The following is a 51,750-nucleotide window of genomic DNA, read 5'->3' on the forward strand; positions in this document are numbered from 1 at the left end:
CCATGCCGTTTCGATTGAATATGGTGGTGAATAGCAATGATGATTTATTTTTGGGCTTTTGTTGTAGGAGGCTTTATTTGTGTAATCGGGCAAATAATGTTTGATGTATTCAAGCTAACACCCGCCCATACATTAAGTACCTTTGTTGTCGTAGGTGCTCTTTTAGATGGGTTTGGTTTATACGAACCATTTATTGATTTTGCAGGTGCAGGCGCAACGATCCCCATTACAAGTTTCGGGAATTCGCTTGTGCATGGGGCAATGGCCGAGGCAGAAAAGCATGGCTTAATTGGTGTAATTTCAGGAATGTTTGAAGTAACTAGTGCCGGGATATCAGCAGCAATTATTTTCGGAATGATAGGAGCTATTATTTTTAAACCAAAAGGATAAGGAGAATATAGGATGACTATTGCATCTGAAGTGAAACAATGTGTCGCCAGCCTTAAGGGTGTAGAAGCTGGTTTATCTAGCCTTGCACTCCGAACTCAAGATGATGAATCGAAACGTATCCTGCATGAAACGATGATGGTAGTGAATGAAGTGATGAAGGATGTACACAAGCGAGTTGGAGAATTAGAACGAGAGGAACCACAATATAAGGGTTTTTGATTAAACCTATGATTTGCAGGAGGTGCTAAGTAATGCCTGAATGGTTACAAATCGTTTTACGGTCACTATTTTTTTTAATTGTCCTTTTTTTAATCACAAAATGGTTAGGTAAAAAACAGATATCTCAGCTTTCCTTTTTTGAATATGTAACTGGCATAACCATCGGGAACGTTGGGGCAGAGTTAGCCACAAAGGTTGAAGGAAGTATTATAAATGGGGTGCTTTCTATTCTCGTTTTTGCACTCGCACCTTTTATAGCAGGATTAATTTCTTTGAAAAGCAAAACTATTCGTGATCTTGTGGAAGGAAAAGCCTCAGTGTTTATTAAAGATGGAAAAGTCATGGAAGACAATTTAAAAAAGGAAAAGTATACAACTGATGAATTGTTAGGGTTACTTCGAAAGAAGGATGTCTTTGATGTAGCTGATGTCGAGTTTGGTTTGTTAGAAGCAAACGGTGACTTTTCTGTTATGTTAAAAAAGCAAAATCAACCTTTAACAGCAAAAGATTTGAATCTGGCAGTTGCTTCAGTCAAGGAGGCTCAGACTGTCATTATGGATGGAGAAATCCTTGATGAACCACTTTCCACGATTGGCCTAAACCGAAATTGGTTGAAAACCGAATTGGATAAGCTAGGCGTAACCATCGAGAATGTCTTTCTTGGACAAGCAAATTCCAATGGTGAATTAAACGTGGATCTTTTTGATGATAAAATTAAAGTGCCATCTCCACAAGAAAAGCCTTTGATGCTCGCAACTTTGAAAAAATGCCAAGCAGACTTAGAGTTATTTGCCCTTGGAACTGAATCAAAGGAAGCTAAAGAAATGTATAGCAAAAATAGTGAAAAATTGCAAAAGGCAATTGACCATGTAGCCTTCATCTTAAAAAACTAATTTATTTTATACTTTTGGGTTGATAAGAAAATTTAATCCCTCACTTTCATAAGTGATGTAATCAGTCCAATAATGACAATCGTCAGACATGAAAAAAGAAAAATTCTCATACCTAAGATAAAGACGGCAGCTGTAATAATGAGTGTATCAATGACAATAATAACTATAGCAATATCTATGGAGGAAGATTTGGAAATGAATTTTGCTAACAAATCTGTTCCTCCGCTGCTTGTCTCATATCGAAGCATAAGCCCTATGCCCAGCCCAATGATAGCTCCGCCAATTAACGAACTACTGAGAATGGAAATAGAAAATGCCTTTTTTAATGGACTCAACCAATCCATAAAAAGAGAAGTCAAAAGTAATCCATGGATGCTGCTATAGAAAAGGTGACGTTCATAGTACCAAGCATATATAAATAAAGGAATACTAAGAACTAACATGGATAACCCCGTTTGAAAGCCCAAAAAATAATGAATAATAAGAGCAATTCCAATAACACCGCCATCTATTAAATGATATGGAACTAAAAAACCATTAATTCCAATACCTATCAAAAAGCTACCAACGATTACAGCCATCACTTTTTGGAATTTAATAAAATCACCTTACCTCCCATTCGATATTCCATAATATATGTCCAAGTTAGAACGTCAAGAATATACATGTAAAAAATTTTTTCCTCAGCACCCTTACTACAATTTTTGACACCACATTGAAAAAGCAGAGCCCTTAATGGGTCCTGCTTCATCATCTCTATCTAACAAAGACACTTATTATATAAATCAATATAAAATAAGCCCAGTCCAATGACTGGGCACTTACGCCATTATTTCAATTCTAACAACACTACATTTTCAACATGTGTAGTCATCGGGAACATGTCAACAGGTTGGATATCAACTGCTTTATATCCGCCTTCTTCTAAAATATGAAGGTCCCGTGCCAAGGTTCCTGGGTTACAAGATACATAAACGACCTTTTTAGGTTTCATCTCAATGATTGTGTTTAGAAGAGATTCTTCACAACCTTTACGAGGTGGATCAACAACGATGACGTCTGCCATGTTACCCTTTTGATACCATTCAGCAATGACGTTTCCTGCATCACCAACGATGAATTCTGCATTTGTGATTTCATTTAATTCAGCGTTGCGGCGTGCATCTTCAATCGCTTCTGATACAACTTCCACACCAATAACCTTTTTCGCTTTTTGTGCTAAGAATAATGAAATGGTACCAATGCCACAATAAGCATCAATCACCGTTTCTTCGCCCGTTAGACCAGCATAATTAAGTGCTTTATCATAAAGAACCTTCGTTTGATCTGGATTAATTTGATAAAAGGATTTTGCGGAAATCGCAAATTTCACGTCACCGATCAAATCATAGATTACTTCGTTACCCCATAGCAAAGTCATGTTGTCGCCCAAGATAACATTTGTTTTCTTCGAATTTACGTTTTGGACGATTGATTTCACCTGTGGAAGACGTTCAACGATTTCCTTCACGATTGTTTCGATGAAAGGGATACTTTTCGTTCTTGTAACGAGTACTATCATCAATTCGCCTGTTTGCTTGCCATAACGAGCCATAATGTGACGCAATACACCTTTATGGGTTTTTTCATTGTAAGCAGGGATACCAAGTTTACTGATGATTTCTTTTACAACTTGAACAGCTTCACTAATCATTTCATTTTGGATAATGCTTTCTTTCGTTTCTACAATTTCATGTGTCCGTGGTTTAAAGAATCCCGCTATTAGCTTGCCGTCCTTTTCACCAACAGGCACTTGGGCTTTGTTACGATAATGAGTTGGGTTTTCCATACCAATTATCGGGTGTACCTTCACATCCTCAAGTTTTCCAATGCGAGTCATCACTTCACGGACTTGTTTTTCTTTGAATTCCAACTGTCCTTCATAGCTCATATGCTGTAGCTGACAGCCACCGTATTTATGAAAGTCTTCAGTTGTAATCTCAACTCGATACGGACTATTTTCTATAATCTCCATCAAACGTCCGAAGCCATAACCTTTATTTGTCTTCATTACTTTAACTTTTGCCTTTTCACCAGGAAGGGCGTTCTGAACAAAGATCGGATAGCCATCAACTTTAGCTACTCCAGCTCCTTCGTGCGTTAAATCTTCGAATAAAACCTCTATAATATCATTTTTAGCAACGGGTGCTGTTTTTTTCATATCATCTTCTCTTTTCTTTTATAAGCTAGCCTGTATTTTACCACATTCAGAGCCTTGCCACAAAACGACTCACCAATTTACATTGGTTTTCATAAAATAATAGTAGAAGGAATTACGTTTTTTCATAGTTCCATGTATAAAAGCGAGGTAAAAAAAGAAAAATAAGGAAAAATAGATGAGGTGAAGAAATGGGTTTGTTTAACTCTATATCTGCCTGGAATGCAAACAGGCTAGAAAAACATCGAGTAAGCATGGAGGAAAAGGGCCTCTGTCCGGATTGTTATGGGCGAGGATACAGCTCTTTCGTACCAACGGAATATCATTTTTCCGATATACACGACTGTCCCGGCTGCAACGGAACCGGAGTTTATGCTGATTGGGCTGCGATGAACGGACAGCAAATGTAGATCCCATTCCACTAAGAAAAGTTCAATGAATGGTGGAAGAAGAGATATATCAAAAACACACGTAAAAAGGACCCCCTGTTAAACAAGGGGTTCTTCTAATTTTTTTACCATATATCCAAATTCATAGCCACTTATCATAATGGTTTTTATTTTCTTATATCCTAACCTGTTATAGAGTCGATTTGCCCCTTCATTCACATCTTCAACGACTAAAGAAACCCTTGGGTAGCCTTTTTCCTTAGCATACTCCTCAACATATTGAATCAGTGCACTTCCAATTCCTATCCCTTGAAAATTCGGGTCAACACATAATGTATCCAGATAAAAGTCATCACTCTCTGCTTCCTTGTCGAGTGTAATACTCGAATCTTTCATTTTCCGCCGTAATCTTTCAACTATTGGTTCATCTAACCCTTTAGCATCTTTTCCATGATAGGCAATGATCAGTCCAGATACTTCCCCATTATGTTCACTAACGAAGGTATTTTCATAGCTGATTCGATTTCCACTTTTTCTAAAAAAGTCGGCAAGAACGGCGAGTATTGTTTCTTCTTCTGTTTCGCCAGTTAACTCCTCGGCAATTTCCTTTATCGCAAGTCGTGTTAATACTGCTGCCTTTTCTGCGTCTTCTGGTGTCGCTCTTCTGATGTACACGTTACCCATTCTCCTTGCTAGATTAAAATTAAAAGGCCACCCACTTTAGTGACCTTCTTTTCATTATTTATTTGTTGGATCGTCCGGCAATATTCCTTCCGGGATGAATACATCAAAATGACGGTACTGGTTTACGAATTCAGCTGGGGCCATGCCACCAAATTCCCCGTCCAAATTAAGCATCATGTCTTTTTTGGCAGTTACTTTGATCCGATTTGCTTTTTCATAAATGACATTTTTATCATGTATATGTTCACCGCGCATTGCCAAAGTTACGACTCGGACAATATCAGCAAGATTTGCCTTTTTCAAAATAAGTAACGTGAACATGCCGTCATTAAGGGATGCGTCTGGTGCGAGTTTTTCGAAGCCACCGACCGAATTTGTATTGGCGACTAAAAATAGCATAATCTCGCCTTCGAAAAGCCTTCCATCATATTCGATTGAAACTTCTGTCGGCTTGATAGAAGGTAGCATTTCAATCCCTTTAATGTAGTAAGCTAGCTGCCCAAGCATTGTTTTCAGCTTGATTGGCACGTCGTAGGTCAATTCAGTCAATCGACCCCCACCAGCAATATTGATGAAATATTTATCATTCATTTTTCCAATATCGATTGGCATCGTATGCCCACTGGCAATAATATCAGCTGCCCCTTCGATTGACTTCGGTAAATGCAGTGCCCGCGCGAAATCATTCGTCGTTCCTGTCGGAATAATTCCTAGTTTTGGGCGCTTTTCTGCAGTGGCCAGTCCATTAACAACCTCATAAATCGTTCCGTCGCCTCCTGCTGCAATGACAATATCATAGCCGCGTTCAATGGCAATTTTAGCTGCATTCGTTGCATCACCAGCACCGGTCGTCGCATGTGTAGAAGCCTCATATCCAGCTGCTTCAAGCTTTGCAAGCACCCCTGGTAAACTCTTCTTAATGGCTTCCCGGCCTGATGTCGGGTTGTAAATCAACCTTGCTCTTTTCATTTCCCATCATCCTTATACAAATTGATTCCATAAATTACATATTAATCGTTCACTACATGAAAAGCAATATTCGAAAAAAAAGAGGACCGCATTCGGCCCATTTCTTTATATGCTTTTTCTAGAAATCTTATCAGGGAAATTATAAAGCTTTTTACAATTTTATTCTAGTAAATGGTTTAAAATTATGGGTAATGAACATTCACTTTATATGTATCGAAGACAGTTAAGATATGATTCCCTTTTCCAGACTTTAGTGTACCATTCTTTTTTTCAGTTTTTTCAGTGCCTTCTTCATTCGTGTCTTCTTCTTTTATCTCGGTCGTTTTCCAGCTATTTTCAGGCCCCTCGAGCTCCTCGACACCTTTTGCTTCAATCTTGATATCACTATTTTCTTGAAGGTATACGCTAAGGTAGCCGCTATCTTTTACACTCCAATTACTTAAAAGCTGTCTTGGCTTTAAGACAAGATCCGTGCTTTGTCCATTAATCTCTAATGATAATTCAGCAGGGATAATAAGAGTAGCCTTGAGATTCGTCCTGCCTCCGCCTAAAAGGCTATTTTGAACCGGTAAATCCTTGAAGCTGATATAAAGTGTATCACCGTTTCTCTCAACCATTAAATAATCTTCCGTCTTTTTCAACAGGGATTCAGCATCTACTGTTACAAGCTCATCATATGTCCCGAATATAGAAACTTCTTCATCGGTCCCACTTTCAACCGTCAATGGGTATGATCCAGAATCTAGAACGACCCTCTGAATGTCTTTTCCAGCCTTTTCATTGAACCCAGGTAAATTCACTGTTTTTTCTTCGCTTTGCACGGCTGCCCTGACTTGATCCATTATTCCACTTGATGTCAGCAGAATTAAAACAATTCCCGTCGTTCCAAGCAATCCTACGAAAAGAATACTAAGAATATCATATTTTACAAAGGAACTTTCTTTTCTGGAAAAATAGATATAGAAGAGAATTTCCACTCCCAAAATAATGAAAAGCAACGGCCACCAAGAAAGAAGAATCGTCGTCATATTCATATTTGCGATTTGAGAAATCAGTAAAATCATACCTAAACCAACCAGAGAGACTCCCATTGAAATTGTTCCGACTCTCCATGTTCTCATTTTGTCTCCTCCTTGTCTCTCGCTTTTTTACTTCCAGCTAACAATTTTATTCCTCCACCTATAAGAAGGATACACACGAGTCCTTTTTGAAAATAATCTCTAAACCAATATTCTAAGTTGCTTCCAACCCATTCATCTAAATGAGGTGCAATTGCCGGAACGATAATGTTACTTGCCAAGAAATAAATTCCTAGCCCCACCAAACCAAGGCCTACCCATTTTTGCTGATTGACAATTCCCGAAATTATGGGCGTATCTTCAACAGGACCCTCTTCCATTTTAGCCGCTTTTTGTAATCCATCAAAAAAGCTGTAAAACCAGATGATCGGAATAAGGAAAAAGAAGAATCCTAAACGGAGTAAATCCAATATATAAATGGCGAATAAAAAGCCGGCCATTAATTGGATTCCGCGTTTTTGCAGCCCTAAATATAAATGACCTGCCCCAGGGAAAATGGCGAATAAAGTCGCGACCGATTTACTCTTCTTCCCAGATTCCCGTCTCTCCTCGAAATCTTCCAACACGGTCCGATCAATAAGCTCCTCACCCCTTTGCTTTTTATTCAGCTGTTGAACAGAATCAAAAAAACTGTAAATCCAGATAACTGGCAATAAAGCCATGAATATTAGCAGACCTTCCATTTGTGTCATCACACTGATGAATATCACCATAATGCCAAGGCCTAAAAAGCCAATTAGAAAAATAAGTCCCCGATTCATGAGGCCGAGCTGAAAATGTCCGAGACCAGGCACGAATGAAAGGACAATTACATAGAATCTTTCTGCTTCCGGCTGATCCACTATTCCCCCTGCATCCGTTTCGCTTTTAGGATTTCTTAGAGAGGTAACTACCAAGTCAAATATACTGATGAAATAAAACACCATTCCTATAATGGAAAAGGCAAGAAACGCTTCCAATTGACTAATCAATGTAAGAAAAAAGCCTCCCAGCCCTAATCCAAGCGTGGCTAGAAAATAAAATAAACCTTTATATCTCCTACCTAGGTAAAAATGACCAAAACCCGGAAGAAATGATAACAAAAAAGCTAATATCGGACTTTTATTCATTTCTAAACCCCTCCTTATTTTTCTTTTCAATAGAGTCCATCCAATTAAATGTTTTATCAATAAGACCATCGGTTAAGGTCTGAGTTTCCTTTACAGTACTGGATTCTACAGAATCAACGTATTCAGTCAGGGATTGAAAAACTCCGGCTGCCATTAATAGAATCGTAAAACCAGCGGCAATCAGGTAATGTCTTGTAATCGTCCGAAGAGATTTTTCTTTTCTGATTTGCTTAACCTCTTCATTAGATACTTCATTTAGTTGAGCAATCGAGCTCATAACAGAATCTGCTATATCAAGTTCTTCAACGAGCAGACTAGATTCAGCTCTTTCCATCGCCTCCATATAGACTGTTAAACACTCGTCACAGGAGTATAAATGATTTTCATATTCTATTTTTAGATTATCAGGCATTTCATCCGCCAAATAAGCAATCCACCCTGCTTCAGAAACATGGTTCATGAAAAATCCTCCTCTTTCCAATGTTTTCTCATCCAATTCCTTGCCCGATATAGCTTTACCTCAACAGATTTGACTTGAATCTGCTGTTCCTCTGCAATTTGCTGGAATGTTTTTTCTTGTATGTAATAGCCATACACAACGTCCCGATACCCCTCCGGAAGGTCATTCAGCTTCCGTAATACTTGCTTTCGTTTTTCATTTCGAAAAAACACTGCCTCAACATCATCAGATAGGCCTAAATGAGCTTCCGAAGGCTGTACTTCATGTGATTCTTCCTTTTGCCTTTCTCGTTTTCTCTTCAAATCTATTGCATGATTGACGGCAATACGCGTAATCCATGTTTTAAAACCTTGATTTTTATATTGAGGAAGAGAAGTATAGATTTTGATAAAGACTTCCTGGGTGACATCTTCTGCATCCTTTTGATTGCGTAAAACGGAATAGACGGTTCTAAAAATCGTCTCCTTATACGTTTCTATCAATATCCGGAAAGCATGATCATTTCCACCTCTCACCTTCTCCACTAACTCATCTGTCACTTCTCTCCCCCCTTTCATTTAAGCATTCATGTAATAGACGACACAAAAAGGAGTTACCCCTACAGATAACTCCAAAAAAATATAAAATTAATTTCTCACTTATAAGTTCCAGTATTTCCTCGTAAAACTCTTTTGATAACCATATGAAAACCGCATCACTTAGAAAGTGATACGGTCAATTATTAACGTTTATTGATTTCTTCAACCAAAATTTTATTAACAAGTTGTGGATTAGCTTGGCCTTTTGTCGCTTTCATAATTTGTCCGACAAGGAAGCCGATTGCTTTTTGTTTACCAGCTTTAAAATCTTCAATTGATTGCGGGTTATTATTCAAAGCTTCTTCAACCGCTGATCGTAATGCACCTTCGTCAGAAATTTGGACAAGTCCTTTTTCCTTAACGATCGTTTCTGCGTTACCACCGTTTTCGATCAACTCTTTGAATACCTTTTTCGCGATTTTAGAAGAAATTGTACCATCTTCAATCAGTTTGATCATTCCTGCCAATGATTCAGCAGTCAACGCCATATCATGCAGTTCTTTCCCTTCTGCGTTTAAGAAAGCAGAAACCTCACCCATGATCCAGTTCGATGCAAGTTTCGCATCCGCACCTGAAGCAACTGTTGCTTCAAAGAAATCAGCCATTTCTTTTGTTACCGTTAAAACAGCAGCATCATACTCTGGTAAACCAAATTCTTCAACGTAACGTTTTTTTCGTGCATCTGGAAGTTCTGGAATCTCCGCAGTAATGCGTGCTTTCCATTCTTCGTCGATATGGATAGTCAATAAATCTGGTTCCGGGAAATAGCGGTAATCATCAGAGCCTTCTTTAATACGCATTAGAACTGTTCTACCTGTAGCTTCATCGAAACGACGTGTTTCCTGTTCGATTACGCCGCCTTCATTCAATACTTCTGCTTGTCGGATTTCTTCATGCTCCAACCCTTTACGAACGAAGTTGAATGAGTTCAAGTTTTTCAATTCAGTTTTCGTACCGAATTCTTTTTGCCCAACTGGTTTCAAGGAAATGTTAGCATCACAGCGAAGTGAGCCTTCTTCCATTTTACAATCGGAAACACCCGTGTATTGAATAATGGATTTCAATTTTTCCAGATAAGCATACGCTTCTTCAGGAGACGTGATATCCGGCTCGGATACGATCTCAACAAGCGGAGTACCTTGGCGGTTGTAATCACAAAGTGAATAGTTCCCTTTATGTGTCAGCTTACCAGCATCTTCTTCCATATGAATACGTGTAATGCCGATTTTCTTTTTCTTGCCACCGACTTCGATTTCAATCCAGCCATGTTCACCGATTGGCTGATCGAATTGAGAAATTTGGTAAGCTTTCGGATTGTCTGGATAAAAATAGTTTTTCCGGTCAAATTTCGTGATTTCTGCCACTTCACAATTTAGCGCGATAGCAGCTTTCATTGCAAAATCAACAGCCTTTTTATTGACGACAGGCAATACACCTGGATAGCCAAGATCAATTACAGTCGTATTGCTATTTGGAGAGGCACCGAATTGGTTCGGGCTCGATGAGAAAATTTTTGAATCTGTTTTTAATTCTACGTGTACTTCTAGACCAATTACCGTTTCAAAGTCCATTTTTTTCACCCCTTACAGCTTAGGAAATTGTTTATGAAAATCTGTTGCTTGCTCAAATGCGTGAGCAGCGCGGTAAATCGTGCTTTCATCAAAATGCTTCCCGATCATTTGCAGACCAAGCGGAAGACCATTAGCAGCGAAACCACAAGGTACGGAAATACCTGGTACGCCAGCAAGGTTGACAGGAATCGTTAAAATATCATTCGCATACATCGTTAATGGATCGGCAACTTTTTCACCGATTTTGAAAGCTGGTGTAGGTGTTGTCGGTCCAACGATTACATCATATTTTTCAAATACATCTTCAAAGTCTTTTTTGATCAATGTACGCACTTTTTGAGCCTTTTTATAATAAGCATCATAATAACCAGAGCTTAAGGAGAAAGTTCCAAGCATGATACGGCGTTTTACTTCGTCACCGAATCCTTCCGATCGAGTTTGCTTGTACATTTCAATTAAGGTTTCTGCATTATCTGTACGGTGACCGAAGCGAACGCCATCAAAACGGGAAAGGTTTGCCGATGCTTCTGATGAAGAAAGCAGATAGTAAGCAGCTAGAGCATATTTGGAATGCGGCAGGGAAACTTCTTCCCATACAGCTCCAAGTCCTTCTAATACTTTTAAAGCTTCAAGTACAGAATTACGTGCTTCTTCCCCAACACCTTCACCAAGATATTCTTTAGGAACTGCAATTTTCAACCCTTTAACATCGCCTGTTAATGAATTCACAAAATTCGGTACGTCTAAGTTAGCAGATGTGGAATCCATTGGATCGACGCCTGAAATCGCTTCAAGAAGGTATGCATTATCTTCAACCGTTCTTGTCACCGGACCGATTTGATCTAATGAAGAAGCAAAGGCTACAAGTCCGAAACGGGAAACCCGTCCATATGTAGGCTTTAAGCCGACAACTCCGCAGTATGCAGCTGGTTGGCGAATCGATCCACCTGTGTCAGAACCTAATGAGAATAAGACTTCACCAGAAGCGACAGATGCAGCTGAACCACCTGAAGAGCCACCTGGTACATAATCCGTATTCCATGGATTGCGTGTTGCCTGATATGCTGAGTTCTCATTTGAAGAACCCATCGCAAATTCATCCATGTTCAATTTTCCAATTGTCACCGTTTCTGCCTGCTGTAACTTTTGAACAACGGTTGCATCATAGATTGGATCAAAGTTCTCCAAAATTTTGCTCGCACAAGTTGTCCGTAAATTTTTAGTAACAATATTATCCTTCACACCGATTGGCATGCCAAATAGGGCGCCTTGGCTCTCGCCTTTTACTAATTGGTCATCCAATTGTTTTGCTTGGTTGCGGGCGTTTTCTTCATCTAATGTCAAAAATGCCTTCACCTTGTCTTCTACTTGTCCGATTCGCTTATACGATTCGTTAACAAGATCAGTAACGCTGATCTCTTTATTATGTAAACGTTGATGAAGCTCGGAAACTTTTTGTTCGAACAACGACATCATTGTCCCTCCTTATTCCATAATGGCTGGTACACGGATATATCCTTCTTTGCTATCCGGTGCATTCTTAACTACTTCTTCTACTGGTAATCCTGGTTTTGCAACATCTTCGCGCATTACATTTTTCATATCCAAAACGTGAGAAGTCGGGTTTACCTGATCCGTATCAAGTTCATTCAACTGCTCCGCAAATGAAATCATTTGTTCAAGCTGATTCTGAAACTGTTCTGCTTCTTCTTCCGTAATTGCCAAACGAGCCAAATGGGCAACGTGTTTTACTTGTTCCATAGAAATTCGTGACATTCTCTTCACCTCCGAAAAAATATCCAAATCGACTAAAATAGTCGCTTTTCTCCATAAAATCATCGTTTAAATCATATCAAACTATTGCACAGTAAAGCAACAAGAGATACCATGTCGAAATTCAAATATTTCTTAAAGAAAAAGAAGTATTTTCCGGGAAATATGAGAAAGTTGCCGAAATTTCCGGGGAAATTCCAAGAAGGCGGTCAAATTAGTCAAATGTTCTCGATTCTTGAAAAAACCCTTCCTAAATAGGAAGGGATTACATTTCCATTAATATGCTTCTGAAGTCGTTTTTCCTTGCATATGAAGGATAAGATAATCGGGTCCTCCTGCTTTTGAGTCTGTACCTGACATATTAAAGCCTCCGAACGGCTGATAGCCTACAATCGCGCCCGTACATCCACGGTTGAAGTATAGATTTCCCACATGAAAATCATCACGTGCTTTTTCCATATGTTCACGATTATTTGTAATTACTGCTCCCGTCAGGCCATAATCCGTATTATTTGCAATCTCAATCGCTTCATCAAAGTCTTTTGCTTTCGAAAAAGCAACAACTGGGCCGAAAACCTCTTCTTGCATGAGCCGGGCATACGGATCAAGATCGGCAATGATCGTTGGTTCAATGAAATAACCGGTTGTATCATCACCCTTTCCACCAGCGGCTAAACGACCTTCTTGTTTCCCAATTTCAATGTATTCCATGATTTTTTTATAAGCTTGACCATCGATGACCGGCCCCATGAAGTTTGCACCATCTTCTGGATTACCAACGGACAATTCCTTTGTCAGTTCTAAAGCACGCTCTAGCACCTGATCATATACTTCAGCAACAATGACCGCCCGGGAACAGGCAGAACACTTTTGCCCGGAAAAACCGAATGCCGAATTCACGATCGATTGAGCAGCCAATTCAAGGTCCGCTTCCTTATCAACTACAATCGTATCTTTACCACCCATTTCCGCAATCACCCGCTTCAGCCAAATTTGACCTTCATTCACTTTTGCGGCACGTTCATAAATTCTCGTACCTACTTCACGAGATCCTGTAAATGAAACAAAACGAGTGCGGGGATGATCGATAAGATAATCGCCTACTTCTGAACCGCTCCCCGGGACAAAGTTCAATACCCCCTTAGGCAGACCTGCTTCCTCCATCACCTCCACAAATTTAGCCGCGATAACCGGAGTAGTCGATGCCGGTTTTAACAGAAGCGTATTTCCCGTTACGATGGCCGCAACAGTCGTTCCTGCCATAATAGCAAAAGGAAAATTCCACGGGGAAATAATAATTCCCACTCCAAGTGGAATATAATCATAGCGATTATTTTCATTCGGTCTGCTCTGTACAGGAATTCCGTCTTTTAATTTGAGCATCTGCCTTGCATAAAACTCTAAGAAATCGATAGCCTCAGCCGTATCACCATCTGCCTCATTCCACGGCTTGCCAGCTTCTTTCGTCAGCAAGGCCGAAAATTCATGTTTCCTCCGTCGGACAATAGCTGCCGCTTTGAACAGTATATCTGCCCTTACTTCAGGCTTTACCTTACGCCATGTCTGAAAGGCCGCATCCGCTGCCTGAACTGCCTTCTCAGCCAACTCACGATTGGCTTTCGATACATAGCCTATCACTTCTTCTTTTTTAGCTGGATTAATAGAAATAATTTTATTTTCTGTAGAGATTTTTTCTCCACCAATGACTAAATCATAATTCTGACCTAAGTATGTTTTCACCCTGCCTAACCCCTGTTGATACGCCTCGCTATTTGCCACTTGAGAAAAATCCGTAAACGGTTCATGTTTATACAATTGCACCAAAACAATCCCTCCCTGTTTTAAATAACTTTTCAACACTATCAATCTTATTCTAACTAAAACTGTTAAACTCTTCAAATTATGTATAAATAAGATAATATCATTCAAGAATAATAGCCAGGCATAAAGCCATTTTGTTAAGGTTACTCATGGCTAGATTTGTTCCAAATAAAAAAGATGAAGCTTGTTAAGCTTCATCTTTTTTTTATTCGTATATATGCACGGTTGGTTCGTCTTGATTTGCCTCGCGAACAATAAGTGCTTCGGGTCCATTTACAGAAGTGATCGATACTTGTACTGCAATATATTTAGGGAAACGTTCCATTACAAGACCAGCCACATATTGTGTAAAGCCAATCGCTTCTGAGTTTCCATAAAATTGGATAGGGATATCGATGTTCAAGCTTTGTAATTGGTCATCCATATAAAATGCCCTGCCAATAACTCCATTAAAGTTAGGGAAATATTCTTCAACATCCTCTTTAAAATTTGTGAATGTGTTGACGTCATCCCTATATTTTTTTTCTGCACTTGCCGAAGGGAATAGGAAGTATTCTTCGTTTAAGTTTGTCCATTTTCCAATATTGTTAGAGTTTTTCCCTATATTCGTATAGGAAATAAAATTCCCAGGCACTACAGAGGATTTTTCATTTTGCTCAAACAAGGCAATGGTAATCGGAACATTTTTCAGCTTGTCCATATTACGCAATCTTTTTAAGACTTCCTCAGCAATTTTCTCCCCTTCTTGTTTTAGTTCTTTACTATCAATTTTCTTTTCATAGGTTGCCCCGTATGCTTCTTTTTGATAGTAATGGACTGAATTTAGGGCAAGGCCTATTACAACTCCACCAAGGCTAACTGTGCTATCCTTTGATTTCACCAAATAGTTATGTTCTAAAATATGAGCCAGGTAAATTGGATTTTCCGCATTCCGCTTATCAATGTCACCTGTACCTGAATCAACTGGATTTAAACCTACGTTATCACTTTCTTTCTTGTTCTTTTCTTTCAACTGGCTTTTTGTATATTTTCTGTTCAACCAGGATGATATCTTGGAACTGTCGAGCATTTGCCCCTCTTGAAATAGGTATTCTTCCGGGTCAAATTGAGTTTGTGCCAACCGCATCAGTCCATTTTCAAACTCTTCGATATCATATCGAGTATTTAAATTCGAAACGACCAAACCGCGGGCTTTTGATGGCTCAAACGGAAGAATCGTTTGATAATATTCTTCCGAAATTTTATACTTCGGAATAATTGCTGTATCCTTTTCGTTTTTGGAGTCTTGAACTACCTCTTGCTTATCCTCAAAACTAGGTGCACATCCAGCAAGAAGTAGTATAAGAATCATCCCCAAAATAGAGTGTTTCCTCATAGCTACACCTCTTATTTTTTTAGTTCCTCAATCAGTCTCTCTTCATCCCATACGAGAACGCCTAGGCTTTCTGCCTTTTCTAGTTTGGAACCAGCATCTTCGCCGGCCACGACCAAATCCGTTTTCTTGCTGACACTTCCAGCAACGTTAGCTCCTAGCGCCTCTAATTTTTCTTTCGCTTCATTACGTGTTAGCTGATGCAGTTTCCCTGTCAAAACGACTGTTTTTCCAGCGAAAATGGAATCGATTTCTTCTATAGAAACAGCTCTTGCCCCTTTATAGATAAGGTTCACACCGGCTGCTTCCAACTCATTCAACAGTGCATGCACTTCCTCCAATTCAAAATATGCCACGATGGAATCAGCCATTTTTTCTCCAATTTCATTAATTGCTGTAAGTTCTTCACGGCTCGCCTTGCTTAATGCTTCCATAGTGCCGAATTCCCTCGCAAGGGTCTTCGCTGCTTTCGAACCAACATGGCGGATACCAAGGCCGAATAGTAATTTTTCTAGCGAATTGCTTTTCGAAGCTTCGATTGCCTGAAGGAGTTTATTGACGGATTTATCTCCCATCCGTTCCAATGCTATCACTTGATCGTATGTAAGCTTATAAATATCAGCTACATCCTGTATGAGCGCTTCCTTAAATAACTGGCTAATGACTTTTTCACCTAAACTGTCGATATTCATTGCTGTCCGTGATACAAAGTGAATCAAGCCCTCTCGGATTTGTGCCGGACATTTCGGGTTGATGCATCGCAGGGCGACCTCCCCGTCCAGTCGGACAAGCTCGCTATCACATTCTGGGCACTCATTCGGCATCTGGAACTCGACTTCTTCCCCCGTACGACGTTCTGCTAGTACATTGACGACCTCTGGAATGATATCGCCTGCTTTTTTCACGACCACTTGATCTCCAATACGGATGTCCTTTTCACGGATTAAATCTTCGTTATGCAGCGAAGCTCGTTGCACAGTCGTTCCGGCTACCCGAACAGGGTCCAAAACAGCCGTTGGTGTCAACACTCCCGTACGGCCAACATTCAGCTCGATACCTCTTAGTGTTGTGATGACTTCTTCGGCTGGAAATTTGTAGGCAATCGCCCATCGCGGACTTTTTGCCGTAAAGCCTAGTTCATCCTGCTGTTCAAGTGAATCCACTTTTACGACAATTCCATCGATATCGTAGGCCAAGTTTGGACGTTGTTCAGTCCATTCTTCAATATAGGCAAGAACTTCCTCTATATTCGTACAGGTTTTTCGTTCCTTATTTGTTTTAAACCCTAGTTCATCCAATAAATCTAGACCCTCGCTGTGAGAACGAACCCCTGTTTCACCTAAATCAGCAATCGCATAAAGGTATACATCCAAGTTCCGTTTCGCAGCAAGTTTTGGGTCAAGTTGTCTCAAAGAGCCAGCAGCTGCATTACGAGGATTTGCAAAAGGTTCTTCCCCGCGTTCTTCCTTCGCCTTATTTAGAGATTCGAATGATTTTTTTGGCATGAATGCCTCACCACGCACTTCTATGGCGATAGGCTCCCGTACCTTCAAAGGAATTGACTTGATTGTTTTCAGGTTTTCGGTAATATCTTCACCAATTGTTCCGTCTCCTCGGGTTGCTCCTCTTACGAAATATCCATTTTCATATTGAAGTGTGACGGCAAGTCCATCTATTTTCAATTCACATACATAGGAAAAATTGTCACCTACAGCCTGTCGGACCTTTCTGTCGAAATCGCGTAAGTCACTTTCATTGAAAGCATTACCTAGGCTAAGCATCGGTGTCGTATGCTCCACTTTTTCGAACATATCCAGGATGGCCCCACCGACCCGCTGTGTTGGAGAATCGGCTGTTTTCAGCTCGGGAAATTTCTCTTCATACTCAATTAATTCACGTAAAAGCCGATCATATTCAGCATCAGGTACGGATGGCTGGTCCTTCACATAATATTCATAGCTATATTGGTTCAATAAAGTTTGCAGCTCAAGAACAATCTTCTCTGCAGCTTGTATGTCCATACGTTCAATCCTTTCTAAAGAAGACTCCACCGCACTTCATCTTAGAAGAGCGGTGTCTAAGTCAGATATCCCTATTCTTCACCAGTAGACGCATATTCATAGCTTATGCTTTTTCTATTGGTGCAAATTTCGCCAATAGGCGTTTAATGCCGATTGGACTTGGGAATGCAATATCCAGTTCCTTTCCTTCGCCTTCTCCTTTTACACTCACCACGGTTCCAATCCCCCACTTTTTATGGGAAGCCTTGTCACCAACGGCCCAACCAATCTCTTCACCGCCTGTTGCAGATGGGGCAGAAACAGCTCGCCCAAAGGTAGGCATTTTTCTTGTGGAAGCCGTCGCAGTGTTCCCTGTTCTCGCCGGAGAACTGAATGGAGTCTGCTTGGATCTAGGAGCAGGTTTCGGTTTAAGATCTTCAAGAAGTTCCTCGGGTATTTCTCCGATGAACCGTGAGACTGGATTCATGCTCGTCCGTCCATACAGTGTCCGCATTTGGGCATTACTGATGAACAACTCATTTTCAGCCCTTGTAATCCCCACATAAGCAAGACGGCGTTCTTCTTCCATCTCCTCCTCATCCATGAGCGAGCGGCTATGAGGGAAAACTCCTTCTTCAAGGCCCAGTAAAAAGACTACCGGATATTCTAATCCCTTCGCCGAATGTAGTGTCATTAACGTTACCGTATTTGTTGCTTCTTCGGAGTTCTCATCTAATTGGTCAATATCAGCAACCAACGCCAGGTCAGTTAAAAAGCCAATCAATGATTTGTCCTCGCTGTTACTTTCGAATGCTTTCGTTACAGATAAAAACTCATCTATATTTTCAAGACGGCTTTGTGATTCAATTGTTTTTTCTGCTTGCAGCATCTCACGGTAACCGGTTTTTTTAATGACTTCTTCCACCAGTTCCGTCACAGATAAGTACTCCTGCTGATTTGTATAGTTAGTAATTAACGTGTGGAATTCCCTTGCTGCTTTGGTAGCCTTCCCGCTTATCCCAATCATTTCCACGGACTCAAGTGCTTTATAAATGGAAAGATCATATTGATCTGCATAATCTGCTACTTTGTCCATTGAAGTTGCACCAATACCTCGTTTCGGTACATTTATTACACGGCGAAGACTGATGTCATCATCAGGATTTGCAATAAGACGCAGATAGGCAAGTAAATCCTTAATCTCTTTACGATCATAGAACTTAGTGCCGCCGACGATTGCATAGTTAATATTGGATTTAAGCAGAACTTCCTCCATTACCCGTGATTGTGCATTTGTTCTGTAAAGGATTGCTATATCGGAATATTTTCTACTACCGTCCTTAGCTAATTCATTTATCTTTCCTGCTACAAATTGCGCTTCCCCTTGTTCATTGTCTGCACGGTAATAGAAAATCTTATTACCATCTACATTCTCAGTCCAAAGATTTTTCGGCTTCCGGTTTCGATTATTATCGATGACCTTATTCGCCGCTTCAAGAATCTTTTTCGTTGAACGATAATTCTGTTCAAGGAAAATCATATTGGCATTAGGATAATCTTTTTCAAATGAAAGGATATTCGCAATATCCGCACCGCGCCAGCGATAAATCGACTGATCTGAATCCCCTACAACACAGAGATTACGGAATCGTGAAGCTAGCAGTTTAACAAGCATATATTGAGCCCGGTTTGTATCTTGATACTCATCAACATGAATGTATTGAAACTTCCGCTGATAATATTCTAGCACTTCCGGTATAAGTTGGAACAATTGAATCGTCATCATGATCAAATCATCAAAATCGAGGGCTGAATTTTTCCGCAAACGTTTTTGGTATTCTGTATATACATCTGCCGTTACTTTAGTAAAATAATCTGACGCAGTTTTGAGGTATTCTTCTGGTCCGACCAATTCATTTTTTGCTGAACTGATACTACCTAAAATGGCCCGGTAATCATATTTCTTTGTATCCATATTACGGTCTTTCATAATTTGCTTAATGACTGATTGCTGATCCGTCGTATCTAAAATTGAGAAATTCCTATTAAATCCAATCCGATCAATATCTCTTCGCAAAATACGGACACACATAGAGTGGAACGTTGAAATCCAGATATCTTCGGACGCACCGCCCAGAATGCTACGGATTCTTTCTTTCATTTCACGTGCGGCTTTATTAGTAAATGTGATTGCAAGGATATTCCAAGGTGCTATCTCCTTTTCAACCATCAAGTAAGCAATACGGTGAGTCAGCACACGCGTCTTTCCACTTCCTGCCCCAGCCATAATTAGAAGTGGACCATCTGTTGCTTTTACTGCTTTTTGTTGCTGTTCATTCAAACCTATTAGTAATTTTTCCGCTAAATATTGCATTATCACACCACCTATACGAACATTCGTTTCTATTTTAGTATACTACATTTTTTCCCTATTTACATTTTGGCCAAATTATCATTTAACTGCCTCAACTGTTGCAAGCGCCGTTTTCAAATCTTCATAGATCACATTACCAACAACGATTACGTCCGCAAACTCCGCCATCTCTTTGGCCTGCTCTACTGATTTAATCCCACCGCCGTAGAATAGTACAGTATTCTCCAAACTCTCTCTAGCCGCTTCCACCATCTGGACATCGCCATAAGCACCGCTGTATTCAAGATAAAAAACCGGCAGTTTGAACATCTTTTCTGCCATCATTGCATATGCACCCACATCATCTATATCTAGATCCGTATTGGCTTTCGTCAATTGAGCCGCCTTACACTCAGGATTTAAGATGCAATATCCTTCTACGAAAATTTCATCCCAATTCAAAAGGTATCCGTATTCTTTGACTGCTTGCTGATGCAGTTTCATCATCCAATCTGGATTGGTGCTATTTAGGACACTCGGAATAAAATATAAATCGAATCCCGGCGTCACTGTTTCAACCGATGAAATCTCCATCACACATGGGACTGTATATCGCCTAACTCGCGCCATCAAATGAAGTACATTCTCAAGCGTAATTCCATCGGTGCCTCCAACCATAATTGCATCTGTACCAGACTCACAGACTTTTTCTAACGCCTCATCGCTTATTTCTTTATTTGGATCGAGTTTGAAAACATGTTTCCACTCGCGAAAATCGTACATTATAATCCTCCATTCACACTTCCCATTTCACCATTATAGCATTAAGATTTTTCATTAAAAAAGAGAAGTATCGATAAAATGTTTACCAACTGGAAACCTCTGAATCTAAAATCCAATATAACACGGTTTCGACTGGACGGTAGCTGCTATAGAAAACGCTTGCTCAAAATAAAAAGCCGGGAAACGAATTCCTCGGCTTTTTCTATTTCATACAATATAAAAAAATCGAATTCATTAAGATTCCGTTGTTTCTTCAACGTTTTCCTTTATACGGTTAAGAGCCATGGTGTAGGCATCATTTCCGTAGTTTAAGCAGCGTTTAACCCTAGAAATCGTGGCCGTGCTAGCCCCTGTTTCGTTTTCGATTTTATGATAGGTTTTACCTTCTTCAAGCATACGGGCTACTTCAAGGCGCTGTGCTAATGATGAAATTTCATTGACTGTACATAAGTCATCAAAAAATCGATAGCATTCGTCTAAATCGCGCAAGGAAAGTATCGACTTAAACAGCTGATCCGTTTCTTTCCCTCTTAACTTATCAATTTGCATGTTTCTCCCCCTCAATTTTCATGGGTATCAAAATGAGACGTCTTCTACTAAACCAGGTTGATTCGGAATAATATTGACCCAAGTTTTCCCCGGTATCAACCCTACTTCTTTATCGTTTTTCACTGGTATAATTCGACCATCTTTATTAACCCATTCTACTTCATTGACCTTCCCCTTTTGAAGTAAATAACCTTTTCCGCCACTTTTTAAATCAATTTTAAGGCGTCCTTTATCATCAACCACTTGATGAGTGGTCTCAATGATGAATATATTATCCAGTAAAATCGGTTTGCTTGATTTATGCTCGACTGTTTGCTCACCATTAGAATAACGTTTATATTTCTCTTCTGTTCCTTCATATTCATACTTTACATTGAACTCTGCCGATCCGTAGGATATCTCAATTTTCAAAGCCGATTCTCCTTGCAGACCAACCGCCTCTTCCTCTGTCAGGAAAGTAAATGGCTCTGGTGCACCTGTCAGCTCATATCCTTTTTCCTTCGCACCCTTTTCAATATTATCAAAAGAAGTGTAGGAATTATGCGGTGCGTTTCGATCTGTTGAGCGCTGAAACAAAGTACCATCATAATATAGGCCGTTCAAGTTATCAATATATCCTTTGTCTAGCATGGTTTTTGCCTCTGGGCTATTCCCATGACACACATAGATGCAGTCCAAACCTTTGGCCATTTCGATATAATAGTCCCTTGCACTCCGAACCGGTCCGATTTGGTTCGGCATTTCACTTTGGAAAACAGCTAAAAATCTGGTTATGTCGCCTTCCGCCAGCAATTCATAGACTATGTCCGCATCTGAGAGACCAGATTGTGGACGCGCTTTTGGATGATTATTAATCATCACCGCTACAGCCCTTTGCTCGGTATCTTCATTCGTGGCTACACCAGTAAGTGGAAACATGTTGGAAGGCTCGTTTTTAACATCTGTATTTTTAATGACAGCTGCATCTTTCGGCTTACTGTCATCTGGTACAGGTTCTTCTTTAGTCGAACAGCCTGCTAGCAGAAAAATAGCAATAATGATGAAAAGAACTCTCTTAAATTTCATCTTTCCACTCCCCTGATTTTTTAACCATTTCTTCTCTTATATTTTAACGCATTATAGTAGGAAAGAGTATAGTTTTATTCATTACATCATATACTCCTCGCTGGGTTACCCTTATATAGGGAAGATGAGTTGTTGAAAAGAATGAAAGGGTATACACCGGATCAGCAAAGCGATAACCCCTTTCACGTAGCAGCTTTTTCAACTCATTCTCTTCTTTAATTAGTTCAGGAACCTCCTTATTGGACATGACTCCTTTTAATTTTAAAGGCAGTTCATGTATCACCTGGCCTTGTTCAGTCAAAACGATACCACCGCCAATTTCCTTCAACCGGTTAAATGCTAAATGCATATCCTGTTTTCGTTTACCAATTAAGATTATGTCACCCGTATTTGTATAAGAACCTGCAAAACCACACAATTTATTGGCAAAGCCTTTTAATATCGTATTAATGCGCCATTTACCTTCACGGTCAATGAGCATGAAAAAGCATTCATCATCTTTAAAGGTCAGTTCTTCATGGCCAACGTCATTGGAAAGATAATATGGCTTCGTGATTACGTTATTGACCAGTTCAATTCCAAACGGCATAGAAAATTCAAAATCTTCCTTTAAACTAAGATCCCAATCAAGTTCAAGCGGTTTAAAATCAAAATCGCTCCAGTTGATTTCCTGAGAATCGGGAATTACTTCACCATCCCGTTTCACCCATTTCCCTTTTGCCATTACAGAAACTGGTGCCGGTTCCTTTATATCTGTCAGAAAATTAATGTTGGCAACCCTTCCAGTAGCAATATTACCATGAAGATATTCAATATTATAATAGCGGGCGATATTAATAGTTGCCATATTATAAGCATCAATGACCGGAACACCTTGCTCTATTGCTATTTTGATTAAGCTGTCTATAAAACCACCTTCATAAAAAGACGGAGGTGATCCATCTGTTGTATAAAAGAATTTGTCATAATGATCGATGCCCATATCATGTATTTCTTGTATCAACTTAGGAAGATCCGGTCGGATAGAAGAATGCCTTAGTGAAACATAATAACCCTGTAGCAGACGAGACATGACCTCATCGCCTGTCATTGCCTCATGATCACAATCAGCACCAAACAACGTCATCTTCGCCAACGTTTTCTCCGACGCACCCGGAAAGTGTCCTTCAATTTTCTTCCTCATCCGCTTTGCTTCCTGAATCCAGTGCAACATCATGTCATCCCCGTCGAGGAGCTTCGGCCATCCCGTTAGTTCGCCGCCCTGTAGTACGGCATCGTGCTCCAGCCAAGATTTAACTGCACCATGTGAAAATACCATATCCTCGTCTACTAATTCCGTTTGTCCATCAAAACGACTCCACCAATACATTGTAACAGGAATATTACGAAGTTCTTTCAAAAGAGAAAACGCTTTCTTTTTTTCTAACTGCAATAGAAATGGCAAGTTATCATTGATTAATGTCGTTGTCCCAAAATGAGATGCATAACGTGAAAAAGAAAGGGGATTATATAATTGAGAAGGATGTGAATGCGGCTCAATATATCCCGGGACCAGGTACTGATTTGTACAGTCAACCATTTCGCAGCGGTCTATATTTTCAGGAAGCTTTTCGCCAACATAGATTATGCGATCATCATAGATCCAGATATTCGCTTTCACCCATTTTCGTAAAGCCTGATTTAAATAAGTCGTATTTTTAAGCAGAATGTGTGGTGCCCTATTGCCATCCAGCACATCTATATGTTCACGTAGATGTTTATTTTTCCATCTATAGCGCTGTTCAAGCATAAACATTCCCCCATAATTTTTTTGAAACAAATGCAATAAAAAAACCATTTTAAACCCAATTTTATTTCATACTAACATACTTACCAGAATAGCACAGTAATGTTAACTGAAAAATTGTTAATTTTTTGTGAAGGGATGGACTTATTATGAAGTTTAAACAAAATATTAGTATAATAAATGCACTTATGCGGATTACCTGTGGTTTTACCTTTCTATCATGGGCAACAGCAAAAATGGTTAAAAAACCTTGGAAAAACCAATCTTACTTATTTGTCGTCATGATATCAGCTATGAAAATTGGTGAAGGCATTCTACGCTATTGTCCAATCGTGGACGCTATGGAGAATGGACAAACATTAATGAAAAAAGAACAAAAAACGGAAAATGATTTTAATTCACCTGATTCTTATTAAATCTTTTTCTAAAGAAGAAGCTGACTCTCTTAGAGTCAGCTTCTTTCAAATTATCATGATAAATTGTATTGAATGGCACGATAACCGATATCTGTACGCCAAAACAATCCGTCTTTTTCAACATGACTCAATTCTTTATATACTTTAGCTTGAGCAGAGGCTAAATCTTTTCCTTTTGCAGCAACCAGAAGCACACGGCCACCGTTTGAAACAAAAGATCCCTTGCTATTTTTAGCAGTTCCAGCATGATAAATATGAGCATCTGGATTAATCTTGTCCAACCCTTTAATGATTGAATTCTTTTTGTAATCTCCAGGATACCCCTCTGCTGCCACTACTACACCAAGTACTGCATCTTCATGCCATTCAAGTTGTAAATCCTTACCTAAAAGGACCGCTTCAAGTGTATCAACGAAATCCGTTTTTAGCCTCGGTAAAACAACTTGCGTTTCCGGATCTCCAAAACGAGCATTGAACTCAATGACTTTTGTACCTTTTTCCGTAGCAATTAATCCGGCATATAAAATACCGGTGAAACGACGATCTTCTGAAATCATCGCATTTACTGTCGGCTGCAAGATTGTTTCGACAGCTGTCTGAACCATTTCATCGGAAATTTGCGGCACAGGTGAATAGGCTCCCATTCCGCCTGTGTTCGGACCTTGATCTCCGTCGAAAACGCGCTTATGGTCTTGGGCGATAACCATCGGATACACTTTTTCACCATTCACGAATGCCATCAACGAAAATTCCTCACCATCGAGAAATTCCTCAATAACAACTTTGGCAGAAGCTTCTCCAAACTTAGCCCCGACAAGCATATCGTGGATGGCGTCTAACGCTTCTTCCATCGTCATTGCGACTACGACACCTTTGCCTGCAGCCAAGCCATCTGCCTTAATAACGATGGGCGCTCCTATTTTTTCAATATAAGCCTTTGCAGAATCAAAATCAGTAAACGTTTCATATTCTGCTGTCGGAATGCTGTAGTTCTTCATTAAATCCTTAGCGAAAGATTTACTTCCTTCAATGACCGCAGCCCTGCTATTTGGGCCGAACACCTGTAGGCCCGCTTTAGCAAAGTCGTCAGCTAGTCCATTCAATAATGGCGTTTCTGGGCCAATTACCGTCAATGAAACTGCATTTTCTTTTGCAAAAGCAACCAAATCCTCATGATTTGTTTCTTCAATGGGCACCAGATTTGCTACATCGGTCATGCCCGGATTTCCTGGTGCTGCAAAAACTTTCTCCACCCGTTTACTTTCAAACAGTTTGCGGGCAATAGCATGCTCCCTGCCACCCCGGCCAATCACTAGTACATTCATTATCGCACCTCATCTTTGATTAATGTTTAAAGTGACGAATCCCTGTGAATACCATTGCAATTCCATATTCATCAGCTTTCTTGATTGAATCTTGGTCTTTTACAGAGCCACCCGGTTGAATGATTGCCGTAACTCCTGCTTTCGCTGCCGCTTCAACAGTATCATCCATTGGGAAGAAAGCATCCGATGCCAAAGCACTGCCTGTTGCTCTTTCACCGGCTTGTTCTAGCGCAATTTTTGCAGCTCCGACACGGTTCATTTGACCAGCGCCAACACCTAATGTCATTTGATCGTTACATACCACTATTGCATTTGATTTCACATGCTTCACGATTTTCCAGCCAAGTTCTAGGGCTTTCCACTCTTCAAGGGTAGGTTCGCGTTTTGTTGCTACTTTTACTTCTGCATCCTTCAAACTATGTGCATCACGATCTTGTATAAGTAATCCGCCTTCAATTGAAGTCAATTTACGCTCAGGTTTTTTAGCTGAGTTGAAATCAATCGTTAATAAGCGAAGGTTTTTCTTGCTAGTTAATACTTCCACTGCCTCTTCCGTAAACCCAGGAGCAATGATGATTTCAAGGAAAATTTCATGAAGCTTTTCTGCAGTTGCTTTATCTACTTCACGGTTCAGGGCAATGATTCCACCAAAGATGGAAGTAGAATCCGCCTCGTATGCTTTTTCGTACGCTTCTAATATGGTCGTTCCGACACCGACGCCGCAAGGATTCATATGTTTGACAGCTACTGCTGCGGGCTCATTGAATTCTTTAACAATTTGAAGTGCAGCATCTGCATCATTAATGTTGTTGAAAGAAAGCTCTTTTCCGTGTAATTGCTTCGCTTCAGCAATTGAGAAAACAGAACCAAGCGGTTTTTTATAAAAAGCTGCCTTTTGATGCGGATTTTCCCCATAACGAAGCGACTGTTTCAATTCATAAGTAACAGTCAATGATTCTGGATTCTCTTCTTCAGCAAGCTCTGTCATGTATTCAGAAATAACAGCATCATATGCTGCTGTATGGCGGAAGACTTTTGCAGCCAGACGGCGATTCGTTGTTTTTGAAACTCCTCCGTCTTTCAGTTCAGCCAATACGGTTGGATAATCATTGGAATCAACGATAACCGTCACATACTCGTGGTTTTTTGCAGAAGAACGAAGCATTGTCGGTCCACCGATATCAATGTTTTCAATTGCATCTTCTACAGTAACATCCGGTTTAGAAATTGTAGCTTGGAATGGGTATAGGTTTACACAGACAAGTTGAATAGGCTCAATATTATGTTCTGCAAGCTGTGCCGCGTGATCTGCATCACCATGTTTTGCTAAAACTGCTCCATGGACATTCGGATGAAGCGTTTTAACGCGTCCATCTAAAATTTCCGGGAAACCAGTGACGTCACTGATTCCAATCACGTCTACACCATTATCCTGCAACGTTTTTTTCGTACCGCCGGTTGAAATAATTTCAAACCCTGCTTCTATTAATCCCTTAGCAAATTCTACAATACCTGTTTTATCCGATACACTAATTAAAGCACGTTTCTTCATGGTATGTTGGTCCCTCCATAATGTATGTTATTTCTTTTGGAATAGCTGTTGTAAAACTGATGGATACATGCCATGTTCCGTTTCCTGAATCCTTATTTGGAGAATGTCTTTCGTATCTCCTGCAAGAATCGGTACTGTCTTTTGGGCAATGATTGGGCCCGTGTCCATACCATCATCGACATAATGAATCGTGACCCCGGTTTCTTCCACTCTTGCGTCAAAAGCCTGCCCAATTGCATCCTTGCCTGGAAAATTAGGCAAAAGTGAAGGATGAATGTTAACAATTCTGTGTGAATACGCCTGTAATAATGTCGGCCCAATTAAACGCATATAACCAGCTAGAATAATAAATTCAACCTCAAGTTGACGAAGTATCTCTAAAATTTCCGTTTCAAACTCGACCTTACTTGAGTACTTTTTCGCTGAAAAAGAGAAGGTTCTAATATTCTCAAGCCTAGCTCTTTCAAGCACATAAGCATCTTCACGATCGCAAACAACAAGGCAGATTTCCGCGTTCAGAACTCCATCTTTTATTGCGTCAGCAATTGATTGGAAATTACTTCCGTTACCTGATGCAAAGACTGCGAGTCGCTTCATTGTTTAAACGACACTCCATTTCCATCCACAATTGTTCCAATAACTGAAGCCTGTTCACCGCATGACTGTAGATGAGCAACCACAGCGGCCGCATCCTCTTTTTTCACTACAGCAGTCATGCCAATCCCCATATTGAAAATATTGAACATTTCCTCTTGAACAAGGTTCCCTTTTTCTTCAAGGAACGAGAATACAGGTGGAATTGTCCAGCTTCCAAGCCCGATTTCAACACCGCAACCTTCAGGAAGAATACGTGGAATATTCTCGATGAATCCTCCACCCGTAATATGGGCAAGTCCCTTAACTTCAAACTTTTCAAGTGTGGACAAAATAGACTGGACATAGATTTTTGTCGGTTTCAATAATTCATCGCCTAACTTGCAGTCAAACTCCGGTACGAATTCATGTAGATCCATTCCTGAATCTTCAAGGAGGATTTTACGAACTAGAGAATATCCGTTACTGTGAATACCACTTGAAGCAAGCCCAATAACAACATCACCCGCCGAAATTGTCTCACCCGTAATTAAGCGTGATTTTTCAACAGCTCCAACAGTAAATCCAGCCACATCATACTCTTCCGTTTCGTACATACCTGGCATTTCCGCCGTTTCACCACCGATTAAAGCGCAGCCTGCCTGCTCGCAGCCGTCTGCAATACCTTTGACTATCATTTCAATTCGTTCAGGATCCGCTTTACCGCAGGCAATATAATCTAAAAAGTACAAAGGCGCAGCGCCTTGAACGACAACATCGTTAACACACATAGCTACACAATCTACCCCAATGGTATCATGTTTATCCATCATGAACGCGAGCAGAAGTTTTGTCCCGACTCCATCCGTTCCTGAAATTAGCACAGGCTCTTTAAGGTTCAGGGAAGACAAATCAAACATTCCTCCGAAACCGCCCAGTCCATTCATTACCTCCGGACGAAATGTGCGCTTTACATGTTTTTTCATTCGATTTACTGCTTCATAACCAGCTTCAATATCAACACCAGCCTGCTTATATGCATTAGCCATTTGAAATCCTCCTCCGAAAATCACTCTTTATTTCCGACATTATTAACATTTTGCTTTTTCTCGTTCGTAATCATAAATTTCTGTCGGATAATTTCCGGTGAAGCAAGCTAGACATGAACCGCGCGTTTCTCCAGGAAACGGACGACCAATTGCTTCGACCATACCTTCGACACTTAAAAAAGTTAATGAATCAGCACCAATGATTTCACGTATTTCCTCCACCGATTTAGAGCTCGCGATTAATTCTTCCTTTTTCGATGTATCAATACCATAGAAACATGGGTTTTTAATTGGTGGTGAGCTGATTACAACGTGAACTTCTTTTGCTCCTGCATCTTTTAGCATGCGAACAATCCTTCTGCTCGTTGTTCCACGTACGATTGAATCATCAACCATAATGACCCGTTTACCCTCTACGACCCCTCTTACCGGTGAAAGTTTCATCTTCACACCTTGTTCGCGTAGACTTTGTGACGGCTGAATAAAAGTCCGGCCAACATAACGGTTTTTAATTAAGCCCATTTCATAAGGAATACCTGCAGCTTCAGCATAGCCAATTGCCGCAGAAATGCTTGAATCAGGAACTCCTGTGACGACATCTGCTTCAATCTTAGCTTCAAGTGCCATTTGCTTACCAAGATTTTTCCGAGCGGTATGAACATTAATTCCATCAATGTTGCTATCTGGACGGGAAAAATACACATATTCCATCGTGCACATTGCATGTTGACTTGAAAGTGAAAAGTATTCGGATGTGATGCCCTCATCATTAATGACCACAAGTTCACCCGGTTCAATATCACGGACGAATTCCGCTCCTACTATATCAAGGGCGCATGTTTCAGATGCAGCGAAATACGCATCGCCTATTTTCCCTAGGGAAAGTGGGCGGAAACCATGCGGATCTCTTGCCAAGATCATTTGGTTTTCTGTCATGACGACGAATGCATAAGCACCCTTCAACATACTTAAACTGCTTTTCACTGAATCTCTCACATCGGAATAACCAGAACGTTTAATCAAATGTGCTAGAACTTCCGTATCCGATGTCGTTTGAAAGATTGAGCCCTGTCCTTCTAGCTGTGCTTTTAACTGACGAGCATTGACGATATTCCCATTATGAGCGAGAGCCAGCCCCCCTGTATGTGAATTAAACAAGAAAGGCTGAACATTTTGATACCCGCCGCCGCCTGCCGTTGTATAACGGACATGTCCGATCGCGGCTTTTCCTGAACCGGAAAGTTCCTGCATTTTTTCAGCTGTGAATATCTCAGTGACAAGACCTTCACCCTTCGAGATAGACATCTGCTCACCATCCGTAACAACGATGCCTGCTCCCTCTTGACCACGATGTTGCAAGCTATGCAACCCGTAATAAGCAAGCTGTGCTGCATCGGGATGTCCCCAGACTCCAACTACGCCACACTCTTCATTTAGGCTTCTTATTTCAGCAAGCATGGTATAGCTCCCTTCCAAGCTGTTTGTAAATCTACAACGTCTGCTACCAATATCTTGTTATCGCCGCCTGCCGTCACTACTAATTTATTATCTGCTGTTACTGAACCAATACAAACGGCATCTTCAACAAGTGCTTCAAAAGCCTTTTGATTTTCAGGACTTATAGATAGTAAAAAGCGTGATTGCGTTTCACTAAACAGTTCGGATACGAGTTCTCCAGATAAATTTACTTTTGCTCCAAGGTTACTTGCTCCGAATAGAGATTCAGATAAAGCAACAGCCAAACCACCTTCCGCGAGGTCATGAGCTGATGAAACAAGTCCTGATTGAATCGCTGAAAGAATTTGCTGCTGACGCTTTTGTTCAACAGTTAAATCAAGTTCTGGAGCACGCCCAAATATTTTTCCTTCAAGCATTTTTTGTAACTCACTGCCCCCAAATTCCACTTTCGCTTCGCCGACCACATAAATCAAATCTGATTCATTTTTGAACGTTTGCGTTGTGATATGTTGAAGATCGTTCACTAGGCCAACCATCCCAACTACTGGTGTTGGATAGATCGCTTCCCCATTCGTTTCATTGTAAAGAGAGACATTTCCTCCAATTACAGGCGTACTTAAACTTCGACAAGCTTCACTCATCCCGTCTGCCGCTTTTTCCAATTGCCAAAAGATTTCAGGTTTTTCTGGATTTCCAAAATTCAAGCAATCTGTAATTGCTAGAGGTTCTGCACCCGAACAAATAATGTTACGAGCCGCTTCAGCAACTGCGATTTTACCGCCTGTTTCAGGATCCAAGTAAATATAGCGGGAGTTACAATCTGTCGTCATCGCAAGGGCCTTATTTGTGCCTCGAACACGTACAACTGCTGCATCTGATCCAGGTGAAACGACTGTATTCGTACGCACCATGTAATCATATTGGTCGTATACCCATTCTTTACTCGAAATTGTCGGTTGCTGCAATAATCCCAAAAGGGTCTCTCTGTAATCTTCAATGTCTGGTACTTCTGCCGTCATACTTTGGAAGTCACGGAAATATTGCGGTTCTGCAGATGGCTTGTGATAAATTGGTGCTTCTTCAGCCAATGCATCAACTGGAACCTCAGCAACGATTTCACCCTGATGAGAAAGTGTTAGGTTTTTATCATCCGTTACTTCACCAACAGCAACCGCTTCTAGGTCATATTTCGTAAACAAGTCAACGATTTCCTGTTCGCGTCCTTTTGTAACAACGATCAGCATCCGCTCTTGTGATTCAGAAAGCATCATTTCATATGCTGTCATTCCAGTTTCACGTTGCGGTACCAAGTCAAGGTTCATTTTTATTCCTGATCCAGCTTTACTCGCCATCTCAGCAGATGAGCTTGTAAGACCTGCTGCTCCCATATCCTGAATACCAACAAGAGCATCATTTTGAATTAATTCAAGGCATGCTTCTAAAAGAAGTTTCTCCATGAATGGATCACCTACTTGTACGGCAGGCCGTTTTTCTTCTGAAGACTCCGACAACTCTTCAGAAGCAAATGTTGCTCCATGAATACCATCACGTCCTGTTTTAGCACCCACATACATCACTGTGTTGCCTACTCCATGCGCTTGGCCTTTTTTAATGTCCTTATGATCGATCAAACCGACACACATTGCATTAACTAGAGGATTTCCTTCATAAGATGGATCAAATTGAATTTCTCCGCCTACAGTTGGAATTCCGATACAATTTCCGTATCCTGCAATCCCAGCAACCACTTCTTTAAATAAATATTTCACACGATCATTCTCAAGCTCACCGAAGCGAAGCGAGTTCAACATCGCAATGGGACGGGCACCCATGGAGAAAACATCACGGATAATACCGCCGACACCAGTAGCAGCACCTTGATAAGGTTCTATTGCCGATGGGTGATTATGACTTTCTATTTTAAAAACAACTGCCTGATTGTCACCGATATCGACAATACCTGCTCCTTCACCAGGACCTTGAAGCACTTTCTCCCCTGTAATCGGGAATTTCCTTAAGATGGGTTTTGAATTTTTGTAGGAACAATGCTCTGACCACATAACCGAAAACAATCCAGTTTCCGTATAATTCGGCAGTCTGCCTAAGATTTTCTCCACCATTGCAAATTCTTCATCGGATAGTCCCATACTTGCATATAAACGATCCAATTTAATTTTTTCCGGACTTGGTTCAAGCTGTAATAACATGTGATTCCCTCCAGTTTTTTACGATGGATTGAAAAATCTTTAAGCCGTCTTTACTGCCAAGCAGCGAATCAACAGCACGTTCGGGATGAGGCATCATTCCGAGGACATTTCCTTGTTCATTTGTAATTCCCGCTATTTGCTCCAAGCTTCCGTTTGGATTTTCACCATCATAAGTGAACAAGATGCGGTTATTTTGTTTTAATTCAGCCAATGTTTCATTATCACAGTAGTAATTTCCTTCACCATGAGCCACTGGTATCGTAATCGTTTCATGTAATGAATAGCCTGTTGTAAACATGGATTGATTATTTTCAACCTTCAATCCTACATTGCGGCAAATGAATTTCAAGCCATCATTACGGCGCATCGCTCCAGGTAAAAGGCCTGCTTCAAGTAAAATCTGAAAACCATTGCAGACGCCAAGAACAGGCTTTCCTGCTTGAGCTGCTTTTACAACTTCCGCCATTACATTGGAGAAACGGGCAATTGCACCTGTGCGTAGATAGTCTCCGTAAGAGAAACCGCCTGGAAGGAGAATCCCGTCATATTCATCTAGATTGTCTGTGGAATGCCAAACATACTCCACTTCTTCCCCGAGTGCATCTTTTATCGCATGGTACATGTCGACATCACAATTGGAACCAGGGAAAACTATGACAGCAAATTTCATTGGGTGACAACCTCCTCAACATCATAACGGTAAGATTCAATTACCGTATTGGCTAATAGTTTTTCACACATTTCCTTCACCAGCTGATCCAAATCACGGTCCGTATCTTCAATTGTGAGTTCAATGTATTTCCCCACGCGTACATCACTTACTTCGTTATAAGTTAAACTGTGAAGTGATTGCTGAACTGCTGCTCCCTGTGGATCTAATACACTTTCGCGTAATGTGATATATACCTTAACCTTATACATGTTGAATACCCTCCAACTTTGCTAGAATTTTTCCATAAGCGTCTGTTAAACTACCTAAATCACGACGGAATACGTCTTTGTCTAATTTTTCGTTCGTTGCTACATCCCATAACCGGCACGTATCGGGTGAAATCTCATCAGCCAGTAGAATGGCTCCATCCGATGTTTTACCGAACTCCAATTTAAAGTCAATCAATTTAATGTCCATTTCTTTAAACAAGGTTGTTAAAACCTTATTAATTTCTTGAGCTTTTTCTTTTAAAATGGCTACGTCTTCCTTGCTTGCAAGTTCTAATTCTTCAATATGGTCTTCTGTTAACAGAGGATCACCGAGTTCATCATCTTTATAATAAAACTCAACGAGCGTTTTCTTCAGTGGTTGTCCTTCTTCAATGCCCGTTCTTTTAGAAAAACTGCCAGCAGCTGTATTTCGAACGACCACTTCCAGAGGAATAATAGAGACCTTTTTAACTAGCTGCTCCCGGTCGGAAAGCTTTTCAATAAAATGGGATGGAATATTTTCTTGGGCGAGCTTTGAAAATAGTAAGCTAGTAATTTGATTATTTAACTTACCTTTTCCAGCAATCTCTGACTTCTTTTCACCGTTAAACGCTGTTGCCGAATCCTTGTATTCCACCCATACTATTTCACTGTTGTCAGTTGCATAAATCTGTTTCGCTTTACCTTCATACAGCAATTCTCGTTTTTCCATCTGTCCAGACCTCCACATTGTGAATATTATGAATCTTCTTGCTATTAGTTAGGCTTGGCAAACATATCAACCGCTTGGGATGGTATGTTTGCCGCCTTTATTTTTATAAACCTAAACGATCAAAGATTACATCAACATTTTTCAGATGATGTGTAGCATCGAAACAATCATCAAGTTCTTCTTTTGTAAGCAAGCTTGTGATCTTATCATCCTTTTCAATCAGGCTTCTGAATGGCACCTGAAGCTCCCATGCTTCCATCGCTTTCGGTTGAACCGTGTCATATGCTTCTTCACGGACAAGACCTTTATCGATAAGGGATAGCAGCACACGTTGTGAGAAAATCAATCCAAGTGTACGGTCCATATTACGTTTCATATTTTCTGGATAAACAGTTAAGTTTTTCACGATGTTGCTAAAGCGATTTAGCATATAGTTTAAAGCAATTGTTGCATCCGGTAAGATGATACGCTCAGCAGAAGAATGCGAAATGTCACGTTCGTGCCATAATGCTACATTCTCATATGCTGTCATCATGTAACCACGGATTACGCGTGCCATTCCTGTCATATTTTCAGAACCGATTGGATTCCGTTTATGAGGCATCGCCGAAGATCCTTTTTGTCCTTTAGCAAAGAACTCTTCGACTTCACGTGTTTCACTTTTTTGTAAGCCACGAATTTCCACTGCGAATTTTTCAATGGATGTCGCAATTAGAGCCAACGTGCTCATATAGTGAGCATGGCGATCACGCTGCAATGTCTGTGTTGAAATAGGCGCTGCTTCAAGGCCCAGTTTTTCACAAACGAATTTTTCAACGAACGGGTCGATGTTTGCATATGTTCCGACAGCCCCAGAAATTTTTCCAACCTCTATGTTTTTTCTGGCTTCGTCGAAACGTTCGACATTGCGTTTCATTTCTTGATACCAAAGAGCAAGTTTCAAACCAAAAGTAGTCGGTTCTGCATGAACTCCATGTGTACGTCCCATTTGGACCGTATATTTATGTTCTTTCGCTTTGTTTTTCAGAATCTCAACAAAGTTATTTAAATCCTTCGAAAGGATATCATTCGCTTGTTTAATCACATATGAAAGGGCTGTATCAACTACATCCGTAGAAGTTAATCCGTAATGCACCCATTTCCGTTCTTCACCTAATGTTTCAGATACGGCACGCGTAAAGGCAACCACATCATGACGTGTATCTTTTTCAATTTCATTGATCCGATCCACATTAAACGTTGCATTTTCACGAAGAAGTTGTACATCTTCTTTTGGAATTACACCAAGTTCAGACCATGCTTCACAAGCTAAGATTTCTACTTCCAACCACGCGTTAAAGCGGTTAGTTTCTGTCCAAATATTTCCCATCTCAGGGCGGGTATAACGTTCAATCATTTTACTTCCTCCGTTTCAACCTGTTGATTCCATATTTTACTTCGATTACTTTCTAAAAGAGCTTCCTCAATTGTTGGACGTAAAATATTCACATGCCCCATTTTTCGTTTCAGCTTGGCTTCTTTCTTTCCATAAAGATGAACCTTCCAATCTGAAAGCTTTGGAATTTCAACCAGTAAAGGTTCCATATGTTCACCTAGAATATTTACCATTAAAACTGGTTTCAATAATGCCGTATTTCCGAGCGGCCAATTGCATACAGCACGTATATGCTGCTCGAACTGAGACGTCTCACACGCTTCCATTGTGTAGTGACCAGAGTTATGAGGCCTTGGTGCAAGCTCATTAATGATGATCTCATCCTGATCGGTTAAAAACATCTCGACAGCCAATGTCCCTATCAAACCAAGTTTCTCAGCAAGCTGTAAGGCCTCTTGAATCGCCTTCTTCTCAGCCTGCTTACTGATACGAGCAGGTACAATACTTTTATGAAGAATATTTTCAACATGAATATTTTCCGCAATCGGAAAATGACTTACCTCGCCATTTGTTTTACGCGTCACGATAATTGAGATTTCTTTTACGAAAGGGATCCAGGCTTCTAGCACACATACACCTGTTTGGAGCAGGGTTTCTGCCTTTCTAATATCGGCTTCTTCCTTAATGACCAACTGCCCTTTTCCATCATAACCGCCGCGCGTCGTTTTTAACACACTAGGGTACCCTATTTTTTCTATATGAAGATAAATTTCTGAAATATCCTGTATTTCTACATATGGAGCAACAGATGCTCCTGCATTCGATATGGCTTTTTTTTCAGTCAAGCGATCCTGTGTAAGCTTTAATAATTCTGACCCTTGTGGAAGATACGCATGTTGCTTTAACCAATCTAGAGCGTCTGAACTGATATTTTCAAATTCATAGGTTATGACGTCACTGACATCCGCTAATCTTTTCAATGCATCGATATCATCATAAGCACCAGTGATTTCAATATCTGCCACTTGCGCACATGGGCCATCTGTAGTTGGTTCAAGAACTGCTATTCTAAAGCCCGATGCCTTAGCCGACAAGGCCATCATTCTGCCTAATTGCCCACCGCCAATAATTCCAATGGTCTGTCCCGGTAAAATGATTGTATTATTTAAGTTGTTCACTGCTCTGTAACACCTTTTCTCTGGTTTCGTCTCGTAAAGCCTCTAATCTATCAGCAATTTTAGAATCGAAAGCAGCTAATATCTGAGCTGCAAACAAACCAGCATTGACTGCTCCAGCTTTCCCAATTGCCACCGTCGCAACCGGTACGCCACCAGGCATCTGAACAATCGATAATAACGAATCCATACCATTTAACGCCTTCGATTGAATAGGCACGCCAATCACAGGGACAATCGTTTTCGCTGCCGTCATACCTGGAAGATGAGCTGCCCCACCTGCACCAGCAATAATCACTTTAAGGTCTCGCTCTTTTGCACTCTCTGCATATTCAAATAACAAATCCGGCGTACGGTGGGCGGAAACGACTCTTTTTTCATAGGGAATCTCGAGCTGTTCCAATGATTCACATGCATATTTCATCGTTTCCCAATCTGAGACACTTCCCATAATAACCCCAACTTGCGGCTTCATATCTTTCCCTCCAACACTCATATTAAAACGTCCTGAGTATGCAGATGGACGCTTATAATTATCTATATCAAATTAAAAAACCGGGCAGACTGCTTCCTCATAGAGAAAGCAATCTGCCCGGAAGAAAGCCTTTAAAAAAACACAAAAAGACTTGGCTAGTTTCCGAATTAGTCAGATGCTTTTCTCATAGTCCAATGATTTACGGTCATTAGGTAGATACTTTTGGGCCATATCCCCAGGATTATATGAGATGTATTAATCTAACTTCATCTTACCTTCACGCCATTTTAATGTCAAGATAAAATCGAATATTTTTACAGGATATCAAAAAATCGTTCGTGTTTTACTCGATTAATTTCGCTTCGAATACGATTTTTCTATTAACTGGCTCATAATGAACCTTTCCATTCTCGATTCTTTCGGCAAAAATAGGTTCTTCTGTTCGTCTTACAGGAAAGTAACCTGCTGCTTTAATTCGATCTAGACATGCATCAATTGTTTCTCCATCTATTACTTCAAACTTTTCCTTACTCTTCTTACTCACAAAACCGTTCCTTTCCCGAATTCTATATTGTTTACCTTCCTTCGCATCAATACTTCGCTTATATTCATTAATAAATTCTTCCTAGTATAATGAAAAGAACAGATAAAGGCAAGATTTATTCCCGAAGAAATCCATCGCCATTTTAATAAGTGAATACTTATAAAATTCCAAAAATAATTCCAACCTAGAAAAAGATTTTTTCTGGAAATATGCCATCCTGGTTAATCACATGTCGACTCCCTGATTATCAACCCTATTTTATTCGATACTCTTTCCCATTTTATAAACACAAAAAAAGACCAGCCAGAATGGCTGATCTTTTTGAATAGCTTGGCGGCGTCCTACTCTCACAGGGGGAAACCCCCAACTACCATCGGCGCTGAAGAGCTTAACTGCCGTGTTCGGAATGGGAACGGGTGTGACCTCTTCGCTATCGCCACCAAACAATAAAGGAACGTTGTTCCTTCAAAACTAGATAATAAGAAGGTATTTCATTTTTTAAAGCGTGGTTAAGTCCTCGATCTATTAGTATCAGTCAGCTCCACATGTCGCCACGCTTCCACCTCTGACCTATCAACCTGATCATCTTTCAGGGATCTTACTAGCTTGCGCTATGGGAAATCTCATCTCGAGGGGGGCTTCATGCTTAGATGCTTTCAGCACTTATCCCGTCCGCACGTAGCTACCCAGCTATGCCTTTGGCAAGACAACTGGTACACCAGCGGTGCGTCCATCCCGGTCCTCTCGTACTAAGGACAGCTCCTCTCAAATTTCCTGCGCCCGCGACGGATAGGGACCGAACTGTCTCACGACGTTCTGAACCCAGCTCGCGTACCGCTTTAATGGGCGAACAGCCCAACCCTTGGGACCGACTACAGCCCCAGGATGCGATGAGCCGACATCGAGGTGCCAAACCTCCCCGTCGATGTGGACTCTTGGGGGAGATAAGCCTGTTATCCCCGGGGTAGCTTTTATCCGTTGAGCGATGGCCCTTCCATGCGGAACCACCGGATCACTAAGCCCGACTTTCGTCCCTGCTCGACTTGTAGGTCTCGCAGTCAAGCTCCCTTGTGCCTTTACACTCTACGAATGATTTCCAACCATTCTGAGGGAACCTTTGGGCGCCTCCGTTACTCTTTAGGAGGCGACCGCCCCAGTCAAACTGCCCACCTGACACTGTCTCCCACCCCGATAAGGGGCGCGGGTTAGAATTTCAATACAGCCAGGGTAGTATCCCACCAACGCCTCCACCGAAGCTAGCGCTCCGGCTTCTCAGGCTCCTACCTATCCTGTACAAGCTGTACCAAAATTCAATATCAGGCTGCAGTAAAGCTCCACGGGGTCTTTCCGTCCTGTCGCGGGTAACCTGCATCTTCACAGGTACTATAATTTCACCGAGTCTCTCGTTGAGACAGTGCCCAGATCGTTACACCTTTCGTGCGGGTCGGAACTTACCCGACAAGGAATTTCGCTACCTTAGGACCGTTATAGTTACGGCCGCCGTTTACTGGGGCTTCGGTTCAAAGCTTCGCTTGCGCTAACCTCTCCCCTTAACCTTCCAGCACCGGGCGGTGTCAGCCCCTATACTTCGCCTTGCGGCTTCGCAGAGACCTGTGTTTTTGCTAAACAGTCGCCTGGGCCTATTCACTGCGGCTTTTCTGGGCTATTCACCCTAAAAAGCACCCCTTCTCCCGAAGTTACGGGGTCATTTTGCCGAGTTCCTTAACGAGAGTTCTCTCGCACACCTTAGGATTCTCTCCTCGCCTACCTGTGTCGGTTTGCGGTACGGGCACCTTACATCTCACTAGAGGCTTTTCTTGGCAGCGTGGAATCAGGAACTTCGGTACTATATTTCCCTCGCCATCACAGCTCCGCCTTAATGGAAACGGGATTTGCCTCGTTTCCGGCCTAACTGCTTGGACGCGCATATCCAACAGCGCGCTTACCCTATCCTTCTGCGTCCCCCCATCGTTCAAACGATGTATAGGTGGTACAGGAATATCAACCTGTTGTCCATCGCCTACGCCTTTCGGCCTCGGCTTAGGTCCCGACTAACCCTGAGCGGACGAGCCTTCCTCAGGAAACCTTAGGCATTCGGTGGAAGGGATTCTCACCCTTCTTTCGCTACTCATACCGGCATTCTCACTTCTAAGCGCTCCACCAGTCCTTCCGGTCTGACTTCAACGCCCTTAGAACGCTCTCCTACCATCGACACCATACGGTGTCAATCCACAGCTTCGGTGATACGTTTAGCCCCGGTACATTTTCGGCGCGGAGTCACTCGACCAGTGAGCTATTACGCACTCTTTAAATGATGGCTGCTTCTGAGCCAACATCCTGGTTGTCTAAGCAACTCCACATCCTTTTCCACTTAACGTATACTTTGGGACCTTAGCTGGTGGTCTGGGCTGTTTCCCTTTCGACTACGGATCTTATCACTCGCAGTCTGACTCCCAAGAATAAGTATTTGGCATTCGGAGTTTGACTGAATTCGGTAACCCGTTGGGGGCCCCTAGTCCAATCAGTGCTCTACCTCCAATACTCTCATCTTGAGGCTAGCCCTAAAGCTATTTCGGAGAGAACCAGCTATCTCCAGGTTCGATTGGAATTTCTCCGCTACCCACACCTCATCCCCGCACTTTTCAACGTGCGTGGGTTCGGGCCTCCATTCAGTGTTACCTGAACTTCACCCTGGACATGGGTAGATCACCTGGTTTCGGGTCTACGACCTCATACTCATTCGCCCTATTCAGACTCGCTTTCGCTGCGGCTCCGTCTTATCAACTTAACCTCGCATGAAATCGTAACTCGCCGGTTCATTCTACAAAAGGCACGCCATTACCCATTAACGGGCTTTGACTACTTGTAGGCACACGGTTTCAGGATCTATTTCACTCCCCTTCCGGGGTGCTTTTCACCTTTCCCTCACGGTACTGGTTCACTATCGGTCACTAGGTAGTATTTAGCCTTGGGAGATGGTCCTCCCTGCTTCCGACGGGATTTCTCGTGTCCCGCCGTACTCAGGATCCACTCAGGAGGGAACGAAGTTTCAACTACAGGGTTTTTACCTTCTTTGACGGACCTTTCCAGATCACTTCATTTACCCCGTTCCTTTGTAACTCCATGTTGAGTGTCCTACAACCCCAAGAGGCAAGCCTCTTGGTTTGGGCTAATTCCGTTTCGCTCGCCGCTACTCAGGAAATCGCATTTGCTTTCTCTTCCTCCGGGTACTTAGATGTTTCAGTTCCCCGGGTCTGCCTTCAGTACCCTATGTATTCAGGTAAAGATACTGTTCCATTACGAACAGTGGGTTTCCCCATTCGGAAATCTCCGGATCAAAGCTTACTTACAGCTCCCCGAAGCATATCGGTGTTAGTCCCGTCCTTCATCGGCTCCTAGTGCCAAGGCATCCACCGTGCGCCCTTTCTAACTTAACCGTTAAAAAAGATCTTACTGATGCTTTGAAAAAATTAATTGCCTTCTATCTATTATCTAGTTTTCAAGGAACAAAGAAGAAAGAACTTCATCACAACGTGATGAGATCTTTCGTATCTGAATGAATTACTCATTCAAAACTGAACAAAACAAAAGCGCTCTCGTATTTATCCTTAGAAAGGAGGTGATCCAGCCGCACCTTCCGATACGGCTACCTTGTTACGACTTCACCCCAATCATCTGTCCCACCTTAGGCGGCTGGCTCCATAAAGGTTACCTCACCGACTTCGGGTGTTACAAACTCTCGTGGTGTGACGGGCGGTGTGTACAAGGCCCGGGAACGTATTCACCGCGGCATGCTGATCCGCGATTACTAGCGATTCCGGCTTCATGTAGGCGAGTTGCAGCCTACAATCCGAACTGAGAATGGCTTTATGGGATTCGCTTACCTTCGCGAGGTTTGCAGCCCTTTGTACCATCCATTGTAGCACGTGTGTAGCCCAGGTCATAAGGGGCATGATGATTTGACGTCATCCCCACCTTCCTCCGGTTTGTCACCGGCAGTCACCTTAGAGTGCCCAACTGAATGCTGGCAACTAAGATCAAGGGTTGCGCTCGTTGCGGGACTTAACCCAACATCTCACGACACGAGCTGACGACAACCATGCACCACCTGTCACTCTGTCCCCCGAAGGGGAACGCCCTATCTCTAGGGTTGTCAGAGGATGTCAAGACCTGGTAAGGTTCTTCGCGTTGCTTCGAATTAAACCACATGCTCCACCGCTTGTGCGGGCCCCCGTCAATTCCTTTGAGTTTCAGCCTTGCGGCCGTACTCCCCAGGCGGAGTGCTTAATGCGTTAGCTGCAGCACTAAAGGGCGGAAACCCTCTAACACTTAGCACTCATCGTTTACGGCGTGGACTACCAGGGTATCTAATCCTGTTTGCTCCCCACGCTTTCGCGCCTCAGTGTCAGTTACAGACCAGAAAGTCGCCTTCGCCACTGGTGTTCCTCCAAATCTCTACGCATTTCACCGCTACACTTGGAATTCCACTTTCCTCTTCTGCACTCAAGTTCCCCAGTTTCCAATGACCCTCCACGGTTGAGCCGTGGGCTTTCACATCAGACTTAAGGAACCACTATGCGCGCGCTTTACGCCCAATAATTCCGGACAACGCTTGCCACCTACGTATTACCGCGGCTGCTGGCACGTAGTTAGCCGTGGCTTTCTGGTTAGGTACCGTCAAGGTACCAGCAGTTACTCTGGTACTTGTTCTTCCCTAACAACAGAACTTTACGACCCGAAGGCCTTCTTCGTTCACGCGGCGTTGCTCCGTCAGACTTTCGTCCATTGCGGAAGATTCCCTACTGCTGCCTCCCGTAGGAGTCTGGGCCGTGTCTCAGTCCCAGTGTGGCCGATCACCCTCTCAGGTCGGCTACGCATCGTCGCCTTGGTGAGCCATTACCTCACCAACTAGCTAATGCGCCGCGGGCCCATCTATAAGTGACAGCAAAACCGTCTTTCCATCTTCTCTCATGCGAGAAAAGAACGTATCCGGTATTAGCTCCGGTTTCCCGAAGTTATCCCAGTCTTATAGGCAGGTTGCCCACGTGTTACTCACCCGTCCGCCGCTAATCTCAGGGAGCAAGCTCCCATCGATTCGCTCGACTTGCATGTATTAGGCACGCCGCCAGCGTTCGTCCTGAGCCAGGATCAAACTCTCCGAAGAAATGTTTGACTTGCTCATTTTGCTTTTTGATAGTGTGTGCTCACTTAAAAATTAACGTTGGCGCTTTGTTTTGTTCAGTTTTCAAAGAGCAATTTTGTCGTCGTTCTTTCGAACAACTTGTTTATTCATCATAACACGCTATTGATTAGTTGTCAACTTCTGCGAAGTTTTTAACTTATTTTAAATCGCTGTGTTTTTCAGCGACCATTTCATCTTAACATTTTTATAATAAGAAGTCAATAGTTATTATTTCTTTTAGTAATCTACCAAAAGTGGATGAAGTTTTTTGTTTGTCGTACTTGGTGCTTATTTATATTAATCCTTTCCTACCTTAAAGTCAACTGATTTTTAGCTATGAATCTTTTTTTCTTTTTTAATTCATTTATTAGATTATATAAAGGTGTTAACTTAGTATAAATGCTTATTCTAGTAATAATTCAAACTATGGCTTTTCCTCTAAAGACATTTAAACCTTTCATGATTCTATTCTTAAAAAATCTAAATGTCCTCTCTCTAACTATTAGTCAGTAAAGTGAATTTCTAAAAAGAAATCCTTCCGGAGGGCAATGACTAATCTAATTATCAGGGAATGATACATGAAAGATGCACTTGGAAGAAAGATAAAGTCGTGGTCATCTATATTCAATCAAAATCCATAATTAACTCACAAATAGTTATTGAATAGCTTCTATTACAATACCTCAATGTTCAAGCACACGTAAGAACCTAGCAAACCTGTTAAGGTTAATACAGACGCATTGGACATATTAAAGGATTCACCTAAAGAGGTGAAAGAGTCAAAACATTTTTATCAACAGATATCTACAGATAGACAATGAAACCAAAGAAAGTAGCTTTATCCTTTATATACGAATGTTAACAATTATTTTTATTAAAATAGTAAATTCCCCTCTTTACCTACTCTTTCTTAGAGAATGTGGAAAATGTAAAGCTTTTGTCTATTAATAGGCTCCAATCTACCATCGATACTGATGCTCGTACTGGATAAAAGTCTGAAACCAAGTTTTATGAAGCAAAAAAACACATTTATCCATGTCTGAAGAAGCATTACTGTGTTAGATTCAGTTCTAGTAAAAAAGCAGAGTGATGCATATTCAACCACTCATTGAACGAATCTTGAAAAATGAGTAAATATTAAAGAAATATTAGCTGATATCCTACATACCTATTATCTAAATATTAGAAAAATATTTTTTTACAAATTTACTGTCATGTACTATAATAAATTTATTTTAAAAGATTGAGGACAGACTTTTAATCATTATAAAAATAGTTGGGAGAGGGATTTATAAATGATTAATAAAAACACATCTTTGAGGATGCAAAGTATCGTTTTTATAGGTTTTATGGGGGTAGGTAAAACCACAATCGGACAAAAAGTAGCCAGGAAATTATATAGGGATTTTATTGATATAGATCAAGAAATTGAAAGAGAATTTAACATGCCCACCACAGAAATATTCAAGAAGTTTGGGGAAAAGACTTTCCGCGAAAAAGAAAAAAGTATGATTGATTACTTTAGCCAACAGCAATTGAAAATTATTTCCGTTGGTGGAGGGGCTTTTTTACAAGAGGATATACGGAAAATTTGTCTTTCTAATTGTATTGTGTTCTACCTTGACTTATCTTGGGAATATTGGAAAGAGAGAATAGGCTTGCTTATTGATAGTAGACCAGTGTTACAAAGTCGAAGCCTTGAAGAAATAGAAGAACTTTTTAATACTAGACAGGAAATTTACTCCTATCACCACTCAAAAGTGAATACGAATGATCTTGATGTTGAGGAAGTAGCAGATTATATTGTTGAATCATTGAAAGTGGCTTGGGATATTTACGAACCACTTAAGTAATTCCACGAGTTGATTGCCCAAGCCCTATAAAACCTAAGAAAAGAATAATAGAAAAGATGAAAAGAATACAGCGATAAGGGATACCCCCCCTCTTCCTGTAAACTAATCACCTTTTTTTCTTTTTAGGAGGATTCTCTAATAATCAGTTCGGGGTTTAATATAATACGCTGTTGTTCATGATCAATATTCACCATTTTTTGGTGCAAAAGATTTGCAGCTTCTTTTCCCATACGTTGAGGAAATGAAGAAACAGTCGTTAACGGCGGATGATAGATTTCTGCAACTGGAACATTATCGAATCCTACGATGTCTATATCTTTACCAGGAATCAATCCTTTCATCCTTAACCCTTGCATAACGCCGAAAGCAATTAGGTCGCTAAAGCAAAAAATTGCTGTAGGGGGGTCAGGATTATTAAGGACTTTAAATACAGCCTCTAACCCTCCCTCTCGTGTCGGAGCACTATCTATCATTAACGATTCGTCAACTTCCAAGCCCGCTTTGGTAAGGGCTTCGCGATACCCCTCCATTCTCTCAATCCAAGTAGAAGATTCCCTAATCCCTCCAAGGAATGCAATCCTTTTATGTCCCTTTTCAATCAAATGATTAACAGCTATTCGGGCTCCTTCTGGATAGTTAATACCTACATAATCGCTATTTACTTCAGGTAATTCTCTAACAGCAAGAACAAATGGTGTGTCAATCTCATTTAATCGATTAATCGTTTCTTGTGTACTTTCAGAGACGGGACAAAGAATTAAGCCGCCTACTCTATGTTCCAACATAGTTGAAAGGAGTTGGTCTTGCTTCGTAACTGAATCAAATGTAGTTCCCAACAAGACCGTATATCCGACCTCTTCTAATGCATCGTGTACACCTATCAGGAATTCAGAAAAAAAAGTGTTTGAAATATCAGTAATAATTATTCCTACAGTATCGGAACTCTGCGACCTTAGATTTGCTGCAATTCTATCGTAAACGTAACCCAATTCACGCATGGACTTTAAAACCTTTTTTCGTGTTGCTTCCGAAATTCGAGGGTTATTACGAACGATAAGGGAAGCAGTGGACGTAGATACGCCAGCATGCTTCGCTACCTGTTGCAATGTGACTCGACCTTTTTTGGGTTGTTTCATCGTTCAATCACCATCTTGAGTGTATTTTTGATGTATTGATAATAATCATCAATTCTTACTATAATAATAATATAGTTGTAGTTATTATTATACCCATTATATAAATTGCTTTATTGTACATAGTTCAGTCACCGCTTATTAGTAATTTTAATGCTATATACACAGAAGTTTCCCCTATTCATTACTATTGCAAAAAAAAACACCATCCTAATTCTTGAAGATGGAGTTTTGAGTAATCAGTCTCTTATCCTTATTTAAGTATTATCGGATGTTTAGTTAATTTTTTATACCGATAATTCACAAAAACTGCAGCTAGAATCCCTAAAGTTGCGATGAAACAATCAAATAGGAATATATGCGATATATCTCCACTTTTAGCGATTAACCCTGTTGCGATGGGTAAGACAACACTCGCTAAACTAGAGGCAGTTGAAACGATTCCCGTTACTGTTCCTTTTTTCTTCCAGAAAAGCTCAGCCATTATTGCAATGGTCAATTGAAAAATTCCAGCTGTAGAAGCTCCAAGGAAAAAAGAGGTTACACTTAATACAAGTGGTGTATGAACGGTAAGAATAACAATGACAGCTATTAAAGTAATCATTGGATAAAGTAAAATGACCGTCACAGGTTTCAGCCATTTTTTCAACAAGACGGATAAAAGCAGAACAGAAATAAGGGATCCAACGCTATAATAGCTTAACAATTTAATCGAATTGGAAGCAGACATCCCAGCGACTTCTTGCCCAAAACTCGGTAACCAGATTTGCGAGACTGTAAACAAGGCAGTAGATGTAAAACCAATAATAATAAGCGCTAGCCCCTCTTTCCAGAATTCAGGTTCACTAATAAACTTACTCAATTGCAATTCGTCTTCTTTACTATTATGACCGTCTTGGACTTTTTGAAATGAAGTAAAAAACAAAAATATCATGTTTAAAAAATAGATAACCGCCGGTAATAAAAAAGCATACCCATAAAACAAATTGTTTTCAGAAAGAAACAAGATGATAAATGGTAAAACCGTTGCGCCAAGTGAAACAAAAGCCTTAACCATTACGCTTGCAGAACTAGCAGATTTCGGAAACATTTCTGTAAGCGCTGGATATGTCCCCGCATCCATGGCAGAGTTAGAAACACCCGCAAGTAACGCAAACACAAAGGCTATCTCATAAGTTGGAGAAAATGGAATCCCCACTAAAAAGAATAACATGACAATAGTTGAGACAATGATTAACGGTTTCCTTCCAAATCTATCTGACAATATTCCTGTTATACCATACGTAAGCAATCTTCCAATACCTATTGCAGCAATAAGATAACTGATGCCAGTTGAATCTGTATCCCACTGTTCTGTTAAAGCGACCATGTTCGAAGCGAGAATTATATTGACCATCCCTAATAGAAAATAGTTAATATACATCCCTGATGCCGCTTTAAAATACTGATATTTCATTAATTACCCCCCATAGTAAATCACGATGTAATTTTTCTCCCATTAAAGAAAACGAAAGTTTGAAAAAATGAAATCTCTAAAAAAACTTAATCTGATCTTTTAATTACTGTATTTTTTTATAAAAATACAGTTTTCAATCCCCATTATGATATCCCATAAAATTAAAAACAATTTTTCAAAAAAAGAGCTAAGAAAAACAGGAAGTACACTCCCTGTTTTTCTTAGCTCCGAGGTCTATTGCATTCATATGCTGTAAGTTCCTTAACACCAAACACTAAAAAACAATTGAGTTCAGCAGGGGTCGCAAAAAACCTCTATTACTATAAGCTGGAGAGCAACCTCCACAGTGGAAGCTTATTAATCTGCAAAAATTTGCTCTTTAATATAATCAACAGGCATTTGTTGACCTGTCCACAATTCAAATGCTAAAGCACCTTGCCAAAGCATCATTCCAAGACCATTAATCGCTGTAGCCCCGGCAGCTTCAGCTTGTTCCATAAGTTTTGATTTACGTGGAATGTACACAACGTCTGTAACAATTAAATCAGAGCGTAGCATTGATTCGTCTTGAATGACACTTAAGCCTTCAAGTGGTTTCATACCAACGCCTGTTCCATTTGCCAAAATATCACTAGTTTCGATTTCAGCTCTTAATTGTTCAAGGTTCTCAAGTGGATACACATTTGCTTTCACATTTAAGTGCTTCATATCTTCATTAATGATTCGTACGTTTTCTTCTGCTTGTGGGAAGAAAGCATCATCACGCGCAAAAATGCTAATTTCAGCAAGTCCTTCTAGTGCAGATTGAATAGCAATAGGTGTAGCAGCACCACCAGAACCGATAAGAGTCATTTTTTTGCCTTTGATATCTATACCATGTTCTTTAAGGTTGCGAGTATATCCCATTCCATCCGTACTGTGACCGACGAATTTCCCATCAACATTGACAACTGTATTAACTGCTCCTGAAAATTTAGCACTGTCTGCCAATTCATCTAAGTGTGGAAGGATTTTCATTTTATTTGGCATTGATACATTAAAACCTTTTACATTTAATGCTCGCATTCCTTTTACAGCATCCTCCAATGATTCATTTCCAACTTCAAATGCTAAATAAGCACAGTTTAATCCTAATTTATCAAATGCTAAATTGTGCATAGCTGGTGATAAAGAGTGTCCGATAGGTGTTGCTAAAAGTCCTACTAATTCTGTTTTTCCATTAATACGTGCTAAACTTTCCATGATTCAATCCCCCTGATGTATGATTCATAAAATTTTATTTAAATTCCTTCTAGGAAGAAATCCAATGAATTAAATATTTTGATCAATAGTTTCTAAAACACTTCTTAATTGAGATACAGGAATTTGCCCAGGTGCCGATGCTTCTTTTCCAGCACCAAATGTACAAGCTGAACCAAATACCGCACCGGTTAACCGGCTAACCAGGCCTGTCCCTGACATAGACATGGTAATAAACGGACGATCCGCATATTTAGTTTTCATCGTGTGAGTTGCATCTAATAAAACAAGTAGATCGTCTACACTTTGAGGCATGACAGCAATTTTTGGAATATGAGCTCCATACTCCTGCATTTTACGCAGGCGGTAAATGATTTCTTCTTTTGCTGGTGTCTTATGGAAATCGTGGTTACACATAATTACGTATACACCATTTTCCTCAGCAACCTTTACAGTTGCCTTGACATCTGACTCTTCATAAAATAATTCTACATCCACAAGATCAATATTCTTTGTTCGAATCGCTGTATGAAGTAATTCAAAATAATATTGATCCGTAATTTCTTTGTTGCCACCTTCTTTATGACTTCTAAAAGTGAAAAGAAGAAGAGTACTCGGTAAGGCTTTTCTTAGTTTTGAAATCATTTTCGAAACGGAGTTTAAGCTTTCAACATGTTCATACACATCTACTCGCCACTCAATGATATCTGGCTCCAAAGATTTTACCGTTTCAACTTCTTGAAGTAGCTCTTCTTGAGTTGTCCCCATTAATGGAACAATGATCTTTGGAACGCCTTCTCCGATTTTAACGTTTTTGATGGTAATCGTTTGCATGGATTTTTCCCCTTTTTATCATCAGTGAGGGCTTTCGAACCTCACTGATGTTTGTTAGTAAAACCTGTAAAAGATTATGACCTGACTTATGACTTTTTTAAACAGATGGAACTTTAATCACCTTTTTATAACGATAGGCAACAAAAACAGCCAATAAAATACTAACGATTGCAATTCCAACATCAAACAAGAATACAGCAGTTAGACCTGCACTCTTAGAAATCATACCTGTAATGAATGGTATGATAATAAAAGCTGAACTAGCTGCAATGTTTACATAAGATGTAATGGTTCCTTTATTAGCTGGGAAGAATTCGGTAATAATTGTCATGGCCAATTGGAACACACCTGCAGTTGATAACCCAATAAAGAAAGCACTCAAAACAGTCATGAATGGTTGCTGAATATAAATAAGAGACAATAAAGATATTGCGGCAATTACCGGATAAATAATCATAACTGTTATAGGTTTTATTACTTTATTTAATAAAACTGCTAGTAAAATGACTGAAACAAGGGACCCAATGCTATAGTAACTAAGCAATTGAACAGATTTAGCCTGTGTTAGACCTAATACTTCTTGTCCAAATTTAGGGAGCCAAACTTGAACAAGCATGAATAGAGCAGTTGATGTAAAACCTAGAAGAATAACGGCCAATCCTTCTTGGCCAAACTTTGGTTTTGATAAAAATTGTGGTTCAGCTGTTTCAACTTTATCCTCACTTTGGATATCACTTGGAGTTTTATGATTCGGGAATGATACCCTAAGTAAGAAAAATCCATTAACAAGGTAAACAGCTGCCATCAAGAAGAATGTATATCCGTAAAATAGATCTCTAGCAATAAAAAACGCCATAATAAATGGAAGAATTGTTGCACCAATTGAAACAAAAGCTTTAATTAATACAGTTGCAGAGCCTGCTTTCTTTTGGAAAGCTTCAATAAGTGCAGGATACGTCCCTGCGTCTAAAAATGAGTTAGCGATACCAGCACATATTGCAAAAATAAATGCTAATGTATAGCTAGGAGCCAATGGTATTCCCACTAAAAAAATCAGGTAGATGAAAGACGCCGATACAACAAAAGGCTTCCTTCCTAATTTATCCGACAGTCTTCCAGCAAAAAACAGAGAAACTAACTTACCAATACCTATTGCTGAAACCAGGTAGCTAATTCCTGATGTACTCGTATTTAACTGGTTGGACAAATTCTCCATATTTGACCCAATGATGATGTTGATCATACCTAAAATAAAGTAACTAATATATAAACCTATTGCCATTTTTATATATGGATTTTTCATAAAACACACCCCTATGTTAGTTATTCAAAAGTTGTCAGAAATGCAACTTAGTTATTAAGCTCTTTCTTAAAGCTTCCCCCTTGCGCCAGTATATTTAAGAAAACGAACGATAAATATAAGCTTAAACATTTTTAGTATATCGTTCTACTAAAATTCAAACCAAAGTTAGTATATCGTTCTACTAAATAATTGAACTCCCCCGCAGAATTAATTGGGTCTAATGTTGTTCAAAATGAAATCAGTATGTCCAAATTAAATACGTAAAAACACAGCTGTAATCCATGCCCTTTACTGGAGTTACTTACTTAACTACATTTAGTATATCGTTCTACTGAAGTTATTATACTGCGCTAATTAAATTGTGTCAAACTTATGAAACAGTCCCCTCTATTCATAAATTTGCATAGGCTAGGCATTTAATCTCTTTGCCTATTTCAAGGAAATTCTGTTTCTTTAAAGAATGCTTCTTTAAACTCTCTAAAACTCCATTCTTTAGAGTTGACGATTATTCCTCAACACATTCTTAACCGAGTGAGCCCCACGTAAGGATGGTTTGTCTTCTATGGGCTCAGGACTCCGTATGTATAATTAAGTGTGCATTGTGACTAATTTTAACTCTAAATATGTTTTTCTCATATATTTTCTTTTATCAATATCTCAGTTACATTTACCCTTTGAATTTTTGGCACCTGCTATTTTAGGCTCTACTGGCTTTAAGGTCTAATATTGAATTCACAAATTTTTTATTGTAATAAAATCAGAATTTACCCTGAACCCCAGCATATATGTAATCCATGAAAAAATCGGGACTATTACCAACCATCGATTACTTAACCCATTAAATTTCTTAAAGATTTTTTATTCGATACTCTTTCCCATTTTATAAACACAAAAAAAGACCAGCCAGAATGGCTGATCTTTTCAAATT

44 protein-coding genes, 3 rRNA genes and 1 riboswitch (1 of these 48 only partly in view) are annotated in these 51,750 nt (G+C 40.4%); of the genes, 7 read left to right on the forward strand and 40 right to left on the reverse strand.

Annotated features, from left to right (window positions below):
* The 4 genes in view from spoVAD to JFV29_RS11080 are tightly spaced (at most 32 nt apart) and all read left to right on the forward strand, a layout consistent with a single transcriptional unit that may run on beyond the window.
* Window positions 1-34, forward strand: the final stretch of a protein-coding gene (gene spoVAD, locus JFV29_RS11065; protein WP_053344234.1) for a stage V sporulation protein AD. Its footprint begins 977 nt before the window's first position; only the last 34 of its 1,011 coding nucleotides appear in the window; the start codon falls outside the window, past its left edge; the stop codon is at window positions 32-34.
* Window positions 35-39: 5 nt separating this feature from the next.
* Window positions 40-390: a stage V sporulation protein AE gene (gene spoVAE / locus JFV29_RS11070; RefSeq protein WP_053347930.1), complete on the forward strand. Its 351-nt coding sequence runs from the start codon at window positions 40-42 to the stop codon at window positions 388-390.
* 12 nt (window positions 391-402) lie between these two features.
* Window positions 403-609, forward strand: a complete 207-nt coding sequence (locus JFV29_RS11075; protein ID WP_053344233.1) for a DUF1657 domain-containing protein — start codon at window positions 403-405, stop codon at window positions 607-609.
* A 32-nt stretch (window positions 610-641) separates the two neighbouring features.
* The gene (locus JFV29_RS11080; protein WP_201183222.1) at window positions 642-1,502 is read left to right on the forward strand and encodes a DUF421 domain-containing protein; all 861 of its coding nucleotides are present in this window, start codon (window positions 642-644) and stop codon (window positions 1,500-1,502) included.
* 32 nt (window positions 1,503-1,534) lie between these two features.
* Here the strand turns inward: JFV29_RS11080 and JFV29_RS11085 are convergent, their stop codons facing one another.
* On the reverse strand, window positions 1,535-2,083 hold the full coding sequence (locus JFV29_RS11085; RefSeq protein WP_201183224.1) for a YitT family protein: 549 nt from the start codon (window positions 2,081-2,083) through the stop codon (window positions 1,535-1,537).
* A gap of 248 nt (window positions 2,084-2,331) precedes the next feature.
* A complete protein-coding gene (rlmD, locus tag JFV29_RS11090) occupies window positions 2,332-3,702 on the reverse strand; it encodes a 23S rRNA (uracil(1939)-C(5))-methyltransferase RlmD (protein WP_201183226.1) in 1,371 nt (456 codons plus the stop codon).
* A gap of 188 nt (window positions 3,703-3,890) precedes the next feature.
* Between rlmD and JFV29_RS11095 the strand changes: the two genes are divergently transcribed.
* Complete coding sequence (locus tag JFV29_RS11095) at window positions 3,891-4,109, forward strand: hypothetical protein (protein ID WP_053344229.1); 219 nt, start codon at window positions 3,891-3,893, stop codon at window positions 4,107-4,109.
* A gap of 78 nt (window positions 4,110-4,187) precedes the next feature.
* On the opposite strand, the gene JFV29_RS11100 is transcribed toward JFV29_RS11095, so the two are convergent.
* The 17 genes from JFV29_RS11100 to JFV29_RS11180 all read right to left on the reverse strand — a co-directional run bounded on the left by JFV29_RS11100 (window position 4,188) and on the right by JFV29_RS11180 (window position 24,043).
* On the reverse strand, window positions 4,188-4,763 hold the full coding sequence (locus tag JFV29_RS11100) for a GNAT family N-acetyltransferase (protein WP_201183228.1): 576 nt from the start codon (window positions 4,761-4,763) through the stop codon (window positions 4,188-4,190).
* A gap of 63 nt (window positions 4,764-4,826) precedes the next feature.
* Window positions 4,827-5,741, reverse strand: coding sequence for a diacylglycerol kinase (locus JFV29_RS11105; protein WP_201183229.1), 915 nt, complete (start codon window positions 5,739-5,741; stop codon window positions 4,827-4,829).
* 182 nt (window positions 5,742-5,923) lie between these two features.
* Complete coding sequence (locus JFV29_RS11110; RefSeq protein ID WP_201183230.1) at window positions 5,924-6,862, reverse strand: hypothetical protein; 939 nt, start codon at window positions 6,860-6,862, stop codon at window positions 5,924-5,926.
* Window positions 6,859-7,929 (reverse strand): hypothetical protein, encoded by a 1,071-nt coding sequence (locus JFV29_RS11115; protein ID WP_201183231.1) that lies wholly within the window; start codon window positions 7,927-7,929, stop codon window positions 6,859-6,861. The genes JFV29_RS11110 and JFV29_RS11115 overlap by 4 nt, the downstream gene beginning before the upstream one ends.
* A complete protein-coding gene (locus JFV29_RS11120; RefSeq protein ID WP_201183232.1) occupies window positions 7,922-8,389 on the reverse strand; it encodes a hypothetical protein in 468 nt (155 codons plus the stop codon). The genes JFV29_RS11115 and JFV29_RS11120 overlap by 8 nt, the downstream gene beginning before the upstream one ends.
* On the reverse strand, window positions 8,386-8,928 hold the full coding sequence (locus tag JFV29_RS11125; RefSeq protein ID WP_309558432.1) for a sigma-70 family RNA polymerase sigma factor: 543 nt from the start codon (window positions 8,926-8,928) through the stop codon (window positions 8,386-8,388). The genes JFV29_RS11120 and JFV29_RS11125 overlap by 4 nt, the downstream gene beginning before the upstream one ends.
* A 182-nt stretch (window positions 8,929-9,110) precedes the next feature.
* Complete coding sequence (gene gatB / locus JFV29_RS11130; RefSeq protein ID WP_201183234.1) at window positions 9,111-10,538, reverse strand: Asp-tRNA(Asn)/Glu-tRNA(Gln) amidotransferase subunit GatB; 1,428 nt, start codon at window positions 10,536-10,538, stop codon at window positions 9,111-9,113.
* A gap of 12 nt (window positions 10,539-10,550) precedes the next feature.
* The gene (gene gatA, locus JFV29_RS11135; RefSeq protein ID WP_057218305.1) at window positions 10,551-12,011 is read right to left on the reverse strand and encodes an Asp-tRNA(Asn)/Glu-tRNA(Gln) amidotransferase subunit GatA; all 1,461 of its coding nucleotides are present in this window, start codon (window positions 12,009-12,011) and stop codon (window positions 10,551-10,553) included.
* Between the two features lie 12 nt (window positions 12,012-12,023).
* Window positions 12,024-12,314 carry an Asp-tRNA(Asn)/Glu-tRNA(Gln) amidotransferase subunit GatC gene (gatC, locus tag JFV29_RS11140; protein WP_053344220.1) on the reverse strand — a complete coding sequence of 97 codons (291 nt, stop codon included), beginning with the start codon at window positions 12,312-12,314 and terminating at the stop codon, window positions 12,024-12,026.
* Between the two features lie 273 nt (window positions 12,315-12,587).
* Complete coding sequence (gene pruA / locus JFV29_RS11145) at window positions 12,588-14,135, reverse strand: L-glutamate gamma-semialdehyde dehydrogenase (protein WP_201183235.1); 1,548 nt, start codon at window positions 14,133-14,135, stop codon at window positions 12,588-12,590.
* Between the two features lie 202 nt (window positions 14,136-14,337).
* Window positions 14,338-15,507: a CamS family sex pheromone protein gene (locus tag JFV29_RS11150; RefSeq protein WP_201183236.1), complete on the reverse strand. Its 1,170-nt coding sequence runs from the start codon at window positions 15,505-15,507 to the stop codon at window positions 14,338-14,340.
* An 11-nt stretch (window positions 15,508-15,518) separates the two neighbouring features.
* Window positions 15,519-17,525 carry an NAD-dependent DNA ligase LigA gene (gene ligA / locus JFV29_RS11155; protein WP_201183237.1) on the reverse strand — a complete coding sequence of 669 codons (2,007 nt, stop codon included), beginning with the start codon at window positions 17,523-17,525 and terminating at the stop codon, window positions 15,519-15,521.
* Window positions 17,526-17,628: 103 nt separating this feature from the next.
* Entirely contained in the window at window positions 17,629-19,878 is a 2,250-nt protein-coding gene (pcrA, locus tag JFV29_RS11160; RefSeq protein WP_056522781.1) for a DNA helicase PcrA, read from the reverse strand.
* A gap of 78 nt (window positions 19,879-19,956) precedes the next feature.
* Window positions 19,957-20,640, reverse strand: a complete 684-nt coding sequence (locus JFV29_RS11165) for a heptaprenylglyceryl phosphate synthase (protein ID WP_201183238.1) — start codon at window positions 20,638-20,640, stop codon at window positions 19,957-19,959.
* A 234-nt stretch (window positions 20,641-20,874) separates the two neighbouring features.
* Window positions 20,875-21,189 (reverse strand): YerC/YecD family TrpR-related protein, encoded by a 315-nt coding sequence (locus tag JFV29_RS11170; protein ID WP_053344215.1) that lies wholly within the window; start codon window positions 21,187-21,189, stop codon window positions 20,875-20,877.
* A gap of 27 nt (window positions 21,190-21,216) precedes the next feature.
* Window positions 21,217-22,254: a DUF3048 domain-containing protein gene (locus JFV29_RS11175; RefSeq protein ID WP_053344214.1), complete on the reverse strand. Its 1,038-nt coding sequence runs from the start codon at window positions 22,252-22,254 to the stop codon at window positions 21,217-21,219.
* Window positions 22,255-22,297: 43 nt separating this feature from the next.
* Complete coding sequence (locus tag JFV29_RS11180; RefSeq protein ID WP_056522784.1) at window positions 22,298-24,043, reverse strand: adenine deaminase C-terminal domain-containing protein; 1,746 nt, start codon at window positions 24,041-24,043, stop codon at window positions 22,298-22,300.
* Between the two features lie 146 nt (window positions 24,044-24,189).
* Between JFV29_RS11180 and JFV29_RS11185 the strand changes: the two genes are divergently transcribed.
* Window positions 24,190-24,456 carry a YgaP-like transmembrane domain gene (locus JFV29_RS11185; RefSeq protein WP_056522785.1) on the forward strand — a complete coding sequence of 89 codons (267 nt, stop codon included), beginning with the start codon at window positions 24,190-24,192 and terminating at the stop codon, window positions 24,454-24,456.
* A gap of 53 nt (window positions 24,457-24,509) precedes the next feature.
* Here JFV29_RS11185 and purD read toward each other — a convergent pair whose 3' ends face one another.
* The 16 genes from purD to JFV29_RS11265 form a co-directional block, all read right to left on the reverse strand.
* Window positions 24,510-25,781, reverse strand: a complete 1,272-nt coding sequence (gene purD / locus JFV29_RS11190; RefSeq protein WP_201183239.1) for a phosphoribosylamine--glycine ligase — start codon at window positions 25,779-25,781, stop codon at window positions 24,510-24,512.
* Window positions 25,782-25,800: 19 nt separating this feature from the next.
* The gene (gene purH, locus JFV29_RS11195; RefSeq protein WP_201183240.1) at window positions 25,801-27,333 is read right to left on the reverse strand and encodes a bifunctional phosphoribosylaminoimidazolecarboxamide formyltransferase/IMP cyclohydrolase; all 1,533 of its coding nucleotides are present in this window, start codon (window positions 27,331-27,333) and stop codon (window positions 25,801-25,803) included.
* Window positions 27,334-27,360: 27 nt separating this feature from the next.
* On the reverse strand, window positions 27,361-27,930 hold the full coding sequence (gene purN, locus JFV29_RS11200; protein WP_053344209.1) for a phosphoribosylglycinamide formyltransferase: 570 nt from the start codon (window positions 27,928-27,930) through the stop codon (window positions 27,361-27,363).
* Entirely contained in the window at window positions 27,927-28,955 is a 1,029-nt protein-coding gene (gene purM / locus JFV29_RS11205) for a phosphoribosylformylglycinamidine cyclo-ligase (RefSeq protein ID WP_201183241.1), read from the reverse strand. Before purM ends, purN begins: the two co-directional genes overlap by 4 nt.
* 42 nt (window positions 28,956-28,997) lie before the next feature.
* Complete coding sequence (gene purF / locus JFV29_RS11210) at window positions 28,998-30,413, reverse strand: amidophosphoribosyltransferase (protein ID WP_053344207.1); 1,416 nt, start codon at window positions 30,411-30,413, stop codon at window positions 28,998-29,000.
* Window positions 30,398-32,620, reverse strand: a complete 2,223-nt coding sequence (gene purL, locus JFV29_RS11215) for a phosphoribosylformylglycinamidine synthase subunit PurL (RefSeq protein ID WP_201183242.1) — start codon at window positions 32,618-32,620, stop codon at window positions 30,398-30,400. The genes purF and purL overlap by 16 nt, the downstream gene beginning before the upstream one ends.
* Window positions 32,604-33,290, reverse strand: coding sequence for a phosphoribosylformylglycinamidine synthase subunit PurQ (purQ, locus tag JFV29_RS11220; protein WP_053344205.1), 687 nt, complete (start codon window positions 33,288-33,290; stop codon window positions 32,604-32,606). Before purQ ends, purL begins: the two co-directional genes overlap by 17 nt.
* Window positions 33,287-33,541 (reverse strand): phosphoribosylformylglycinamidine synthase subunit PurS, encoded by a 255-nt coding sequence (purS, locus tag JFV29_RS11225; RefSeq protein WP_053344204.1) that lies wholly within the window; start codon window positions 33,539-33,541, stop codon window positions 33,287-33,289. Before purS ends, purQ begins: the two co-directional genes overlap by 4 nt.
* Window positions 33,534-34,253 carry a phosphoribosylaminoimidazolesuccinocarboxamide synthase gene (purC, locus tag JFV29_RS11230; protein ID WP_201183243.1) on the reverse strand — a complete coding sequence of 240 codons (720 nt, stop codon included), beginning with the start codon at window positions 34,251-34,253 and terminating at the stop codon, window positions 33,534-33,536. Before purC ends, purS begins: the two co-directional genes overlap by 8 nt.
* A 103-nt stretch (window positions 34,254-34,356) precedes the next feature.
* Window positions 34,357-35,649 carry an adenylosuccinate lyase gene (gene purB / locus JFV29_RS11235; protein WP_056522797.1) on the reverse strand — a complete coding sequence of 431 codons (1,293 nt, stop codon included), beginning with the start codon at window positions 35,647-35,649 and terminating at the stop codon, window positions 34,357-34,359.
* Complete coding sequence (gene purK, locus JFV29_RS11240; RefSeq protein WP_201183245.1) at window positions 35,646-36,806, reverse strand: 5-(carboxyamino)imidazole ribonucleotide synthase; 1,161 nt, start codon at window positions 36,804-36,806, stop codon at window positions 35,646-35,648. Before purK ends, purB begins: the two co-directional genes overlap by 4 nt.
* Entirely contained in the window at window positions 36,790-37,278 is a 489-nt protein-coding gene (purE, locus tag JFV29_RS11245) for a 5-(carboxyamino)imidazole ribonucleotide mutase (RefSeq protein ID WP_053344200.1), read from the reverse strand. Before purE ends, purK begins: the two co-directional genes overlap by 17 nt.
* Before the next feature lie 167 nt (window positions 37,279-37,445).
* Window positions 37,446-37,547, reverse strand: a riboswitch (purine riboswitch).
* A 74-nt stretch (window positions 37,548-37,621) separates the two neighbouring features.
* On the reverse strand, window positions 37,622-37,822 hold the full coding sequence (locus tag JFV29_RS11250; RefSeq protein ID WP_056522824.1) for an NETI motif-containing protein: 201 nt from the start codon (window positions 37,820-37,822) through the stop codon (window positions 37,622-37,624).
* Between the two features lie 328 nt (window positions 37,823-38,150).
* Window positions 38,151-38,266: ribosomal RNA gene (gene rrf / locus JFV29_RS11255) — 5S ribosomal RNA — on the reverse strand.
* Between the two features lie 61 nt (window positions 38,267-38,327).
* A 23S ribosomal RNA gene (locus JFV29_RS11260) occupies window positions 38,328-41,259 on the reverse strand.
* A 175-nt stretch (window positions 41,260-41,434) separates the two neighbouring features.
* Window positions 41,435-42,986 (reverse strand): 16S ribosomal RNA (locus tag JFV29_RS11265).
* The 16S, 23S and 5S rRNA genes sit together here, the layout of an rRNA operon.
* A gap of 1,313 nt (window positions 42,987-44,299) precedes the next feature.
* On the opposite strand from JFV29_RS11265, the gene JFV29_RS11270 reads away from it, so the two are divergent.
* Entirely contained in the window at window positions 44,300-44,857 is a 558-nt protein-coding gene (locus JFV29_RS11270; protein WP_201183247.1) for a shikimate kinase, read from the forward strand.
* A gap of 122 nt (window positions 44,858-44,979) precedes the next feature.
* Here JFV29_RS11270 and JFV29_RS11275 read toward each other — a convergent pair whose 3' ends face one another.
* From JFV29_RS11275 to JFV29_RS11295, 5 genes are all read right to left on the reverse strand, one after another.
* On the reverse strand, window positions 44,980-45,993 hold the full coding sequence (locus JFV29_RS11275; RefSeq protein WP_201183249.1) for a LacI family DNA-binding transcriptional regulator: 1,014 nt from the start codon (window positions 45,991-45,993) through the stop codon (window positions 44,980-44,982).
* Window positions 45,994-46,243: 250 nt separating this feature from the next.
* Window positions 46,244-47,446, reverse strand: coding sequence for an MFS transporter (locus JFV29_RS11280; protein WP_201183251.1), 1,203 nt, complete (start codon window positions 47,444-47,446; stop codon window positions 46,244-46,246).
* A 357-nt stretch (window positions 47,447-47,803) separates the two neighbouring features.
* Window positions 47,804-48,688 (reverse strand): quinate/shikimate dehydrogenase, encoded by an 885-nt coding sequence (locus JFV29_RS11285; protein WP_098178045.1) that lies wholly within the window; start codon window positions 48,686-48,688, stop codon window positions 47,804-47,806.
* 69 nt (window positions 48,689-48,757) lie between these two features.
* Window positions 48,758-49,519 carry a type I 3-dehydroquinate dehydratase gene (aroD, locus tag JFV29_RS11290; RefSeq protein WP_201183253.1) on the reverse strand — a complete coding sequence of 254 codons (762 nt, stop codon included), beginning with the start codon at window positions 49,517-49,519 and terminating at the stop codon, window positions 48,758-48,760.
* A 97-nt stretch (window positions 49,520-49,616) separates the two neighbouring features.
* Window positions 49,617-50,822 carry an MFS transporter gene (locus JFV29_RS11295; RefSeq protein ID WP_201183256.1) on the reverse strand — a complete coding sequence of 402 codons (1,206 nt, stop codon included), beginning with the start codon at window positions 50,820-50,822 and terminating at the stop codon, window positions 49,617-49,619.
* Window positions 50,823-51,750 lie beyond the last annotated feature (928 nt).

The sequence above is a fragment of the Peribacillus sp. TH16 genome (assembly GCF_016651095.1).
In the GTDB taxonomy this organism is placed as follows: Bacteria; Bacillota; Bacilli; order Bacillales; family DSM-1321; genus Peribacillus; species Peribacillus butanolivorans.

Bases quoted from the DNA above. Each gene is read 5' to 3' on its own strand.
- spoVAE (WP_053347930.1), top strand. From the start codon at position 40: ATGATTTATTTTTGGGCTTTTGTTGTAGGAGGCTTTATTTGTGTAATC.
- JFV29_RS11075 (WP_053344233.1), top strand. From the start codon at position 403: ATGACTATTGCATCTGAAGTGAAACAATGTGTCGCCAGCCTTAAGGGT.
- JFV29_RS11080 (WP_201183222.1), top strand. From the start codon at position 642: ATGCCTGAATGGTTACAAATCGTTTTACGGTCACTATTTTTTTTAATT.
- JFV29_RS11085 (WP_201183224.1), bottom strand. From the start codon at position 2,083: ATGGCTGTAATCGTTGGTAGCTTTTTGATAGGTATTGGAATTAATGGT.
- rlmD (WP_201183226.1), bottom strand. From the start codon at position 3,702: ATGAAAAAAACAGCACCCGTTGCTAAAAATGATATTATAGAGGTTTTA.
- JFV29_RS11095 (WP_053344229.1), top strand. From the start codon at position 3,891: ATGGGTTTGTTTAACTCTATATCTGCCTGGAATGCAAACAGGCTAGAA.
- JFV29_RS11105 (WP_201183229.1), bottom strand. From the start codon at position 5,741: ATGAAAAGAGCAAGGTTGATTTACAACCCGACATCAGGCCGGGAAGCC.
- JFV29_RS11110 (WP_201183230.1), bottom strand. From the start codon at position 6,862: ATGAGAACATGGAGAGTCGGAACAATTTCAATGGGAGTCTCTCTGGTT.
- JFV29_RS11115 (WP_201183231.1), bottom strand. From the start codon at position 7,929: ATGAATAAAAGTCCGATATTAGCTTTTTTGTTATCATTTCTTCCGGGT.
- JFV29_RS11120 (WP_201183232.1), bottom strand. From the start codon at position 8,389: ATGAACCATGTTTCTGAAGCAGGGTGGATTGCTTATTTGGCGGATGAA.
- gatB (WP_201183234.1), bottom strand. From the start codon at position 10,538: ATGGACTTTGAAACGGTAATTGGTCTAGAAGTACACGTAGAATTAAAA.
- gatA (WP_057218305.1), bottom strand. From the start codon at position 12,011: ATGTCGTTGTTCGAACAAAAAGTTTCCGAGCTTCATCAACGTTTACAT.
- gatC (WP_053344220.1), bottom strand. From the start codon at position 12,314: ATGTCACGAATTTCTATGGAACAAGTAAAACACGTTGCCCATTTGGCT.
- JFV29_RS11150 (WP_201183236.1), bottom strand. From the start codon at position 15,507: ATGAGGAAACACTCTATTTTGGGGATGATTCTTATACTACTTCTTGCT.
- ligA (WP_201183237.1), bottom strand. From the start codon at position 17,525: ATGGACATACAAGCTGCAGAGAAGATTGTTCTTGAGCTGCAAACTTTA.
- pcrA (WP_056522781.1), bottom strand. From the start codon at position 19,878: ATGCAATATTTAGCGGAAAAATTACTAATAGGTTTGAATGAACAGCAA.
- JFV29_RS11165 (WP_201183238.1), bottom strand. From the start codon at position 20,640: ATGTACGATTTTCGCGAGTGGAAACATGTTTTCAAACTCGATCCAAAT.
- JFV29_RS11170 (WP_053344215.1), bottom strand. From the start codon at position 21,189: ATGCAAATTGATAAGTTAAGAGGGAAAGAAACGGATCAGCTGTTTAAG.
- JFV29_RS11175 (WP_053344214.1), bottom strand. From the start codon at position 22,254: ATGAAATTTAAGAGAGTTCTTTTCATCATTATTGCTATTTTTCTGCTA.
- JFV29_RS11180 (WP_056522784.1), bottom strand. From the start codon at position 24,043: ATGCTTGAACAGCGCTATAGATGGAAAAATAAACATCTACGTGAACAT.
- JFV29_RS11185 (WP_056522785.1), top strand. From the start codon at position 24,190: ATGAAGTTTAAACAAAATATTAGTATAATAAATGCACTTATGCGGATT.
- purD (WP_201183239.1), bottom strand. From the start codon at position 25,781: ATGAATGTACTAGTGATTGGCCGGGGTGGCAGGGAGCATGCTATTGCC.
- purH (WP_201183240.1), bottom strand. From the start codon at position 27,333: ATGAAGAAACGTGCTTTAATTAGTGTATCGGATAAAACAGGTATTGTA.
- purN (WP_053344209.1), bottom strand. From the start codon at position 27,930: ATGAAGCGACTCGCAGTCTTTGCATCAGGTAACGGAAGTAATTTCCAA.
- purM (WP_201183241.1), bottom strand. From the start codon at position 28,955: ATGGCTAATGCATATAAGCAGGCTGGTGTTGATATTGAAGCTGGTTAT.
- purF (WP_053344207.1), bottom strand. From the start codon at position 30,413: ATGCTTGCTGAAATAAGAAGCCTAAATGAAGAGTGTGGCGTAGTTGGA.
- purL (WP_201183242.1), bottom strand. From the start codon at position 32,620: ATGTTATTACAGCTTGAACCAAGTCCGGAAAAAATTAAATTGGATCGT.
- purQ (WP_053344205.1), bottom strand. From the start codon at position 33,290: ATGAAATTTGCTGTCATAGTTTTCCCTGGTTCCAATTGTGATGTCGAC.
- purS (WP_053344204.1), bottom strand. From the start codon at position 33,541: ATGTATAAGGTTAAGGTATATATCACATTACGCGAAAGTGTATTAGAT.
- purC (WP_201183243.1), bottom strand. From the start codon at position 34,253: ATGGAAAAACGAGAATTGCTGTATGAAGGTAAAGCGAAACAGATTTAT.
- purB (WP_056522797.1), bottom strand. From the start codon at position 35,649: ATGATTGAACGTTATACCCGCCCTGAGATGGGAAATATTTGGACAGAA.
- purE (WP_053344200.1), bottom strand. From the start codon at position 37,278: ATGAAGCCGCAAGTTGGGGTTATTATGGGAAGTGTCTCAGATTGGGAA.
- JFV29_RS11270 (WP_201183247.1), top strand. From the start codon at position 44,300: ATGATTAATAAAAACACATCTTTGAGGATGCAAAGTATCGTTTTTATA.
- JFV29_RS11275 (WP_201183249.1), bottom strand. From the start codon at position 45,993: ATGAAACAACCCAAAAAAGGTCGAGTCACATTGCAACAGGTAGCGAAG.
- JFV29_RS11280 (WP_201183251.1), bottom strand. From the start codon at position 47,446: ATGAAATATCAGTATTTTAAAGCGGCATCAGGGATGTATATTAACTAT.
- JFV29_RS11285 (WP_098178045.1), bottom strand. From the start codon at position 48,688: ATGGAAAGTTTAGCACGTATTAATGGAAAAACAGAATTAGTAGGACTT.
- aroD (WP_201183253.1), bottom strand. From the start codon at position 49,519: ATGCAAACGATTACCATCAAAAACGTTAAAATCGGAGAAGGCGTTCCA.
- JFV29_RS11295 (WP_201183256.1), bottom strand. From the start codon at position 50,822: ATGAAAAATCCATATATAAAAATGGCAATAGGTTTATATATTAGTTAC.